The organism is Comamonas sp. CMM02, assembly GCF_014851485.1.
Classification (GTDB): domain Bacteria; phylum Pseudomonadota; class Gammaproteobacteria; order Burkholderiales; family Burkholderiaceae_C; genus Comamonas; species Comamonas avium.
In genome coordinates, this window is sequence record NZ_JACUZW010000001.1 from 56,278 (window position 1) to 113,444 (window position 57,167).

At 58.9% G+C, this 57,167-nt stretch carries 51 protein-coding genes (2 of these 51 only partly in view); 35 read left to right on the plus strand and 16 right to left on the minus strand.

Features of this window, described 5'->3' with window-relative positions:
• The 6 genes from IB213_RS00275 to IB213_RS00300 all read left to right on the plus strand — a co-directional run.
• On the plus strand, positions 1–262 hold the end of the coding sequence (locus tag IB213_RS00275) for a CpaF family protein (RefSeq protein WP_191722362.1). 1,064 nt of this gene lie to the left of the window's left edge; 262 of the gene's 1,326 nt are visible here — the last part of the coding sequence; its start codon lies beyond the left edge, outside the window; its stop codon occupies positions 260–262.
• The gene (locus IB213_RS00280) at positions 259–1,176 is read left to right on the plus strand and encodes a type II secretion system F family protein (RefSeq protein ID WP_192405031.1); all 918 of its coding nucleotides are present in this window, start codon (positions 259–261) and stop codon (positions 1,174–1,176) included. Before IB213_RS00275 ends, IB213_RS00280 begins: the two co-directional genes overlap by 4 nt.
• 16 nt (positions 1,177–1,192) lie before the next feature.
• Positions 1,193–2,131 carry a type II secretion system F family protein gene (locus tag IB213_RS00285; RefSeq protein WP_225560908.1) on the plus strand — a complete coding sequence of 313 codons (939 nt, stop codon included), beginning with the start codon at positions 1,193–1,195 and terminating at the stop codon, positions 2,129–2,131.
• Positions 2,128–3,024, plus strand: a complete 897-nt coding sequence (locus tag IB213_RS00290; RefSeq protein ID WP_192405032.1) for a pilus assembly protein — start codon at positions 2,128–2,130, stop codon at positions 3,022–3,024. The genes IB213_RS00285 and IB213_RS00290 overlap by 4 nt, the downstream gene beginning before the upstream one ends.
• Before the next feature lie 62 nt (positions 3,025–3,086).
• On the plus strand, positions 3,087–3,428 hold the full coding sequence (locus IB213_RS00295) for a DUF3613 domain-containing protein (RefSeq protein ID WP_192405033.1): 342 nt from the start codon (positions 3,087–3,089) through the stop codon (positions 3,426–3,428).
• Positions 3,429–3,437: 9 nt separating this feature from the next.
• Positions 3,438–5,294: a TadG family pilus assembly protein gene (locus IB213_RS00300; protein ID WP_192405034.1), complete on the plus strand. Its 1,857-nt coding sequence runs from the start codon at positions 3,438–3,440 to the stop codon at positions 5,292–5,294.
• 54 nt (positions 5,295–5,348) lie between these two features.
• Here IB213_RS00300 and IB213_RS00305 read toward each other — a convergent pair whose 3' ends face one another.
• The 7 genes from IB213_RS00305 to apaG form a co-directional block, all read right to left on the minus strand.
• Positions 5,349–5,849, minus strand: a complete 501-nt coding sequence (locus tag IB213_RS00305; RefSeq protein WP_192405035.1) for a CinA family protein — start codon at positions 5,847–5,849, stop codon at positions 5,349–5,351.
• 7 nt (positions 5,850–5,856) lie between these two features.
• Positions 5,857–6,333, minus strand: a complete 477-nt coding sequence (locus IB213_RS00310; RefSeq protein WP_225560957.1) for a phosphatidylglycerophosphatase A — start codon at positions 6,331–6,333, stop codon at positions 5,857–5,859.
• A gap of 147 nt (positions 6,334–6,480) precedes the next feature.
• Positions 6,481–7,449, minus strand: coding sequence for a thiamine-phosphate kinase (gene thiL, locus IB213_RS00315; protein WP_191722370.1), 969 nt, complete (start codon positions 7,447–7,449; stop codon positions 6,481–6,483).
• Positions 7,450–7,551: 102 nt separating this feature from the next.
• The gene (locus tag IB213_RS00320; protein WP_191722371.1) at positions 7,552–8,676 is read right to left on the minus strand and encodes a YbdK family carboxylate-amine ligase; all 1,125 of its coding nucleotides are present in this window, start codon (positions 8,674–8,676) and stop codon (positions 7,552–7,554) included.
• Positions 8,677–8,678: 2 nt separating this feature from the next.
• Complete coding sequence (locus IB213_RS00325) at positions 8,679–9,941, minus strand: cation:proton antiporter (protein ID WP_191722372.1); 1,263 nt, start codon at positions 9,939–9,941, stop codon at positions 8,679–8,681.
• A 69-nt stretch (positions 9,942–10,010) separates the two neighbouring features.
• Positions 10,011–11,975, minus strand: a complete 1,965-nt coding sequence (locus tag IB213_RS00330; protein ID WP_192405037.1) for a site-specific recombinase — start codon at positions 11,973–11,975, stop codon at positions 10,011–10,013.
• A complete protein-coding gene (apaG, locus tag IB213_RS00335) occupies positions 11,976–12,398 on the minus strand; it encodes a Co2+/Mg2+ efflux protein ApaG (RefSeq protein ID WP_192405038.1) in 423 nt (140 codons plus the stop codon).
• A gap of 30 nt (positions 12,399–12,428) precedes the next feature.
• On the opposite strand from apaG, the gene rpe reads away from it, so the two are divergent.
• Positions 12,429–13,112: a ribulose-phosphate 3-epimerase gene (gene rpe / locus IB213_RS00340; RefSeq protein ID WP_191722375.1), complete on the plus strand. Its 684-nt coding sequence runs from the start codon at positions 12,429–12,431 to the stop codon at positions 13,110–13,112.
• A gap of 427 nt (positions 13,113–13,539) precedes the next feature.
• Here the strand turns inward: rpe and IB213_RS00345 are convergent, their stop codons facing one another.
• A complete protein-coding gene (locus IB213_RS00345) occupies positions 13,540–14,151 on the minus strand; it encodes a TetR/AcrR family transcriptional regulator (protein WP_192405039.1) in 612 nt (203 codons plus the stop codon).
• 251 nt (positions 14,152–14,402) lie between these two features.
• Here IB213_RS00345 and IB213_RS00350 point away from each other — a divergent pair, with 251 nt between their 5' ends.
• The 8 genes from IB213_RS00350 to gph all read left to right on the plus strand — a co-directional run bounded on the left by IB213_RS00350 (position 14,403) and on the right by gph (position 25,663).
• Positions 14,403–16,187, plus strand: coding sequence for an ABC transporter ATP-binding protein (locus tag IB213_RS00350; RefSeq protein WP_192405040.1), 1,785 nt, complete (start codon positions 14,403–14,405; stop codon positions 16,185–16,187).
• Positions 16,181–17,974, plus strand: coding sequence for an ABC transporter ATP-binding protein (locus IB213_RS00355; protein ID WP_192405041.1), 1,794 nt, complete (start codon positions 16,181–16,183; stop codon positions 17,972–17,974). Before IB213_RS00350 ends, IB213_RS00355 begins: the two co-directional genes overlap by 7 nt.
• Positions 17,965–18,921 carry an ABC transporter permease gene (locus IB213_RS00360; RefSeq protein WP_192405042.1) on the plus strand — a complete coding sequence of 319 codons (957 nt, stop codon included), beginning with the start codon at positions 17,965–17,967 and terminating at the stop codon, positions 18,919–18,921. The genes IB213_RS00355 and IB213_RS00360 overlap by 10 nt, the downstream gene beginning before the upstream one ends.
• Positions 18,921–19,910 (plus strand): iron chelate uptake ABC transporter family permease subunit, encoded by a 990-nt coding sequence (locus IB213_RS00365; protein WP_192405043.1) that lies wholly within the window; start codon positions 18,921–18,923, stop codon positions 19,908–19,910. Before IB213_RS00360 ends, IB213_RS00365 begins: the two co-directional genes overlap by 1 nt.
• On the plus strand, positions 19,907–20,683 hold the full coding sequence (locus IB213_RS00370; protein ID WP_192405044.1) for an ABC transporter ATP-binding protein: 777 nt from the start codon (positions 19,907–19,909) through the stop codon (positions 20,681–20,683). The genes IB213_RS00365 and IB213_RS00370 overlap by 4 nt, the downstream gene beginning before the upstream one ends.
• The gene (locus IB213_RS00375) at positions 20,680–21,645 is read left to right on the plus strand and encodes a siderophore ABC transporter substrate-binding protein (protein WP_192405045.1); all 966 of its coding nucleotides are present in this window, start codon (positions 20,680–20,682) and stop codon (positions 21,643–21,645) included. The genes IB213_RS00370 and IB213_RS00375 overlap by 4 nt, the downstream gene beginning before the upstream one ends.
• A gap of 173 nt (positions 21,646–21,818) precedes the next feature.
• Positions 21,819–24,047 (plus strand): TonB-dependent siderophore receptor, encoded by a 2,229-nt coding sequence (locus IB213_RS00380; protein ID WP_192405046.1) that lies wholly within the window; start codon positions 21,819–21,821, stop codon positions 24,045–24,047.
• Between the two features lie 902 nt (positions 24,048–24,949).
• Positions 24,950–25,663 (plus strand): phosphoglycolate phosphatase, encoded by a 714-nt coding sequence (gene gph / locus IB213_RS00385; RefSeq protein ID WP_192405047.1) that lies wholly within the window; start codon positions 24,950–24,952, stop codon positions 25,661–25,663.
• Positions 25,664–25,790: 127 nt separating this feature from the next.
• On the opposite strand, the gene IB213_RS00390 is transcribed toward gph, so the two are convergent.
• A complete protein-coding gene (locus IB213_RS00390; protein ID WP_192405048.1) occupies positions 25,791–27,461 on the minus strand; it encodes a methyl-accepting chemotaxis protein in 1,671 nt (556 codons plus the stop codon).
• A 191-nt stretch (positions 27,462–27,652) separates the two neighbouring features.
• The gene (locus IB213_RS00395) at positions 27,653–28,279 is read right to left on the minus strand and encodes a chalcone isomerase family protein (protein WP_225560909.1); all 627 of its coding nucleotides are present in this window, start codon (positions 28,277–28,279) and stop codon (positions 27,653–27,655) included.
• Between the two features lie 412 nt (positions 28,280–28,691).
• Here IB213_RS00395 and trpE point away from each other — a divergent pair, with 412 nt between their 5' ends.
• The 7 genes from trpE to IB213_RS00430 all read left to right on the plus strand — a co-directional run bounded on the left by trpE (position 28,692) and on the right by IB213_RS00430 (position 34,281).
• Positions 28,692–30,191 (plus strand): anthranilate synthase component I, encoded by a 1,500-nt coding sequence (gene trpE, locus IB213_RS00400; protein WP_192405049.1) that lies wholly within the window; start codon positions 28,692–28,694, stop codon positions 30,189–30,191.
• Positions 30,188–30,529 (plus strand): chorismate mutase, encoded by a 342-nt coding sequence (locus IB213_RS00405; RefSeq protein ID WP_191722379.1) that lies wholly within the window; start codon positions 30,188–30,190, stop codon positions 30,527–30,529. The genes trpE and IB213_RS00405 overlap by 4 nt, the downstream gene beginning before the upstream one ends.
• Positions 30,526–31,107: an aminodeoxychorismate/anthranilate synthase component II gene (locus IB213_RS00410; RefSeq protein WP_192405050.1), complete on the plus strand. Its 582-nt coding sequence runs from the start codon at positions 30,526–30,528 to the stop codon at positions 31,105–31,107. The genes IB213_RS00405 and IB213_RS00410 overlap by 4 nt, the downstream gene beginning before the upstream one ends.
• A 149-nt stretch (positions 31,108–31,256) precedes the next feature.
• A complete protein-coding gene (gene trpD / locus IB213_RS00415; RefSeq protein WP_192405051.1) occupies positions 31,257–32,291 on the plus strand; it encodes an anthranilate phosphoribosyltransferase in 1,035 nt (344 codons plus the stop codon).
• Positions 32,292–32,360: 69 nt separating this feature from the next.
• Positions 32,361–33,161: an indole-3-glycerol phosphate synthase TrpC gene (gene trpC, locus IB213_RS00420; protein WP_191722382.1), complete on the plus strand. Its 801-nt coding sequence runs from the start codon at positions 32,361–32,363 to the stop codon at positions 33,159–33,161.
• 130 nt (positions 33,162–33,291) lie between these two features.
• Complete coding sequence (locus IB213_RS00425) at positions 33,292–34,011, plus strand: uracil-DNA glycosylase (protein WP_191722383.1); 720 nt, start codon at positions 33,292–33,294, stop codon at positions 34,009–34,011.
• A gap of 6 nt (positions 34,012–34,017) precedes the next feature.
• Complete coding sequence (locus IB213_RS00430) at positions 34,018–34,281, plus strand: DUF2798 domain-containing protein (protein ID WP_192405052.1); 264 nt, start codon at positions 34,018–34,020, stop codon at positions 34,279–34,281.
• 238 nt (positions 34,282–34,519) lie between these two features.
• On the opposite strand, the gene IB213_RS00435 is transcribed toward IB213_RS00430, so the two are convergent.
• Positions 34,520–35,389: a Wzz/FepE/Etk N-terminal domain-containing protein gene (locus tag IB213_RS00435; protein WP_192405053.1), complete on the minus strand. Its 870-nt coding sequence runs from the start codon at positions 35,387–35,389 to the stop codon at positions 34,520–34,522.
• A 53-nt stretch (positions 35,390–35,442) separates the two neighbouring features.
• Positions 35,443–36,348, minus strand: a complete 906-nt coding sequence (locus IB213_RS00440; RefSeq protein ID WP_192405054.1) for a DMT family transporter — start codon at positions 36,346–36,348, stop codon at positions 35,443–35,445.
• A gap of 278 nt (positions 36,349–36,626) precedes the next feature.
• Between IB213_RS00440 and IB213_RS00445 the strand changes: the two genes are divergently transcribed.
• The 5 genes from IB213_RS00445 (at position 36,627) to IB213_RS00465 (ending at position 42,557) form a co-directional block, all read left to right on the plus strand.
• Positions 36,627–37,556 carry a siderophore ABC transporter substrate-binding protein gene (locus tag IB213_RS00445; protein ID WP_192405055.1) on the plus strand — a complete coding sequence of 310 codons (930 nt, stop codon included), beginning with the start codon at positions 36,627–36,629 and terminating at the stop codon, positions 37,554–37,556.
• A complete protein-coding gene (locus IB213_RS00450) occupies positions 37,540–38,541 on the plus strand; it encodes an ABC transporter permease (protein ID WP_192405056.1) in 1,002 nt (333 codons plus the stop codon). Before IB213_RS00445 ends, IB213_RS00450 begins: the two co-directional genes overlap by 17 nt.
• Before the next feature lie 2 nt (positions 38,542–38,543).
• The gene (locus tag IB213_RS00455) at positions 38,544–39,536 is read left to right on the plus strand and encodes an iron chelate uptake ABC transporter family permease subunit (protein ID WP_192405057.1); all 993 of its coding nucleotides are present in this window, start codon (positions 38,544–38,546) and stop codon (positions 39,534–39,536) included.
• Complete coding sequence (locus IB213_RS00460) at positions 39,533–40,291, plus strand: ABC transporter ATP-binding protein (RefSeq protein ID WP_192405058.1); 759 nt, start codon at positions 39,533–39,535, stop codon at positions 40,289–40,291. The genes IB213_RS00455 and IB213_RS00460 overlap by 4 nt, the downstream gene beginning before the upstream one ends.
• A gap of 358 nt (positions 40,292–40,649) precedes the next feature.
• A complete protein-coding gene (locus IB213_RS00465; RefSeq protein ID WP_192405059.1) occupies positions 40,650–42,557 on the plus strand; it encodes a DUF4153 domain-containing protein in 1,908 nt (635 codons plus the stop codon).
• 112 nt (positions 42,558–42,669) lie between these two features.
• Here IB213_RS00465 and queA read toward each other — a convergent pair whose 3' ends face one another.
• The gene (queA, locus tag IB213_RS00470) at positions 42,670–43,758 is read right to left on the minus strand and encodes a tRNA preQ1(34) S-adenosylmethionine ribosyltransferase-isomerase QueA (protein WP_192405060.1); all 1,089 of its coding nucleotides are present in this window, start codon (positions 43,756–43,758) and stop codon (positions 42,670–42,672) included.
• Positions 43,759–43,979: 221 nt separating this feature from the next.
• On the opposite strand from queA, the gene IB213_RS00475 reads away from it, so the two are divergent.
• The 6 genes from IB213_RS00475 (at position 43,980) to ygiD (ending at position 51,555) form a co-directional block, all read left to right on the plus strand.
• Positions 43,980–45,116: a diguanylate cyclase domain-containing protein gene (locus IB213_RS00475; RefSeq protein WP_191722393.1), complete on the plus strand. Its 1,137-nt coding sequence runs from the start codon at positions 43,980–43,982 to the stop codon at positions 45,114–45,116.
• Positions 45,117–45,623: 507 nt separating this feature from the next.
• Positions 45,624–47,747: an ATP-dependent DNA helicase RecG gene (recG, locus tag IB213_RS00480; RefSeq protein ID WP_192405061.1), complete on the plus strand. Its 2,124-nt coding sequence runs from the start codon at positions 45,624–45,626 to the stop codon at positions 47,745–47,747.
• A gap of 123 nt (positions 47,748–47,870) precedes the next feature.
• A complete protein-coding gene (locus tag IB213_RS00485) occupies positions 47,871–48,833 on the plus strand; it encodes a LysR substrate-binding domain-containing protein (protein ID WP_191722395.1) in 963 nt (320 codons plus the stop codon).
• A 141-nt stretch (positions 48,834–48,974) separates the two neighbouring features.
• A complete protein-coding gene (locus IB213_RS00490) occupies positions 48,975–49,502 on the plus strand; it encodes a Dps family protein (protein WP_191722396.1) in 528 nt (175 codons plus the stop codon).
• A 96-nt stretch (positions 49,503–49,598) separates the two neighbouring features.
• Entirely contained in the window at positions 49,599–50,495 is an 897-nt protein-coding gene (ubiA, locus tag IB213_RS00495; protein ID WP_192405062.1) for a 4-hydroxybenzoate octaprenyltransferase, read from the plus strand.
• 118 nt (positions 50,496–50,613) lie between these two features.
• Positions 50,614–51,555, plus strand: coding sequence for a 4,5-DOPA dioxygenase extradiol (gene ygiD, locus IB213_RS00500; protein ID WP_370551125.1), 942 nt, complete (start codon positions 50,614–50,616; stop codon positions 51,553–51,555).
• A 223-nt stretch (positions 51,556–51,778) separates the two neighbouring features.
• Here ygiD and proC read toward each other — a convergent pair whose 3' ends face one another.
• From proC to IB213_RS00515, 3 genes are all read right to left on the minus strand, one after another.
• Positions 51,779–52,603: a pyrroline-5-carboxylate reductase gene (proC, locus tag IB213_RS00505; RefSeq protein WP_191722398.1), complete on the minus strand. Its 825-nt coding sequence runs from the start codon at positions 52,601–52,603 to the stop codon at positions 51,779–51,781.
• 130 nt (positions 52,604–52,733) lie between these two features.
• Positions 52,734–54,230, minus strand: coding sequence for a glycerol kinase GlpK (gene glpK, locus IB213_RS00510; protein WP_192405063.1), 1,497 nt, complete (start codon positions 54,228–54,230; stop codon positions 52,734–52,736).
• Positions 54,231–54,290: 60 nt separating this feature from the next.
• Entirely contained in the window at positions 54,291–55,055 is a 765-nt protein-coding gene (locus IB213_RS00515) for a DeoR/GlpR family DNA-binding transcription regulator (RefSeq protein WP_191722400.1), read from the minus strand.
• Positions 55,056–55,290: 235 nt separating this feature from the next.
• Here IB213_RS00515 and IB213_RS00520 point away from each other — a divergent pair, with 235 nt between their 5' ends.
• Positions 55,291–56,391, plus strand: a complete 1,101-nt coding sequence (locus tag IB213_RS00520) for an ABC transporter ATP-binding protein (protein ID WP_192405064.1) — start codon at positions 55,291–55,293, stop codon at positions 56,389–56,391.
• A 3-nt stretch (positions 56,392–56,394) separates the two neighbouring features.
• A protein-coding gene (locus IB213_RS00525; protein ID WP_192405065.1) for an ABC transporter ATP-binding protein crosses the window boundary here: on the plus strand, positions 56,395–57,167 show its 5' portion. 313 nt of this gene lie beyond the right edge of the window; only the first 773 of its 1,086 coding nucleotides appear in the window; it begins with the start codon at positions 56,395–56,397; its stop codon lies off the right edge, out of view.

Sequence of the window (57,167 nt, forward strand, 5' to 3'; positions counted from 1 at the left end):
GTTGAATTTCATTGTGCAAATTGGCCGTCTCCCGAATGGCAAGCGCCGTGTGGTTTCCATTACGGAGGTGTCGGGGGTCAATGACAACGTGATTGCTTTGCAGGAGCTTTTCAAACACGACTACACCGAGCAAGCTGATGGTGAGCTGGTGGAGCACTGGACGGGCGCAGGCCTGCTTCCGCAAACGCCTAAGCTGGCTAAATTGCGGCAAGAGATGGCGAATAAAAATTCGAGCCAGTCGCATGGCGGGTGGCTGCTATGAGCAACCTTGCCTGGATCAGCATGGCGTGTTTGCTGCTGGCGGCAGGCATCGGCCTGTTGGGCTATGCACAGCACAAGCAAAACGTGCAGCTGATTTCTCAGCGCGTGCAGCGTGTTCTGGATGCAGAGCCTACGCTGGTGCTGCCTGCGGCGCTGGACAAAGAGCAGCAGCAAAGACGGCATGAATGGCTGCAGTTTGTGCCGCCCTGGGTGCAGCAGGCATTTTCTCCACGGCAGTGGGTGCTGATTGCCCTGACAACATTGTGTGCGACAGGTTTGGTGGCATGGATGGCCAGCCTCGGCATCGCTGCAATTGTGCCGCTGCTGGTACTGGGCATTGCCTTGTTTGCTGCCTGGCTGCGATGGCAGCGTTTGCGTGCACGCGTGGTGCAGCAATTGCCGTCTTTCATTGATGGCATGGTGCGCATGGTGGTGCTGGGGCATGCCACACAGTCGGCCTTTGTCATGGCCACTGCAGCTGCCAAGGAGCCGCTGGCCAGCATCGTGGTCAAGGCCGCAGCTTTTACCAAGGCTGGCATGCCGATTGACCAGGCCCTGCAGGCGGCCACCCGAGAGCTGAAATTGAATGAATTCAATCTTTTGGCAGCCATCTTGCAAGTGGGGGGACGGTTTGGCGGGCGGGTAGATCATCTGCTCGAGCGTGTTGCACACCTGATGCGTGACCGGGAGCAGGCTGACCGTGAGCTGAAAGCGCTGTCTGCAGAGGTGCGCGTTTCTGCCTGGGTATTGAGCCTGCTGCCAGTAGTGGTGGGCGGCGTGATCATTGTGCTCAACGCCAGCTATTTCATGAAGATGTGGGATGACCCCTCAGGCAAGTGGCTGGCCTTGGTCAGTCTGGGCCTGCAAGTGCTGGGGTCGGTGGTTTTATATCGTTTAGCCAACCTGGACGACTGATCAAGGAGCCACACGCATGACGATGAACGCGCAATGGCTGGGTGTCCTGGGGCTCGTATTGGTTGCAGCAGGGGCGCTGTTGCTGCTGTCTCATTATGGAAAACGCGGCGGGCAGCGCAGGCATATGGACGCCTTGCTGGATGGCCAGAAAGCGTTGGCTGAAAGTGGGTTGCAGCCTGAGCGGTCTGGTCACTGGCTGGAGCGTCTGGTGCAAGAGCCTGCCGCCTGGCTGGATACGCGCTGGGGCAGGCAGTGGGTGGCACAGGAAGACCGGGCCTTGCTGGTGCAGTGTGGCTATCAGAGCAGCCTCAGCCGCGCTTACTTTTTGCTGGCACGTATTGCCTGCTCTCTGGTTTTTCCCATGGTGGCCATGCTATTTGTGCCCGTCTTTGAAGATCAGGGCCACAGGTTTTTGGCATTGTTTGCTGCCGCTGTTCTTGGCTTTCTGGTCCCGAAGTGGTTTTTGAGAAGCCGAGCCGCCAGGCGCTGCAGGCAGGCAACCAAAGAGTTGCCCGTGCTGGTGGATTTGCTGGGCTTGCTGCAGGGTGCGGGGCTGGGGATAGACCAAAGCCTGCACTTGATTGCCAAAGATTTTCGCTCCGTCATGCCCGTGTTGACGGGTGAGCTGGACATGGCCAATCGTTTGCATGCCAGCGGTCGATCGCGTGAGCAAGCTCTGATTCGTATGTCTGAGATGTTTCAAAGCGATGCGTTGACGGATCTTGCTGCGCTGATTGTCCAGATTGACAAGCACGGGGGTGCGGTGCAAGAGCCTTTGCGTCAGTTTGGAGAGCGTTTGCGTGAGCAGCGGCGCATGCGCATGAAGGAAGACATAGGGAAAATCACGGTCAAGATGACCGTCGTGATGGTGCTGACGCTTTTGCCTTCGCTGCTGATCATTACAGCTGGCCCGGGTTTCCTTTCGGTAGTTCGCGCATTGGGGGGTGTGAAATGACAAACCTGTTATCCAAGTTGTTGGCTGCGCTGGGCTTGATGGGCACTGTGCTGTCCATGTCTGCGTGCTCTACCACTGCTGTAGGGGCGAGTGCCATCGGGGCAGTGGCCGAGGCGGTCGCTGGCAACTCCTACTCCAAAGAGTCGCGGCGGCGCGCTGAGATGCAGTCTGACTTGCAGTCCTACGAAGAGGCGCAAACACCGCAGCATGTTGAAAATGAAGCCGCGTATCTGAACGTGGTTGAGCAGATGCAAAAACAGGGGCTGTGGTTTGCATCTCTGGCGCACATCGATGCACTGGAGACACGCTGGGCTGTCTCAGAAAGAAGCCGTTTGCTGCGGGCAGATGCATTGCGCCAGACGGGGCAAAAAGAGCTCAGTTCAGTGCTTTATCGCCAGCTTTTGCGCAGCCCCAGTGCTGCACGGGCTTTGCATGGGCTGGGGCTGATTGCGGCAGCAGACGGGCAGTTTGAGGCTGCGGTATCGCAAATGCAGGCTGCGCAAAAAATCGCACCTACCGATGCGCTCTTGCTCAACGATCTGGGCTACGCACTGCTGCATACCGGGCGGGGTGTCGATGCGGGCATGCCGCTCAAGCAAGCTGCGCAGTTGCTGCCACAAAACACCCGCATACAAAGTAATTTGGCAGTGTATCTGGCACTGTTTGGCAGTACCTCTGAAGCACTGGCGTGGATGAATCAATCGGGCATGGGGGCAGAGCAGCGCATGCGTGTTCTGGAACAGGCACGCACGTTGAGTGCGCCCGCTGAGGGGGCGGCCAGCAGCCGACCCATTCAAGTGCTGGGCGCTGCACCGCAGGCGGCGGTGGTAGAGGTGGGGCGCAGCCCCCTGATTTTTGAAAAACAGCTGGCGTCAACGGCTGCAGCCTTGTAATGGCACCGCATGGCATGCGGCCAAGATTCACACCAGTTTGATTGCTAGAGCCAGGAGTTGTGATGTCACCAAATAATCGACTGAAACAGCGTGTGCCAATGCCTGCATTGCGCCAATGCTTGATGGCCTGCATCTGTGTATGGATGGCAACGGGCACTTATGCGCAAGATGCCAAAAACCAGGAAACGCCCAAAGTGCAGCCGCAGGCGGTGTGGTTGCCGCAGCCCAAAGTGGGGGAGGCCACGCAGAAGCTGCTGGAGTTGCAAGGGCGCGGCACCCTGGCCTCTGACAGGCAATACCCCATGCCCGTCGCTGTGGCAGAGAGGGTATACAAGCGCTATGTAGATAGCTTCGCGCATCCAATTCCAGAGAGATTGGACTCGACGCTGGAAGCGCAGAAATAAGGCCTGTGCATGCCGGCGTACCACCACCACCGCAAGCAGCAGCAGGGTGTCACCCTGGTCATGGTGGCGCTGTGGATGGGCATTGCTCTGGCGGCACTGATGGTGCTCGATATTGGTAATTTGTTCTGGCAAAAGCGTGAGCTTCAAAAAATTGCAGACCTCAGTGCGCTGGCCGGCTCGACCCAGCCGTTGAACGCAGCCTGCACCTCCACGGCACCCTCCAACGCCAAGCAAATTGCTGATGCCAATGGCCTGCGAGCAGGCGATGTGTTTGAGGCGAAATATGGCCGCTGGGCACCCGGTGCAGGCGTTTCTCTTGAGCAATTTTTTGCTGCAGCCGATGTCTCGAAAAGCAATGCCTGCCATGTGGAAGTTCAGCGCAATGTTTCTTATTTTTTTATTTTCTCTGCCAGCGGAAACAACAGCCGCTGGATTGGTGCCAAAGCGACGGCGCTGGTATCTGGCGAACCGGTGGCAACCGTGCTGGTTCGAAGCACGCTCGCTTCGCTGAACGCAGGCATGCTCAATACGCTTTTGAGCGCTGTGCTGGGCACTCAGGTCAATCTGACGGCTGCCAGCTGGCAAGGCATTGCCAAGCTGAATGTGAATTTGCTGAAGGTCTTTGATTCGCTGCTGGACGTGAATGCCAACGTCGGTGACTACGAAGCACTGCTCGATACCCAGGTGAAGCTGGCTGATCTTCTCAAAGCCATGATTTCAGCCGTCGAGCCGGGCAAATTTGTGGCTGCTGACGTGGCTGCCTTGCAGCAGCTTTCCCTCTTGAACCTGGGCAACGTGCAAGTGCGTCTGGGTGATTTGATCAAACTGGAGAATGCCAACCCCGCTGCGGCGCTGAATCTGGGTGTGAATGCCCTGGAGCTGATTCAGGGCGCATTGCAGGTGGCGACCAAAGATAACGCATTGAATTTGAACCTGGGCATTCCTGGCCTGGTGACCGTCAAGCTCAAGGTGATAGAGCCTGCGCAGCTGGCCATCATTGGCAACCCGCTGGACGACAGCATCACCATTGAGGCACGCACCGCACAAGTGCGTTTGTGGGTGGCACTCAGCACCTCTGCCAACCTTTTGTCTTCCGTTCTTGATATGGTTTTCGGCTTGATTGAGGATCTGCTAAAGCTTGTTCTTGGGTTGTTGAGCAGCACGAGGATTGAACCTGAGTTTCTAAACTTGAATCCTTTGAGGCTGGATGTCTTGCTAGATGCGGCCAGAGGTTATGTGCGGATTGAGAATGTCGATTGCACCAGCGCTGTGCACAGTATGGATTTGACGGTGGAAAAAGCGACAGTGGATGTGTATGTGGGCCAGCTCACGGGTACAACGCCTGTTCTGCATGAGCAACAAGCTTTTGGCGCAGGCATTCCCCAAGTTCAGCCAGTGTCTATCATTGATATTGGTAGCAGCAAGTGCAATTTGCTGGGGTTATTTTGCGGCTCACGCGTTGCAGGAACCCACGGGAGTATCCAGTTAGGCGGGCATTTGAAAGTGCTCTCAGAGCAGCAGAACGTACGCTTTAGCGGCGACGAAATCAACAAGTTTGAAGTGGTCGATGACGCGGCAGGTCAACGCATCTATCACACGGTCTTGCCCAAAAATATCAGCAGCATTTCAGGGCTGCTCAAGGGTGCCAATCTGATTGAAGTGAACATCGGCGCCAGTGTGACGGGTGCACAAAAACTCTCTCTGGTGAACGCGTTGCTCCAGAACGTGTTGACACCTGTTTTGTCGATTCTGGACCCTCTTGCACCACTGCTGGACGGGCTGTTGCGTGCGCTGGGCATTCAGGTCAATGAGATGGAAGTGGCGCCCTATCTGCAGTGCGGCGGCAGCAGCGAGCTGGTTTACTGACGCGCAGAGCTTGGTGCTTTGACGGTGTGCTGCTGATCTGTCAAAGACTGCGCGTCATGCGCTGGCGGCGTTGATCCAGTCGAGCAGCTGGCTTTGTGCAAAAGCTACAGTTTGCGTACGCACTGCGGCACGGTCACCGGCAAATTGTCTGCATTGTGCGTGGGTGGTAGCGCCAATGGTCCATGCCATCCAGACCGTGCCAACGGGCTTGTCAGCAGAGCCGCCCCCGGGGCCTGCAACGCCACTGACCGCAACGGCGACACAGGCGTTGGAGCGTTGCACGGCGGCCTCTGCCATGGCGCGAACCACGGCTTCGCTGACCGCGCCGTGCGTCTCGATCAGCGCGGATGGCACACCGAGCATCTCGGTTTTAGCAGCGTTGGAGTACGTCACAAACCCACGGTCAAACCAGTCGCTGGAGCCGGGCAGGTCGGTGCAGGCTGCGGCGATCAGGCCGCCAGTGCAGCTTTCTGCAGTGGCCATCATCCAGCCGCGTTGCGTCAAGGCTGTGGCCAGCTGCACAAGGGTGTGGTGCAAGGGAGGCAACTCAGTCATGCGGTGGTTAACCGGTTACGTAACGCCACAGCGCAATGACCAGCAGTGTGCAAAATGCGGCAACCAGATCATCAAACATGATGCCCCAGCCGCCACGCGGGCCAAAGCCTTTGAACAGCCGGTCGGCCCATTTGACCGGGTTGGGCTTGGCTGCATCAAAAAACCTAAAGACGGCAAAGGCTACGAATTGCCCCCAAAAGCCCATGGGCATGGTGAGCCACAGCACGATCCACATGCCGACCACTTCGTCCCAGACGATATGCCCGGGGTCTGCCACGCGCATGTGGCGAGCCGTCACGGTACACGCCCACCAGCCCACCGGAATGCTCGCGGCAATCAGCCAGCCCATTTGTGCCGGGGTCAGCCACAGTTGCAGCACCAGAAAAGCCAGCCAGGCCCAGAGAGTGCCGATGGTGCCCGGTGCGATGCGGCCCAGCCCCGAGCCAAAACCCAGCGCGATCAGGTGGGCCGGGTGCGCCAGCATGAAGCGCACGGTGGGGCGAATGGGTGTGGTAGGACGCGCCTGCGTGGACGATGCACGCGCTGTGCCCTCGGATTCCGTGAAGCGTTTGGGCTGCACGTCGGTTATTGGTTCCATGGTGTGATTGTAGAAGTCGCTCAGGGACGTGGCTCAGGCGAAATGGTCAAACGAGGCAAAGCGCAACGGCAGCTGCTGGCCGCCGGGGGCCAGTACGCGGATGCCACGCTCGGCTTCGATACGGCCAATGCAGGTGACGGCAACGCCCGTCTGGGCAGCGGCTTCGCGCACAGCAGTCTGTAGGCTGGATGGGGCGGTAAAGCACAGCTCGTAATCGTCTCCGCCGGCCAGGGTACAGGCGTCGATGCGGCTCATGGCCAGTGCGGCCATCATGGGGTGGCGGCGTGCCTGAAGCAGGCTGCGGGTGATATTGGCATCAATGCAAGCGCCGACCTGGCTGGCCTCAAGGATGTGATTCAAATCGCCCAGCAGGCCATCGCTGAGGTCCAGACAGCTGCTGGCAATGCCGCGCAGCGCAATGCCCAATGCAACGCGGGGTGTGGGTTGTTCCAGCCGCTGGCGGGCCTGTGCCAAAACAGCCGGTGGCAAGGCGTGCTGGCGCAGCAGGGCATCCAGAGCGATGCGCGCATCGCCCAGCGTGCCGCTGACCCAGATGTCGTCGCCGGCCTGGGCACCGCTGCGCAGCAAAGCCTGGCCGGCGGGCACTTCACCAAATACCGTGATACAGATGTTGAGCGGGCCCTGGGTGGTGTCGCCGCCGACCAGTTCACAGTCATGCTGATTGGCCAGGGCAAACAGGCCATCGGAAAAGGCCTGGCACCAGTTGGCATCTGCACGCGGCAGAGACAGCGCCAAAGTGAAGGCCAGTGGCCTGGCCCCGCAGGCAGCCAGATCGCTGAGGTTAACGGCCAATGCCTTGTGGCCCAGCAGTTGGGGGTTGACGTCCGCAAAGAAGTGGCGGCCTTCGACCAGCATGTCGCTGGAGACAGCCAGTTGCATGCCTGCAGCAGGCGCCAGTAGCGCGCAGTCGTCACCCACGCCCAGGGGGGAACGGCGCACTGGGCGCTGGAAGAATTTGCGGATGAGTTCGAATTCGCCCATGATAAAAAAGTAGCTGTTATCGCTTGTGTTTAAAGCATTTCAGATGCAAATGATGCTGAAGTGGCTGTTTTGCAAGCGCTTGCAGCTATGCTTTTTAAATATCTAAATGGCTTCTCCGCGAAAACGGCGTGAGGCTTGCCGGGTGACTTCACCCAGCAATTGCTCTTTGGCTTGCCGCTCTCGCAGCCAACGTGCGTCATTGTGACTGGTTAAGACGTCATTGCGTAGCATTTGCAGTGCAGGTGCGGCGCCGTGGCGTGCTGCGTGCTGCGTGATCTGCTCAATGGTTTGCAAAATGTGCTCAGACAGCGGCATGTGCTGGCCCGTGCCGGGTTCTACATACACAGCATCCAGTCCAAAGCGGCAGGCCTGAAACCGGTTGTAGGTGTACACCAGATAGTCGTCTTCGCAGGGCGTAAAGGGCTGGGTGTCGATGAACCATGCGGCCAGCGCCTGCACGTAGCCTGCCAGTGCCGCTGCGCGCTCAATGGTCAGCGGGGTGTCGCACACACGGATTTCGATGGTGCCGAACTCGGGCTTGGGGCGAATGTCCCAGTAAAAGTCCTTCATGCTTTTGACTACGCCGGTGGCGGTCATCTTGTCAAAATAAGCCTCAAACTCTTTCCACGTGAGCACGCAGGGCGCCCGACCTGACAAAGGGAACGCGAACACCGAGTTCAACCGTGCCGAGTCAAAGGCCGTGTCCTGACCCTGTACGTAAGGGCTGGAGGCCGACAGCGCAATGAAGTGCGGGATGTAGCGCGACATGCGGTGCAGCATGAGCAGGGCGGCATCAGCATCGGGGCAGCCAATGTGGATGTGCTGGCCAAAAATGGTGAATTGCTTGGTCAGGTAGCCGTACAGCGCTGACAGCTCATGAAAGCGGGCCTTGTCATAAATACGCTGCTGGTGCCATTGCTGGAAGGGATGGGTGCCACCGCCAACCACGGCAATGTTGAGCTTGTCGGCACTTTTGACCAGGGCATCGCGGATGGGGGTGAGCTGCCCGAGCACCTCGGCGGCACTGTGGCAGATGCCGGTAGAGATTTCGATCATGCTGCTCGTCATCTCCGGCACCACACTGCCGGGCAGGGCGTGCTTGTCCATCAGGCGCAGCATGTCGGTGGCGTAGGGCGCCAGATCGTAGTCGTGTGTGTTGACCAGTTGCAGCTCCAACTCCACGCCCAGGGTCAGGGGCTCGGACTGCTGAAAGGCTTCTAAAGGCATCTTCAGTTTCCTGTGCTGGTGGTATTGGTGGTGTTGGTAGAGGGCGGGATGTGCGCTGGAACAGCGCTTTCACCTGCGCGGCGCAGTGCAAGCGTGGCCAGGACAGCGCCCAGCAGCTCCAGCAGCAAGATGGCAGGCAGGGCAGTGCCTGCAATGGCCTGCGCTGCTTCGGGCGCAGCTTGCGCAAATTGCGAAGTAATCAGCAGCGCCACCGCAGACATGGGGGCCATGGCACACGCCACCCATATGGCCTGACGCCAGCTGGCACCTGAACCAATGTTGCCCAGCCCGACCCCGATGGTCTTGGACAGCAGCCGCGCCACCACCAAAGCCAGCACCGTCAGGGCTACAGCACCGCTCCACGAAGCCTGTGCAGCTACGGTAGAGACCAGTACAAACATCAGCATGGTGAGCAGCGATGACGCCGTGCCCAGCTGGCGTGGCCATGCCCAGGGGCGCTGGTGCAGTTGCTTGAGCAGCATGCCACCCAGCAATGCTGCCAGCGGGGCTGAGCCACCCAGATGGGCCGCCAATGCCGTGGCGGCGGCAATCAAGGCCAGCATCAGGATGGAGGTGTTCTCGCTGCTCGGGTTCATCAGCCGCAGTGCCATGCGCATTGCCAGGCACAGCAGCGCCGCCACCACGACAGACACGCCCAGCACCACCAGTACCGGGGTAATGTCATGCCACAGCGATGCAGAGGGACGGGCGAAGATTTCTGCTTTGGCACTGCCCAGGGTCAGTGCGTACAGCGTTGACAGCGTCGCCAGCACCATGGCGCGGTCAGTTACAGGGCCAACCGCGCGGGTGTCGTTGATAACGCGTGCCAGCACTACGGGCGAAGCCGCCATGGCAATCAAGGCCAGCGGTGTGGCCGTTGCTGCAGGCATGTTCAGCCAGATCAGCGTGTAGTAAACCGCCAGATAGGTCAGCGCTGCTTCGGTCAGGCTTTGAACCAGCACCATGGGGTTATGGCGAAACCAGCGCAGCGTAATGCGGCCACCGCATTCAAACAGCACGATGGCCACACCCAGCTCCAGCAAGAACAGTGCAGGGCCTTGCAGTGGCCACGCCGTGGCGCTGAAGCCAAGCAGCCCAGCCAGCGTTCCCACCACGGCATAGCCCAAGACTTTGGGCATTTGCAGGTGGCGTTGAAATAAATAGCCTACGAGCGAGGCCAGGGCCAGCAGCAAAGACCATTGCAGGGTGTCAAACCCCGCGGAAGGTTTGAGCCATTGGGCCCAGAAGCTTGGATCTTGGATCATGCATTCATCCTTGTCGGTGTCTCCTTGGGAACAAGCAGCGCCAGCGCTGAATGGGACCGTTTGAGCCGATCAAGGCTTGAAGAAGCTCAAAGGTCGTTTGCGCAGGCGGTGGCGGATGGCAGCGTAGATGCGCGAGCGCTCTACACCGGTGACGTTTTGGGCACGCAATGCCATGCGAAAGGCAAGATAGAAACTTACCAGAACGTTGATGGCTCCGTTGAAGGGCAACATCGCCACAGCCCACCAGAAAGCGTCGTCATGGATCATTTCCCAGCCAAAGGTGGCACCCGCAACGCCCAGCTGGCCTGAAGACAGTGTGACATGTCGCACCTCCAGCCCCAGGCCAAAAAACCCTGCAATCGCTGGCGCAAGCCCCAGCATCAGGCCCAGCGAAATGTTGGCGGCAAAGCCAGAAATGTTGTTGCGCCAAAACGTGCCCCAGCGTTTGGCACGCGCGCTGCCCAGCACCCGGGTGATGGTGGGGTTGTAGCGCAAGGCCGAGTCCAGGCGGTTGAGAACAAACCAGTTTTCAGCCCAGCCGGCAATCAGGCTGCTTAAAAACAGCAACACCCCGGTGAAGGCGGCAAACACCACCGAAGGCCCCAGCAAACTGAGCGAATCCAAGACTTGCGTGGCGTGTGGCTCATCAAGTGGTGGCGTGCCAAAAGCGTACTGGTACAGCATGCTCAGCCCCAGCGCGGCCGGGAAAACCACCAGCACGTTGCCCAAAATGGCCGCCACCTGGGTGCGGGTGAGGTTGGCTACCTCATCCACAAAGCCCTCGATCGCACCTTCTTCGTTGATGTTTTTGAGCTTGGCTGCCATGGCCGGCGCGGTCATGGCGGGTTGTTTGGTGGCTACGGTGAAATGCAGCAACTGAATCAGCAAGAAGCTGATGGCGTAGTTAATGCCAGCCCAGAAGCCGCCCCAGAATGCGGAGAAGGTCAGTGCCACCAGACCGAATTTCACCAAAGTGGTCACGGACATGACCAGGCCACCACCGGCTGCGCGATGCAGCATCTGCAAGTATTCCTTGCCGGTGCGGGTGATGTAGTGTTCGCCGGTTTCAGCGCTGCGCTCGGTCATCTTGGCCGCCAGCAACGAAGAGTTGTTGGCAAACAGGGAGCGCAGGCTGCGTCGCTCGCGTCCGACACTGACAAACCCCGCCAGCAGGCGCAGGGCATCTTGCTCAGGCCGTGTGCTGGTCAGGCAATCGAGCAACTGGCGAATGCGCACAATGCGGGTGCGCAACTGGCGCACTCGAAAGACAAGGCCAACGGAGATGCCGTCATCGCCATAGTGGTTGTAGACGGTGCCAATGGCTGCACGGCAGGCATCCAGCCGTTCGCGCAGGCGGCGTTCTGCTTCCAGCAACCGGTCGGGGGTGCGCAGGCCGTGCAGCACCTCGATGCGCAGGCTTTCGACATCTCGAATCAGGTCGTGAAAAGGGCGCTGATCGCGTGCCTCTTCGCTCATGCGCAGGCGCAATTCGGGTGCAAAGCCATTGGACAGAATTTGCCCGGCGCAGTAAGTGATGGCATTGAGCAGTGCATGCTGCCAAAAACTGGCACCCTGGCTGTCTGCAGGGGCGAGCAGGGCTGCAAGGCGCTGCAGCAGTGACTCTGGCAATGCGTTGAGCCAGCGTGCGTCAAACTCGCTGGGCATCGCAATGGAAAAAAGCTCGGATGCGTCGATGGTCTCGGGCGTGCCGGGCAGCAGCTTGCTGCGGATGCGTTCGGACACTTCCGTGATCATCGCAGTGCGGGGTGCGAAGCCGAAATCGGCCAGCAAGGTCGTGATGTCTACGCGGTCAATAAAAATCAGCCACCACGCTTGCAGGCGTTGCCGTGCGTCGGCATCGTTTTCCATGGCGACTACAAAAGCTTCCATACGGCCTGTAGCTACCTCAATGGATGGGGCTGCTTCACGCACCCATTCCAAGACGTGAATCAGCCACAGATGACGCTCGGCAATATCTGCGTGGGGGTCGAGTTCCGCCAGCAGGCGGGGCAGGTCTTGGGGTTTACGGCGCATTCAGTGCAGGGTGCGTGAGGAGGGCTGAGCAAGGGTGCTGGAGCGGTCGGGCTCCGGGTCAGCCTCGACGTTCAGTGCAAACGGTGCAATCGGAGCATCAAAGATTTCCCCGTCTTCTGTAATGCACACGTAGCGTCCTTGCATGCTGCCTGAATCTGTACGCAATTCACAGCCACTGCTGTAGCTAAAGCTTTCTCCGGGCTGCAACAGAGGCTGGCGCCCTACAACGCCCAGACCGTGCACTTCTTGCTGCGCTTGTTGGGCATCGGTAATGAGCCAGTGGCGTGCGATCAATTGCGCGGCCACCTCTCCCGTGTTGGTGACCGTAATCGTGTACGCGAAACGATAGACCCCCTGCTGGGGGATGGACTGCTGCGCCTCATAGTGGGCGCGCGCTTCAACCTGAAACTCATACATCGGCATGTGGCAATAGTAACTGCGACAATTGACCCTATGAACCCCACGTACCGCATCGCCCCTTCCATCTTGTCTGCCGACTTTGCCCGTCTGGGTGAAGAAGTACGCACTGTCATCGCTTCTGGCGCAGATTGGATCCACTTTGACGTCATGGACAATCATTACGTCCCCAATTTAACCTTTGGTCCCATGATTTGCCAGGCTGTCAAGCCACATGCAGTCACGCCAGATGGCAAGCCTGTGCCGATTGATGTGCACCTGATGGTGCAGCCAGTCGATGAGCTGGCCAGCGCCTTTGCCAAGGCCGGCGCGGACTACATCAGCTTTCACCCTGATGCTTCGGCCCATGTGCACCGCAGCATCCAGAACATCAAGTCCCATGGCGTCAAGGCTGGGCTGACATTCAATCCCGCTACACCGCTGGATATGCTGGACTGGGTGATTGAAGACCTGGACCTGATCTTGCTGATGAGTGTGAACCCCGGTTTTGGTGGCCAGAGCTTCATTGATAGCACGCTGCGCAAGATTGAAGCGGTGCGCAAGCGCATTGATGCATGCGGCAAAGACATTCGCCTGGAAGTGGATGGCGGCATCAAGGAAAGCAACATCCGCGCGGTGGCCAATGCCGGTGCCGACACCTTTGTGGCGGGCAGCGCTATTTTTGGCAAACCCGATTACAAGGCCGTGATCGATCAGATGCGTGCCAATTTGGCAGCTTAAGGCACTGCAGCTAGCAGATACTTTCTGCTGTAACACTTGCCTTAAGGCCTGCGGATGCAGGCCTTTTTTATTGGTCAGTGCTATTGGTCATGGCAGGCCATGCAGATGCATCGTGCAATCGAAGCACCAACGCGAGGTAGTGCACTGTGCCGTAATCACACGCAGCAGGCAGCTCTTGCCTTACCCCGGGGGCGCGCCTACTTTTTGCTGTCACAACGAGTGCCCCCGAGCTCCAACTCGCTTATCAATCGCTGGGCAGTGCAGCGGCAATTAGAGAGTCTTTTTGGTTCGTGAACAGCTTCTTCTGGGGTTGGACAGTACTGCGGTTCGCCCGATTGGTGGCGCTGACAACGCAGCCAAGAGCAGACGTTTTGTTGACCTCCGGTCTGTAGCTGCGCCTCAGGGGCAACCGGTGTGATGCATGCACTTATTTGACCTGCCTTTGCATGACTAAGAGTGCACCTTCAATGAGCGCACTCACGCCCTGCATGAACTCTTGCTCTAGCTCCAGTTGCTCGGCTTGCTGGTCTGCACTGAGAGCAGGTTCACGGTTGACCGCCGAGTAAATCGTATCTGCGGCCGAGATGCAAAAAAAGGTGACCGTGGCGAGCAGCCAGCGTGACTGTGATTTGCTGATGCCAAACGTTTGTGCCACATGCGTTTGGTGGCGGTCTATCTTTTCCAGCATGGGCTCAGTCGCCGCCATTCTGCGAATGACATAAGGCGTCACACCGGGGTGTGCTTTGACAAATTCGCACACAGATGTGGTGAACACATGCATATACAGCCGCAGTCCTCCTTCTGCGCCGTCAGTTGCCGGGGGCAGTTGCCAGCGCTGAAAAATCTCCTCGGCCACCAAATGCTTGAGTGCAGCCAAGCTAGGTACATGTTTGTACAGCGCCATGTGGCTCACTCCCAAGGCCTCTGCGACGCCCACAAAAGTGATGTGAAGGAGTCCTATTTGAATGCCTGCATCTGCAATTTTTTTTCGGGTAATCGTGCGCGGTCGCCCGCGTGAGGGTGTTTTTGTTTCTTGCATTTTTTCTCAAATCGTAGGCGTTCATTGTTAGACAAATTTCGTTGTCAGCCAACGATCAGAGTTTTCTCTGATGAATTAGTTTATTATCATGAAACTAATTCGTATTCGTGCTCTCTGTTCGTGAAGTTTTCAGGTGCAGAGTCGTCTTTTCCAACTTGAAAGTTGCACGTGTGCGGGCATGTGGCATCCACTACGGCCTCGTTAAAAGGGGCGTTGGAAAGTGGGTGATTTTTTTTCGACCTCGGCCTTCTATGAATGTTGATAACGCAGTATCTGCTGCTCGACAACCCGCGAGTCCCGTGGCTCGCATCCTGCAGCCCATACGCAAGCGGCTGATTTTTGCCGCGGTGCTTGCGGCAGTGGGCGCGATGCTGGGATTGGTACCACTGGCAGGGATGGCAGAAATTGCGCGCCAAACGCTGGGCAGCGCAGATTCACGCTTTAGCTTGTGGCAGATCGTGATGGTGAGCATCTCGTGCCTGGTAGTGGGGACTGCGCTGGTTTTTGCTAGCGAATGGCTGGCACATCGCGCAGACCACTGTCTGACACACCATCTTCGCCAAGCAGTCGTAGACAAACTGTCCAAGGTGCCAATGGGATGGTTCACCAGCAGAGCTTCAGGACAGGTCAAGCAGGCTATGCAAGATGACATGGGCACGCTGCACAGCTTAACTGCCCACTTCTTTACATCCGTAGCGCGTGCCGCTGGGGCTGTAGTCATCTCCGTGGGATATCTGCTGGCCCTCGATTGGCGTTTAACGCTGATTGCAATGCTGCCATTTGCAGGATTTTTCTGGTTTCTGAAGCACGCCATGAAAGCCAGCGATCAGAACATGACCAATCTGGCGGAGAAGATGGGGGCCATTAACAGCGCCACTGTGGAATTAATTGGCAGCATTGGCACCGTCAAAGCCTATACCGCAGCCGGGCATCCCCATGCAGGTTATGCGCAGGCGGTGGACGGGTTTGCCAATGCATTTGTGGATTTCACTCGGCCTTTGGTGGCAGCCATGGGTCACGCCCATGCTTTGATTGCACCAGTTACCGTGCTGGGTATTGTGCTGGCCGCGGGCATGGCGATGGCGCATCAGGGCTGGATAACGATGGTAGATGTCCTGCCGTTTGTGTTGGTAGCGCCAGGCCTGTGCGCACCGCTGCTGCTGCTACATACCTTGCTGCATGATTTGCAAGGCGCACAAGGTGCAGCACAGCGCCTGATGGTTTTGTTGGACACCCCTGTGCTGCCACAGATGACAGACGCACAGCCGCAATTGCCGCAAGGCCACGGCGTGCGATTTGAAAAAGTGCACTATGCCTACGATGGCGCTCACACGGTGATTCATGGCGTGAGCTTCGAGATGCAGCCTGGCACGGTCACTGCAATCGTTGGCCCTTCAGGAGCAGGGAAATCAACCTTGGCGCGCTTGCTGCTGCGCTTTTTTGATCCTGTCGAAGGGGGAATCACGCTAGGTGGCATCGATTTGCGCGCTATGCACAGCACGCAGCTGTATCAACAGATTGGTTTTGTGCTGCAAGACATCCGCCTGGTGCATGCCAGCATACGAGAAAACATTGCACTGGGCCGTCCTGACGCCACGCAGGCTGAAATTGAAGCTGCAGCGCACGTGGCTCATATACATGAACGCATTGTGCAACTGCCGCGTGGCTATGACTCAGTGATCGGGGAAGACGCTCAGCTGTCTGGGGGCGAGGCCCAGCGCCTGAGCATTGCACGTGCTGTGCTGCTGGACCCGCCAGTGCTGGTACTTGATGAGGCTACAGCCGCCGCTGATGCGGGCAATGAAGCTCACATCCAGACCGCATTGGCGCAATTTACACAGCATCGCACTGTGCTGGTCATTGCTCACCGGCTCGATACGGTGATGCATGCAGACCAGATTCTGGTGCTGGATGGCGGCACCATCGTGGAACAGGGCACGCACCTGCAATTACTGGACCGGCAAGGTTTGTATGCCAGATTGTGGGACCAAGGTGGTTACGCAACTACCCAGACTGCAGAGGGTTTGCCGTGCTGAAAACTTTTACACAATTGCTGGGCAATGCGCGGCCCGTTTTTCAGCGTTACCTGTGGCTAGCAGTGACGTATGGCCTGCTGTGCGGCTTGACGATCAGCACGCTGGTGCCTTTGCTGCGCAGCGGGTTGCAGGGTGACACAGTAACTGCCGTGTGCTGGATGTTGGTTCTGGTGCTGGGCGTAGTCACCAGTTGGCTGTGGCGTCGCTGGGTAGAAAAGGCGGGTGTGCAAGTGGGTACCGCTGTAGTGCAAGCAGGTCGCCACCGTCTTGGTGAACAAGTGGCACGCATGCCCGTGGGGTGGTTTACGCCGCAGAACACAGCACGCCTGGAGCATGTCATCACGCAAGGCATGATGAGCGTGGCCCAACTGCCTGCGCACGTTTTCACGCCCTTGATCAGCGGCGTTATCACCCCCATTGTGCTGGTGATAACGCTGTGGATGCTCCACCCCCTGCTGGGTGTGATCGCTTTGGTGGCGCTGCCCCTGTTGGCGGGTGCATTTGCCCTGACCACTCGTTTGGCACGCGGTGCTGACACCGTATTTCAGCGTGACTTTGCGCAGTCGAGTCAACGCATCGTCGAGTTTACGCAAGCCCAGTCGGTACTGCGAGCTTTCCAAGGTGAGGCAGGCAGTGCGCGTTTTGTGCAGCAGGCCATTGCTCTGCAGCAGCATTCAGGGCTGCGCGTCATTGGGCGCTCAGCCTTGTCAACCGTGATCAACACCTGGGCCGTGCAATTGGTTCTGGCCATGCTGCTGGTCACTTGTGTGGCATGGCTCAATGGTGTCGTTGATGCTGGACTGAATCTGCCGGAAGTGGTCACCGTGGTAGTGGCGCTGCTGATGGTCAGTCGCTTTATTGATCCATTGCTCGAAGTGGCAGGCTACGCAGATGTGCTGCGCGCTGCCAACATGCAGTTGCACGACATTGCCAGCCTGCTGAGCGTGCAACCTTTGCCGCAACCCAGTGGTGTGCAGACCTTGCAGCAACCGCAAGATGCCTCGGTCACTTTGCACAACGTCCACTTTCGCTATGCAGATGACGCTCCCGAGGTACTGCGTGGTGTGAGTCTGCATGCAGCACCGGGTTCCATGACGGCGTTGATTGGGGTCTCTGGCTCCGGCAAAAGCACCGTGATGCGGCTGCTGGCACGCTTTTTTGATACCAGCGCAGGGGTGGTTCAACTCGGCGGTGTCGATGTGCGCCAGCTTACCGATGCGCAGGTAGCCGCGCACATCAGCCAGATCTTTCAAGACAGCTATTTGCTGGCTGGCAGCATTGGCGAGAACATCCGCATTGGCAAATCGGGTGCTACAGATTCAGAAGTTCTGCACGCAGCGCAGCGGGCTGGGGTGAGCGAAATCATTGCACGTCTGCCGCAGGGCCTGAACACCCAGGTAGGCGAAGGCGGGGTACGTCTGTCCGGCGGTGAACGCCAGCGCATTGCCATTGCACGCGCCCTGCTCAAAGACGCACCGGTATTTTTGGTGGACGAAGCCACATCCGCGCTGGATGCAGAAAATCAGCAGACCATTGCCCAAACCTTGTCTTGGCTCAAGGGGCGCCGTACGCTGATCGTGATCGCGCACCAGCTCTCCACGATCGCTATGGCCGACCATGTCGTGGTGCTGGAAGATGGGCTTGTTGTCGAGCAAGGCTCGCCGCAAGCACTGCTGGCACTGAATGGTCGTTATGCCCAATTTTTGCACCAGCGTAACACCACCAAGGGCTGGCGCATAGCGTCGGCCAAACCGCCCAGCATGGACAAAGGGCCGTCATGCAACTGAGTGTGCGCTGGTGGGGGATGTTTGCGTTGCTGTGCGTAATTTCGCTGATGGTGGGTGCGCGTGACATGGCGTGGGCACAGCTTTTTTCTAGCTCAGGCGATGCATGGCTGACACTCACGGCCAGTCGCCTGCCGCGTCTGGCGGCTCTGATCCTGACGGGCGTGGGTCTGGCGGTATGCGGTGTGATCTTGCAGCACATTGTGCGCAACAAGTTTGTAGAGCCCGGCACCTCGGGTGGGTTGGATGCAGCCAAACTGGGAATTCTTGTCGCCATGACTGCACTGCCTGCGCTGGGCGAAGTGGGGATTGCGGGGCGCATGCTTTTCGCACTGGTGTTTTGTCTGGCCGCCAATGTGGTCTACGTACTCATCATTCGGCGCATCCGGTTTCGCAATACAGTCCTAGTTCCTGTGGTGGGGCTGATGTACGGCAGCGTGCTCAGTGCACTGGCTGAGTTTTATGCCTACAGCCACAACATCATGCAAAGCATGCAGGGCTGGTTGCTGGGCGATTTTTCACGCATCGTTCAGGGCCACTATGAAATTCTTTACCTGATCTTGCCGGTAGTTGCGCTGGCCTATGCGTATGCCCACCGCTTCACCGTATTAGGGATGGGCGAAGAGATGGCGGCCAGCTTAGGGCTTGGCTACGCCGCCACAGCCGCTCTCGGCCTGCTGCTGGTGGCAGTCACAGTCTCTGTCACCGTTATCGCCGTCGGTGCGATTCCTTTTGTGGGCTTGGTCGTGCCACAGCTCGTGGCCCTGCACCGTGGTGACAATCTGCGGAAAACGCTGCCTCTGGTGGCTTTAGGTGGAGCCTCGCTGCTGCTGCTGTGCGACATCCTTGGACGCTTGCTCATCTACCCTTTTGAAGTGCCAATTGGTCTGACTGCGGGTGGCATTGGCGGGGTGGTTTTTCTGATGCTGATCTTGCGGGGGGGGCGTTGATGCAGCACACGCAACGTACCCACGCACCCCTGTGGTGGATTGGGATTGGTGTCATTGCATTGACCGCCATCTTTGCGCTGGCAGGAGCAGGCTGGGACTGGAGCTACGTCATTCCAAAACGTCTGGTGCGATTGGCAGCCATCGTAGTTGGTGGCATCTGCGTTGCCGTATCCGCCATTGTGTTCCAGACGCTGGCTGGCAACCGCATCTTGACGCCCGCTGTCATGGGTTACGAAGCGGTGTATCTGCTCTGGCAAGCACTGCTGCTCTTGATACTTGGCGCTGAAGGCCTTGCGGCCCTGGGCCTGCGCGGCAATTTTGCCGTTTCAGTGGTGCTCATGCTGCTGTACTCGTGCGTGATTGACTGGTGGTTACTCGGTCGTTCAGCACGGAAAAAACGTGCATCTGATGGCAAGGCCGATGTCTACGTACTGCTGCTGGTAGGGCTGGTGTTGACCATGGTGATTGGTACCTTCACGCAGTTTGTGCAGTTGCGCATCAGTCCTGGTGAGTTTGCCGTTTTTCAAGGATTGAGCTACGCCTCTTTCAACCGTGCACGTCCTGAAACGCTGGCCTATGCCGCCGTGGCCATTGTGATGGTGCTAACTGTGTTGCGCAAAACACTCTCGGTACTCGATGTGATGGCTCTGGGCCGTGAGGCCGCCATATCTTTGGGCGTGGAACATGCCCGCTCCACGCGACTGCACCTGGCACTGATTGCACTACTGGTTGCGGTGTCGACCAGCTTGATTGGGCCGACCGCTTTCATGGGTGTGTTCGTAGCCAACATCGCCTATGCACTGGCTCCGAGTGCCCGGCACCGTATCACGCTACCGCTGGGCTGCGCCATCACGGTGGCCATCTTCATCGTGGCACAACTGTTGGTAGAGCATGTTTTTAACTACAAGACCACGGTCACCATTTTGGTCAATCTGGTGTGCGGCGTGTATTTCCTCGCGCTGACCATTCGCAGCCGAGGCAACCCATGATTTCTGTTTGCAACCTGCACAAACACTACGGCAGCAAGACCGTGCTGTCCAACGTCAGCGCGGAATTCCCTGCGCGCAGCATCACCTCGCTGATTGGCCCCAATGGCGCAGGCAAATCCACTTTGCTAATGATGATGGCGCGCTTGCTCAATCCCGACAGCGGCAGCGTGCTGCTGCAAGACTGCGATGTCTGCGAGTTGCGCATGGCGGAGTATGCCAAGCGCGTCGCAACGCTGCGCCAGTCCCCTGGTTTCAATATGCGGCTGACTGTGCGAGACCTGGTAGCGTTTGGCCGTTTCCCGCACAGCAGAGGACGGCTGACGAAGCAAGACCAGCAGGCAATTGATGAAGCCATCGAATTTTTGTCGCTGCAGCCGCTGTGTGATGCCTACATCAACGAGATTAGTGGTGGCCAGCGACAGATGGCCTTTCTGGCCATGACCATGGCCCAGCAAACAGATGTATTGCTGCTCGACGAGCCCCTGAATAACCTCGATATGAAGCACGCCGTGCAGATCATGAGAGCACTGCGCCGTCTGTGCGACGAGCAAGGACGCACGGTGGTCCTGGTGATTCATGACATCAACTTTGCGGCTAATTACTCGGACCAAATTGTCGCGCTCAAAAACGGCGCGCTGCGCTATAGCGGTGCCACACACGAGGTCGTGACCGAGCAGCGGCTGGCTGACCTGTATGAGCTTGATTTTGAGATCACGCATACCACCAACAGCCTGGTTTGCAATTACTTCAATACATCGGAAAAAACGTTATGACTTTAGATCGTCGACATTGGTTTCGTGCGGCAGGCTGCACTGTCATTCTGGCCTCCTGCGGCGTATCCAGCATCAGTCCCGCATGGTCACAAACGGCGGCTTACAGCCCTGTAATGGTCGAGCATAAGTTGGGTAAGACGGTGATTGAGCGACCACCTCAACGCGTGGCAGCGCTGGAGATGAATGAAGTCGACATGCTTGACCAGCTGGGTGTGCCGATTGCAGGCATGGTCAAGGACTTTGTGCCTCACTTTTTGGCCAAGTACAAAAATGATGCCAAAGTGGCTGATCTGGGCGCCATCGTGCAGCCCAATCTGGAGCGTGTGCACGCAATCAAGCCGGACCTGATTTTGATGACACCGCTTCAGGCCAACCATTACCAAGAGTTATCCGACATTGCACCCACGGTGCATTTCGACATCGACTTTAAAAATAGTCAGGTGGGTCACTTTGATGCCGTCAAGCAGCATCTGCTGACGCTGGGGCGAATTTTCCACAAAGACGCGCTGGCGCGTGACAAAGCCACTGCTTTAGACGCCCAGGTGCAGCAGGTGCGCAACATCACCAAAAGCCGTCCTGAGCGCGCCCTCATCGTGCTGCACAACAACGGCGCTTTCAGCTCGTTCGGTGCTCAATCACGCTACGGCTTCGTTTACAGCACGCTGGGTGTCAAGCAAGCCAGCGCAGCGGTAGAAGCCGGGCTGCACGGACAGCCCGTGTCCAGCGAATTCATTCAGCAGGCCAACCCTGACATTCTTTATGTGGTGGACCGCACCGCCGTTATGGAACGCAAGGCCGTACTTAAACCAGAGGACGTGGCCAACCCGCTGCTGCGTCAAACCAATGCCTGGAAAAACGGCCGTATCGTCTTTGTGGATGCAGACGCCTGGTACACGACAGGAGCCAGCCCCACATCACTGCAAATCGTGATGAAAGACGTGCTAAAGGGTTATCAGCCCTAAATATTTGGCTCTTGATTTTGATTGAAGTTTTCACTTCAACGCTTCACAGCCAGGTTCACGCCCAGCCAACAACCCTGCAAAAAGGTGCTGCTGCCAGTGCCGGCTTTCGTGTTCCTGATGCATGGACATGCGCCGACGCATTGCACAACGCCATCCATAACAAGGAAATCGGTATGTCTCAAATCTGCTCTCAATCGACATGGCATGCGCCAGCTCCGCTTCACCCTCCTTTTGCGTTAAAGCGCAGCACGGCTGCCCACATGGCGCTGCTGATGGGGCTGGCCATGTCCACGTCAGCCACGCTGGCGCAAACCAGCACAGCCACGGCAGCACAGGGCACAGACAATGCCCCGACACTGCCCGCAGTAACTGTGCTTGAACAATCACATGGTGTGACGGCTCCCTATGCAGGCGGCCAAGTGGCCACCGGTGGGCGCGTGGGTTTTCTCGGTGCCAAAGACTTTATGGAAACGCCTTTCAGCACCATCAGCTATACGGAGGAATACATTGCAGATCGCCAAGCCAAAGATATTGGCGAAGTGATTTCTGCAACGGACCCTGCTGTTTTTAGCAACAACGCGTCAGGCTCTTGGTCAGAAAATTACTCCATCCGTGGTTTTACTGTCGGTAGCACCGACACCTCGGTCAACGGTTTGTATGGCATGGCCCCTTACTACCGAGGAACGACAGAAATGTACGATCGCGTGGAGGTACTGAAAGGCCCAACGGCACTCCTCAATGGCATGCCACCCGGTGGCTCAGTTGGTGGTGCCATCAATTTGCAGCCTAAACGAGCAGGTGATGCACCACTGACACGGTTGACCGGCACCTATATGTCCGATTCGCAATTTGGCACGCACTTGGATGTGGGTCGCCGGTTCGGTGAAAACAAGCAGTTCGGGATTCGCTTCAATGGGATGTATCGCGATGGCGAAGGTGCTGTCAACCAGCAGTACAAGAAAGCAGAGCTAGCCTCTTTAGGGCTGGATTGGCGCAGCGAACGTGTCCGCCTGTCGGCCGATATGTACATCAGCGAGGATCATGTCAACGGCGTCAGCCGAGGCCTTACGCTGGCCAACAGCGTATCTGTGGTTCCTAAGCCACCCAAAGCAGATACTTTGCTGAGCCCGGACTGGAGCTATGTGCACAACAAGGACAAGGCCATCATGGCGCGTGGCGAATTTGATTTGACCGATCAGGTTACTGCCCATATTGCGGTAGGGACCAGCAAGTCCAACTACGAGTACAACGGTGCGTCAGGTGGAGAGATCACCAATGCCAGCACGGGCGCATTCACAACAAGGCTGGCACAGCTGCAGTTCGAGGTGGAGAAACAATCTCTTGACGCAGGCTTGAAAGGCAGTTTTAAAACCGGGTCGGTAGGCCACCAATGGTCGCTCAACACCACCTATTACGCAGACACCCTGCGTGAGAATGGCAACCGTGTCACGGGAACCATGACCTCGACAATTTACAATCCTGTCTGGGGTCCTGCGCCTGTTATGGGCGGGATGCCGATTACGCATACAGAGTCCATACTGCGCAGTTTTGGCTTGGCCGACACCCTGTCGTTTGCCAAGGACCGTGTGCAGCTCACATTAGGTATTCGTCACCAGTCCGTGCGTACCGACAATTTCAATGCGGCAAGCGGCATTGTGGATCCGAAAAAGCACTATGAGACCAGCGCTAATACGCCAGCGGCAGCCTTGCTGGTCAAGGCCACCGAGAACTTGTCGGTCTATGCCAACTACATTGAAGGGCTGAGCAAGGGGCAGCAAGTGGCTTCGCCTTATGCGAACGAAGGCGAGATGCTGGCCCCTTACAAGACCAAGCAGAAAGAAGTGGGTCTAAAAATTGATCTGGGTGACTTTGCACACACTTTGAGCGTGTACCAAATCTCCAAACCCAGTGGCGCGGCAGATGTTGCCACCAACACGTATGCGGTCAATGGAAAACAGCGCAATCGTGGTGTGGAATGGGGCTTTTTCGGTGCGCCCATGCGCGGTGTTCGCTTGATGGGTGGGGTCGCTTATTCAGATCCCAAGGTCACCAAGTCCATTGTTGCTGCCAATGTAGGCAAGATGGCCAAAGGCATGCCCAAGCTGCAAGCCAAACTCGGTGTGGAATGGGATACCTCCTTCGTACAAGGCCTGACACTGACCGCCAACGCAACAGCAGTTTCCAAGCAGTACATCGATGATCTGAACCAGAAATGGGCCAGTGGTCGTACCACTTACGATCTTGGCGCGCGCTATAGAACCAAGGTGAACAACACCCCTGTGGTGGTTCGTGCGGCAGTGAACAACGTCACCAATAAAGCGTACTGGGGCATGCCTGCCCTGACCTCGCTGATACTGGGTGCACCGCGCACGGTATCGGTCTCCGCATCAATGGACTTTTAACCACAGCGATAACTGCTCAGAAAAACAGACGGGTGAGCTCAATGGCAGTCTGAGTGGGGCCAGCCCGGCTGGTGTTTCTGCACAAGTCGGTCCCCGCAAGCCGACAGGCTTGCGGTGTCAGCCGGCCCCAGTAGCTCCAGGCTGGCTGACCCAGACACACAGCAGCTTTGAAGTTTGGGGGAGAGAGTCTGAGGTATCTCGGGTGCTGCCATTGAGCTTTTTGGTCACCAAGAACTTGCTCAGACTGAGCCTTGCGTCCAGTTATCGGTTTGCCCGGGTCTGTGGCGCAATTGTCAGGACTGTCGTAGATAGCCACGAACTTCAGCACGTTCTGCTACCGCCGAAACAGCCTTCAAGTCCAAGTGCCTTATCGCGGCAGGCAGGCTGGATGGCATTTGTTTGTGGGCATGAAGGTGCACCGTTTTCATGATTTCACCATGAAAGAATGCTCGGGGCGAACAGGCGAAAACGTTGCCTACTGCATGGAAGCGCTTTGAGGCTGAGACACATGAAAAGGGTCGGACAGTGAAGCACTGGTGCAGTCTGGTTGTGAGCAAAATGAACTGGGTCACACGACTGGGGGCATGTTCAGGACGTTTGAGCGGCAGCTCAATGAGCTGCATATCGATGCGCCATCCTCAATCGATGCACAGCGCTGTACCGTTCGCAGACCGTACTCGAGGCATAACTGCGTCTGGGGTTAGTTGATCTAAACGAATGGATGCAACAACGTTGCTTTGAGTCCGACATAGCCCGGATGCTGTGCACGTTACTGAGTTGAAGCGAGTTTGCGCTCGTGCATGCGCACTTCAATCGACCGATTTGGCAAAGTACGTCGTAGTGTTTTGACCTGTTTATTAAGGCGTTAACATTTCTACTTTTTTATTTGCGAACTTTATTTCATGGCTACCATTTCTTTTGCATCTCACCAGTGGGCACTGGATGCGGCCATCGTGGATCTGGATGGCACGATGGTCGACACCATTGGCGACTTTTCAGAGGCCATTACGCGGATGCTGTCCGATTTGCAGTTGCCACTGCTGACAGCTGCAGACATTGAACACATGGTGGGCAAAGGGACCGAGCATTTGCTGCGCTTGGCTCTGGCGGCGGCCCTGACCAGTGCCGGCCACCCGAAGGATGGGCTGGCTGAGGCGGTAGAGACTTTGTTCCCGCAGGCCATGCAGCGTTACATGCACCACTACGTGGCCATCAACGGCCTGCACTCGAGCGTGTACGACGGTGTGGCGCTGGGTTTGCAGGCCTTGAAGAACGCCGGGTTGCGACTGGCGTGTGTGACCAACAAGCCTTTGGCATTCACTACGCCGTTATTGAAGACCAAGGGCCTGGATGGCTTGTTTGAGGTGGTCTTTGGCGGTGATTCGTTCGAGCGCAAAAAACCCGACCCGCTGCCGCTGCTCAATGCCTGCCAGGCACTGGGAGCAAGCCCAGCGCGCACCTTGATGATTGGAGACTCCAGCAATGATGCGCAGGCCGGTCGTGCTGCTGGTTGCCCGGTGGTGCTGGTCTCGTATGGCTACAACCATGGTCAGCCTGTAGACACCGTCGATGCCGATGGTTTTGTAGACAGCATTGCGCAATTGCGCGTGCTTTGAACACAAGCGCAAAGGCTGGGCGTTCGGTGCGCCAGAAAGGCTCAGGCTGTCCAATGGCTGTCTGGGGCTGGCAAGCCAGCCGGCCTCAAGCCAAGCCCCGCAAGCGGAGCCTGACGGGAGGCTTTTTCTAAGCGTTTTCGTGGTGGGGCAGTGCCCGCAGGGTGGGCTTTGTAGGTCGATGCAGATGGGCAGCGGGCGATTGCGGTGCGCTGGTGCCCGGATGCGCGAACGCAGAAGGGGTGTAATGCGCCAGCTGGAATACCGAGACGGCCTGCACCAATTGTTCCGCCTGGGTTTGCAGGCTGGATGCAGCTGCAGCACTTTGCTCTACCAAGGCCGCATTTTGCTGGGTGTTGCGGTCCATTTGCCCGACCGCTTCGCTGACCTGTGTCACGCCCGTACTTTGCTCGGCGCTGGCGGCGCTGATTTCACCCACGATATCGTTGACATGGCGAATGGCGGACACCACGTCGGACATCGTAGAGCCCGCGCGATCAGCCAGGGCTGAGCCCTGGCTGACGCGCTCCACGCTGGCGGTGATCAGTGTCTTGATTTCTTTGGCCGCTTCAGCGCTGCGCTGTGCCAGACTGCGCACTTCACTGGCAACCACGGCAAAACCACGGCCTTGCTCGCCTGCGCGTGCCGCCTCTACCGCCGCATTCAAAGCCAGAATATTGGTCTGGAAGGCGATGCCATCAATCACGCCAATGATGTCTGCAATGCGCTGGCTGGCGTCGTTGATGCCGCGCATGGTGCTGACCACCTCTTGCACCACCTGCCCGCCTTGCTGGGCCACTTGACTGGCGTTGACGGCCAGCTGATTGGCCTGCCGTGCACTGTCGGCGTTTTGGCGGATCGTGCTGCCCAGCTGTTCCATGGAGGCTGCCGTTTGCTCCAAAGCGCTGGCTTGCTCTTCAGTGCGTACGGAGAGGTCATGGTTGCCTTGTGCAATCTCCTGGCTGGCCATGGCGACACGTTCTGCACCGCTGCGTACGCCTTGCACGATGTCGGCAACATTGGCGCGCATGCTCTCGAGCCCATACACCACACTGCTTGTGTTGGCCTGGCCAGCCAGGCTGGTGCTCAGATTCCCTTGGGCCATCTGCTGCGTGATGGCGAGCAAGCGCGCCGGCTCGGCACCCAGTTGCTGCAAGATGCTGCGGGAAATAACCCATCCGGCGACCAGCAGCAGCACGGCAAGCAGCAATGAGCCGCCGATGGCCCAGCGCAAGCGCTCAGCAAACGCAGCGTGCACGGTATCGATGTAAACGCCGGAGCCAATCACCCAGCCCCAGGGCTCAAACCCCATGACGTAAGAGACTTTCTCGACAGGGGCATCACTGCCGGGCATGGGCCACAGGTAGCGGTGATATCCAGCCCCCTCTTTTTTAACGATATCGACAAAGTTCACAAACAGCCGCTGGCCTGTTGGGTCCTTGTTTTCAGTGAGATCCTGGCCATCCAGCTGGGGGCGCACAGGGTGCATCACCATGCGAGGCTGCATGTCATTGATCCAGAAGTACTCACCACCGCTGTAGCGCAGTTTGGAGATGGTCTGCAAAGCACGTTTTTGTGCCTCTTCGTTGGTGATGGCTCCCTGGGCTGCCTGCGCTTGAAATTGCTGCAGCAAGCCGTGGGCAATTTCAACGTTCTGGCGGACGGCATTCTGGCGCTCTTGAATCAGCAGGCTGCGCTCTGAAAAGCTCAGGCTCAGTGCCAGCCCCAGAATGCTGAGCGTGGCCAAGAGCACCAGCCCGCCCAGCCGGCGAGTGACGGTGATGTTTTGAAGCAGTGGCATGAACTCTCCGGATATGTCTTTATTGTTTATGTGTGCCTCTCCCTATGGCACACAGATCAGAAGTGAGGGGGCACTATGTATTTTTTTGTACGGCGTGGATTTGCGGAGGAACAAATCACTTCGCAAGAATGTGTGTACAAAAGCAAACAGGCCCCTTGGGGCCTGGACAGAAGGTTCTGACAAACGGTTGTTTAGTCTGGTGTGGCTGCCAGCAAGGCTTGTTTGAGCTTGGCGTCTGCGGGTTTGGGGCCTAGCCAGATGCCCAGCATGGCCTGGTAAAACTCGGGTTCGTTGAACTGCGCGGGTTCAGGAGCGCCGTTGACGCTGATCAGCATGCCTTTGCCGGGTAGCCAGTCCAGGGTGAACTTGTCGCCCGGCTTGAGCTCTTTGTGGCGGTTAAATACCTCGCTCATGCGCATCACGCCAGGGATCAGCTTGGAAAACTGCTGCTTGTCCATGTTGTCTTCCATGCCATGGGCAAAGAGCTTGCCCAGCTCGGAGGCATTGATGGTGCGCAGCATGTGCACCGTGATCCGCTTGGCACCGGCCATCTTGCCAATTTCTTCCAGAGAAGTGGCCGGTTTTTCCAGATACAGCGCCGCAGCGTAGACCTTGAAAATGGCTTTGTAGCGAATGCCCGCACCATTGCGTTGCAGGCTTTGGTTGTTCACTTCCACCATCTTTGGGAGTGTGGCCAGTTCAGGCGGCTCGCTGCTCTGTGCCCAGCCGGGCAATGCCAATGCGCACAGCGCGGTGCACAGGCCTGCGCATCCCAAGCGAAGCATGCGCAACGCAGAGGCGAAATGGGCGGTCAACATGGTGTCTCCTTGGTTGCTGGATTGATTCGCACGCGCGTGCTTTTTTTATGTAAGCGATTGTGCTGCGTGGTTCAGTGCACGACAACAGCAAGTGCCCCTGTCCTCGGGAAAACCACTTGGGAGATGGCACAGAAAAGCGATGAAAGGAGCTGCAAAGCGCTGCTGCTGCGCCCAGACCGTTCAAAGGGCGGCAATGCGCTACACTTGTTCGCTATGTTCATTCATCACGTGTTCATCACAGGTTGCGCGGACCGGGGAGCCTGGCCCTGGCGTAAGCCTGCATTAATGACCGTTTAAAGCGCTCCATTGCGGGCGCACCCTTGTCCGCCACTGCTGCGGATGGTTTGAGTGAATTGCACGCCTGCCCTTTCGACATGGGCGCAGTGCGTGCCCCGATTGGGAAGCCTGCTCTGTGATTACAGAACTAGAATTCAAAAGCCTGGCCAGCGAAGGCTACAACCGTATACCCCTGGTGACCGAGGCATTTGCTGACCTCGAAACCCCGCTTTCTCTGTACCTCAAGCTGGCGCATGCCAGCGGTAACGGCAAATACAGCTTCTTGCTGGAGTCGGTGGTGGGTGGTGAGCGTTTTGGCCGCTACAGCTTTATTGGCCTGCCTGCGCGTACCTGCTTGCGTGCCAGCGGCTTTGGTGCTGCTGCCAAAACCGAGGTGCTGACCGACGGTGTGGTGGTGGAAAGCCATGCGGGCAATCCACTGGACTTCATTGCCGCGTACCAGGAGCGTTTCAAGGTAGCGCTCAGCCCCGGCTTGCCGCGTTTTTGCGGTGGATTGGCGGGCTACTTTGGCTATGACGCGGTGCGTTATGTCGAGAAAAAGCTCGAAGCCTCCTGCCCGCCTGATGCGCTGGGCACGCCCGACATCATGCTGCTGCTGTGCGAAGAGGTGGCAGTGATCGACAACCTCTCGGGCAAGCTGTATTTCATTGTGTACGCCAACCCTGCAGAGGCCGAGGCCTACAGCAAGGCCAAGAAGCGCATGCGCCAGCTCAAGGAGCAGTTGCGCTACTCGGTCAGCGTGCCTCAGATTAAAGGCGGCGACAGCCATCCGGCCGAGCGCAGCTTTGCCAAGGATGACTACCTGGCCGCCGTGGAGCGCGCCAAGGAGCTGATTGCCGCGGGCGATTTCATGCAGGTGCAAGTGGGCCAGCGCATTCAAAAACGCTACACCGAATCGCCACTGAGCCTGTACCGTGCGCTGCGTTCGCTGAATCCGTCGCCGTACATGTATTTCTACAATTTTGGTGACTTTCAGGTGGTGGGCTCCAGCCCCGAAATTCTGGTGCGCCAAGAAAAGACCGATGCGGGCGAGCAAATTACCATTCGCCCGCTGGCAGGCACACGCCCACGCGGTGCCACGCCTGAAAAAGACAAGGCCACCGAGCAAGAGCTGATCACCGACCCCAAAGAGCGCGCCGAGCACGTGATGCTGATTGATCTGGCACGCAACGACATTGGCCGCATTGCCAAGACGGGGACGGTCAAGGTGACGGAAGCCTTTGTGGTGGAGCGCTACAGCCACGTCATGCACATCGTCAGCAACGTGGAAGGTATTTTGCAGGACGGCATGACGAGCATGGACGTGCTCAAGGCTACCTTTCCGGCGGGCACGCTGTCGGGGGCGCCCAAGGTGCATGCCATGGAGATCATTGACCAGCTGGAGCCAACCAAGCGGGGCATTTACGGTGGCGCTGTGGGCTACCTGAGCTTTGCTGGGCACATGGACATGGCGATTGCAATTCGCACCGGCGTGATCAAGGACGGCAATCTGTACGTACAAGCGGCCGCCGGTGTGGTGGCCGACTCCGTCCCCGAGATGGAGTGGAGAGAAACTGAACACAAAGCCCGCGCCTTGCTGCGCGCCGCAGAACTGGTGGAGGAAGGTCTGGAATGAGCCGCGCAATCGATAAAGTCAAAAACTGCAGCAACATGCAAGAGGTGCGCGCTGGCGTGAATGCGCTGGACGATATCCTGGTGCCGCTGCTGGTGGAGCGCAGTGGCTACATGACCCAGGCGGCCAAGGTCAAGAACAACGAAGACCTGGTGCGCGATGAAGCGCGCATTCAGACCATTGTGGACCGCGTACGGCCCATGGCGCAGGCACAGGGCGGCAACCCCGACCTGATGGAGCGCCTGTACCGTGCCATGATGGAGTGCTACATCGATTACGAGCATCAGGAGCTGGCGCGCCTGCGTGCACAGGGCTTGAAGCCCCAGGGAGAGCAGCCATGAAGCTCTTGATGATCGACAACTACGACAGCTTTACCTACAACATTGTCCAGTACCTGGGCGAGTTGGGGGCGCAGGTGATCGTGGTGCGCAACGATGAGTCCACGCTGGATGAAGTGATTGCGCTGGTTGAGCGTGAAGGTGTGCAGCGCATCGTGATTTCGCCCGGGCCGTGCTCGCCGGCGGAGGCTGGTATTTCGGTGGCCGCCATCCAGCACTTTGCGGGCAAGCTGCCAGTGCTGGGCGTGTGTCTGGGGCACCAGAGCATTGGCGCTGCCTTTGGTGGCGACATCATCCGTGCAGGCCAGCAAATGCATGGCAAAACCAGCGTCATCAGCACCGACCAGAAGGGCGTGTTTGCCGATCTGCCCGCGCAGTTCACGGTCAACCGCTACCACTCGCTGGTGATCGACAAGACCACGCTGCCAGATTGCCTGCAAGTGACGGCGACCAGCGAAGACGGTGAAATTCAGGGCGTGCGCCACACCACGCTGGCGGTGGAGGGGGTGCAGTTTCACCCTGAAAGCATCCTGACCGAACACGGTCACGCCATGCTCAAGAACTTTCTGGAGCAGAAATAAACCCGGGCCGCGCTGCACTCAGCAGGCGGCCTTTTGTTTTTAAGAGCGCTTAGCGCTTACCAGTGCTTGTTTTAAAAGCAATAAATATCTGAAAACAAGCCTGTGTAGGCGTTGGTAGCTTCTATAGGCATAGCAAAGGATACCCAGTCATGAGCACTTTCACCCCGCAAGAAGCGCTGCAACGCACGATTGAGCACCGCGAAATCTTTCACGACGAAATGCTGGCCTTGATGCGCACCATCATGCGCGGCGAACTCTCGCCCGTGATGACGGCAGCCATCGTCACCGGCCTGCGAGTGAAGAAGGAAACCATTGGCGAAATTGCCGCTGCCGCACAGGTAATGCGCGAGTTCTCTAACCAGGTGCATGTGCACGACAAAACGCATCTGGTGGACATTGTGGGCACCGGCGGTGATGGCGCCAACACGTTCAACATCTCCACCTGCTCGACCTTTGTGATTGCGGCTGCGGGCGGCAAGGTCAGCAAGCACGGCGGGCGCAGCGTGAGCAGCAAATCGGGCAGCGCCGACGTGATGGAGGCGCTGGGGGTGAACATCAACCTGCAGCCAGCGCAGATTGCCGATTGCATCCGTGACATGGGCATTGGTTTCATGTTTGCGCCCAACCACCACCCGGCGATGAAAAACGTGGCTCCCGTGCGCAAAGAGCTGGGCGTGCGCACCATCTTCAACATCCTCGGGCCACTGACCAACCCTGCGGGCGCACCCAACATTTTGATGGGCGTGTTCCACGAAGATCTGGTGGGCATTCAGGTGCGTGCGCTACAGCGCCTGGGGGCCGAGCATGCACTGGTGGTGTATGGCCGTGATGGGCTGGATGAAATCAGCCTGGGCGCGGGCACGCTGGTGGGCGAGCTCAAAGACGGCGTGGTGCGTGAATACGAAATTCACCCCGAAGACTTTGGCCTGCGCATGGTGGGCACACGTGCGCTGAAGGTGGAAACCCCCGACGAATCCAGAGCCATGCTGATGGGCGTGCTGCAGGGCGAACAAGGCCCGGCACGCGACATCGTTTGCCTGAATGCGGGCGCGGCGCTGTACGCGGCCAATGTGGCCAGCAGCATTGCTGACGGCCTGCTGCGTGCGCAAGCTGCCATCGATAGCGGGGCGGCGCTGAACAAACTCAAGGAACTGGTGGCCTATACCGGCCAGCGCACCGCGTAAATACGCTGACGTTGACAATAGTGCCCATGGCTGCGCCCCGCTGCGCAGCGACTGAACAGAAAGAAAACCATGTCTGACATCCTCCAAAAAATCTGCGAAGTCAAAGTCCAGGAAGTAGCCGCGGCCCAGCGTGCGATTGCGTTGGCTGAAATGCGCCGCGATGCCGAAAGCCGCATCTCCACCCGTGACTTTGTTGGTGCGCTGCGCGCCAAAATCGCCAAAGGCCAGGCCGGGGTGATTGCCGAAGTGAAGAAGGCCAGCCCCAGCAAGGGCGTGATCCGTGCCGACTTTGACCCCGCTGACATTGCCCAGAGCTACATGGTGGGCAACGGCAAGATCAGCGCTGCCTGTCTGTCGGTGCTGACTGACCGCCAGTTCTTTCAGGGCCAGCCCGATTACCTCAAGCAAGCGCGTGCCAGCACGCTGCTGCCGGTGCTGCGCAAGGACTTCATGATCGACCCCTACCAGATCTATGAATCACGTGTCATGGGTGCCGACTGCGTGCTGCTGATTGCAGCATGCCTGGATGATGCGCAGATGGCCGAGATGGAGCAGATTGCCTGCAGCCTGGACATGGCCGTGCTGGTGGAAGTGCACGACGGCAAAGAGCTGGAGCGTGCGCTCAAGCTCAAGACGCCTTTGGTGGGTATCAACAACCGCAATCTGCGCACGTTTGAAGTCGACATTCAAACCTCCATCACGCTCAAGCAGGAAGTGCCCGCAGACCGTTTGCTGGTGACCGAATCGGGCATCCTGACGCAAGACGACGTGCAGCGCCTGCGCGGCGCAGGCATTGATGCCTTCTTGGTGGGTGAAGCCTTCATGCGTGCCCCCGAACCCGGCGAAGCGCTGGCCAAGCTGTTTGCGTAACTGCAAGATGGGCTGGCGCAGCAGCACCCGTTTCGCTGGCGCGTCAGGATGGCAAGGCAAGTGTTGATGCTCTGCACTTGTGAGCTGATAGTGCTTGCCTTGGATTGTGTTGAATAGAAATTGAATTGAAATGACCGAATCACCAGCGCAAGCTGCTACCCAATTGATGAGCGCAGACCCTGCTGGCTGGATGGTGGCAGACGGCTGGCGCGGGGCGGTTACATCGTTCTTCACTTCGCCCAAGGGGCAGCAGTTGCAGGCCTATCTGCAGCAGCGCCTGCAGGCGGGTGCGGTGATTTTCCCGCCTCAGCCTTTGCGTGCGCTGGAGCTCACTGCTCCCGAAGATGTGCGCGTGGTTATCTTGGGGCAAGACCCTTACCACGGTCGCGGTCAAGCGGAAGGTCTGGCGTTTTCCGTCGCGCCAGGTGTGCGCCTGCCACCGTCGCTGCTCAACATCTTCAAGGAAATGCAGCGCGACCTGGGCGCGCCTTTTCCGCCCATGCCCCAGCCCGGAGGTTCTTTGGTCAAGTGGGCGCAAAACGGTGTGCTGCTGCTCAATACCTGCCTGACGGTGGAAGAGGGCCAGGCCGCCAGCCACAGCAAGCGCGGCTGGGAAGAGCTGACCGATGCGGTCATCCGCCAGGTGGCCGAGCAAGGCCGCCCCACGGTGTTCATGCTCTGGGGTGCCCACGCACAGTCCAAGCAGTCTCTGATTCCACAAGACAGGGGCCATCTGGTGCTGATGAGCAACCACCCGTCTCCACTGTCTGCGCTGCGTCCGCCGGTGCCGTTCATTGGCAACGGCCATTTCAGTCAGGCCAAGGCCTTTCGTGAACAACACGGATATTGAGCGAGCATGTCTTCTTCACCCTATATCGTTGGCCGTATCCCGAAGCTGCCGCCCAAGTACGCCTTGGTCGTCATGCCCTTCTTCATGTCTGGCCTGATGTCCGGAATCATCTGCATGGTCAATCTGGTGCGCGCCATGGGCTGGACCACGCAAGTGCTGCGCGCCTGGCCCTCCACCTGGCTGCTGGCGTGGGCGGTGGCTTTCCCGACGGTGCTGCTGGTGATCCCGCTGGTCAAGCGCATCACCACGAAGCTGGTGCGGTTGTCTTAGTTCGTGCCTGTAGTGTCTGTCGCAGCAAACACTCCAAAGCACGGCGTGCAAATGTCCACTTGATGCATGAAGCAGCGGTTGGCTGCCGCTAGGTGGCGGCGTGGTCGGTTGCTGTCCTGGCCAGGCATGAGAAGTGGTTTTTTCGGCAATCAAACGACTGACTCTTTTGTAAAGAGTTCAGCACATACTGACATGGGTCTGTGCAGCAGGCGGAGCCTGAGCGTGCCTCGCTATTGTGTTATGTCTTAAAACCCAATGAGCGACGCAGGCGTCGTACTTTGTCGGCTTGTTCAGGATTTTGAGCAGCACTACGCAGTGCTTGGCGAGCCAAAACGAACAACAACATCAGCAAGCCCGTGCCAAGCGTGGCTACGACGGCAAGAAAGGCCTTTTTGGGTTTGATAGGGAATTCTGGCAGCGTTGGTTTCTGAGAAAAACTGTCCGATGTCAGTCCTTCAATTTGAGATTCAAGAAGGACAATATTACGTAGCAGAGCGCTGTTAGATGTCAGCAACTCACCGTACAAACGGGTGGTGCTTTCATTAGTCACCCCATTGGCAAGGGCCTTGACGGTTATGGCTTCCAGGCTATTGCCTGAATCTAAACGTTCTTTTGCGGCCTTTAATTGGATCTGCAGGCGTTCCAGCTCGGCGGGGTTGGGGACTGTTTTTTTCAGAGCATGTTGCCAAATGGATGCATTGAGCTCTTGAGCCGCCTCAGGTGTCTGAGCCTGCGTTTTTAGTGTCACTATCTGGTCTTGATTACCGACGGAAACTTGGAGGCTGTTGCGCAAAGCGGTGACACGGCTAGTCATGCTTTGAGTGGGCTCAAACTTGATGTCAGAGGCAACTGCCTCCAAAACATCTGCAGACTTGAGATAACTGCTCAACAAGTGGCCTGAAAAGTTCAGCCCTGGCTTCTCCGGGCTCAACATGGACTCGCTTTGGTAGGTTTTATCCATTCCATAACTGAAGCCCAATGTAGCCACACCGACCAGCAGCGGAATGAAGATCAGCAACTTCAGATTTTCTGCAATCACGATCAACAAATCGATCAGTTCAATCTCATCGCTGTTGACTTCGACAAGAGGCGCTTCATTTGTTGTCATGAATTTGTGATTCCAAGCTTAAAAACTACCAATCTAACATGGTACAAGGGTAGTCAACTTTGGCGTTGCAGGGTGAGCCACATGCTGAACAAGCCGCAGCCCATGATGATGGCCATGCCCATCAGCGAGATGCCATCGGGTATCTGGCCAAAAAACAGCCAGCCCATGCCCATGGCAAAGCCTATCTGGCTGTACAGAAAAGGCGACACCACAGATGGGGTGGCAAAGGTAAAGGCCTGCAGCAGCAGCAGGTGGCCAATGCCGCTGCACAGACCCATGACCGCCACGGCCAGCCAGATGTGCCACTGGGCAATCGGCTCCCAGATCCACGGAATCAGTGGCGCAGTGGCGATCACGGGCAGCCATGTGGTGTACAGCTGCGTGGTGGTGGGGTGCTCTAGCCGCGCCAGCCGGCTGCCCAGCAGCTGGTAGGTGGTGCCACACAGCAGCACACCCACGGGTGCCAGCGCCATCCAGCCCAGTGGCATGCCATCTTGCTCGGGCCGCACGATGGCGATCACGGCGAGCAGGCCAATGACCAGCAAGGCCCAGCGTGCAGCACTGACTTTTTCACCAAACAGCAGGGCAGAGGCCACTACGATCAGCAGCGGCCCTGCCGACCAGACCGCCGTGAAGTTGGCCAGCGGCATGTTCTGGATGCAATAAAAGGCAAAGACGGTGGTCATGACCCCGCTGAGGGCTCGGCCGATCTGGAATTTGGGGTGTGTCGTACGCAGCGCATGCAGGCCGTGTCGTGGCAGTACCCAGGCGGTGGTTACCACGGCCTGGGCCACAAAGCGCAACCAGACCACCATCAGCATGGGCAGGTACTGGCCGGTGTACTTGGTGCCGCTGTCCAGCAGTGCAAACAGCGCACATGCGCTGATGGTGAGGGCAATGCCCGTGAGTGTGGCGCGAACGGGGGAAATGGTGGCCACTGGCCCGATGGAGGACGACATGCTGTCCACCCACTTTCTGCAACAAACGAATGCCACCAGCATGGCGGCGAAGCCGGGCGCGAAGGGGCTTCGCCAATTCCGGAAAAGGCCTGCACCGGGCACGCCACGCGCCGCAGATTTTAGTGCGTCTATCTGGCCAAGTTCGGCTCTTGCGTGACATGCTGTTTTCTGATCTTGGACAAGCTTGCATGACCACTTGGCACATGTTGAGAATGATTCTCATACAATAAGACATCTTCGCAATGTTGCTGGTGCCTTTGGGGCCAAGGAAAAAGAACATGAACGCTGTATGGACACGCCGCCAAACTCTGGGCGGCCTGGTGTTAGCTTTGACACTGCCTTTTGCTGCTGCGCACGCCGCAAGCACGATCAAGGTGAATGACAACACGGGAGAGGTGCAGATGCCCGTGAAGCCCAAGACGGTGCTCGTGTACGACTATGGCGCGCTGGACATCATCCAGACGCTCGGTGGCGATGTGGCGGGCAATCCGCACCAAGCCTTGCCTCCTGCTTTGAAGCACTACGCTGATGCCGGCAAGTACGCCAACATCGGCACCTTGTTTGAGCCGGACTACGAGAAGGTGAAAGCCCTCAAGCCCGATTTGATCATTGCAGGCAATCGCTCGCTGCCCAAGATTGATGAGCTCAAGAAGTTCGCACCAGTGCTGGACATTACGATTGATAACCAAAATCAGATGGCCCACGTGTACCGCAACATCCGCAGCATTGCGGCCATTTACGGGGTGCCTGAAAAGGGCGAGCAGCAGATCAAAGAGATTGACGCAGGCATTGCTGATGTGAAGGCCAAGGCGGCCAACAAGGGCGGTGCATTGTTCCTGATGACGAATGGTGGCAAGCTCAGCGCTTACGGCCCCGGCTCGCGTTTTGACATGCTGTATTCGGTGTTTGGCGTGAACCCCATCAAGGACAAGATTGAAGTGTCCAAGCATGGTCAGGCGGTGTCGTTTGAATACCTGCTCAAGACCAATCCTGATTATCTGCTGGTGCTTGACCGTGATGCCGCGATTGGCAACGACGGCCAGGCTGCACAAAAGCTGCTGGACAATAAGCTGGTGCATGCCACCAAGGCATGGCGCAACAAGCAGGTGGTCTATCTGAATGCAGCCAACTGGTACACGATGTCCAACGCCAGCCCAACTGCGTTGAAAGAGAATTTGAAACAGCTAGCAGATGCTTTTTACAAGTAAACAAACACCCGCTGGGCGCGTTGCGCTGGCGTGGACAGGGGCCCTTGTGGCCCTTTTTGCATTGGCGCTATGGAGTTTGTCGGTGGGCGTGAGCGATGTGTCTTGGGACACCTTGTGGAGCGACAGCGACGACGACATGGTGGCCCAGGTGCTGATGTATTCGCGCGTACCACGCACGCTGGCGCTGATGCTGGCGGGCAGTGCCATGGCGGTGGCGGGTTTGCTCATGCAGATGCTGGCGCGCAACCATTTTGTGGAGCCATCCACCATGGGCACCGTAGAGTCGGCCACGCTGGGCATGCTGTTTTGCATGCTGTGGGCGCCAGATCTGCCGGTGTTTGCCAAGATGGGTGTGTCTGCGGCCACGGCCATGGCGGGCACGGCACTGTTTTTGGCGGTGCTTGCGCGCATACGCCTGCGCTCGGCATGGATCGTGCCGCTGGTGGGGTTGATTTTGGCTGGGGTGATTGAGGCGGGCACTACCTTTATCGCCTACCAGCACGACATGATTCAGTCGCTGCGGGCCTTCTCCAATGGCGACTTTTCGGTAGTGATCGAAGGCCGCTATGAAATGCTCTGGCTGTCGCTGGGCATGACGGCGCTGGCGTGTCTGGCTGCCGACCGTTTTACGGTGGCGGGCCTGGGTGAATCGTTCGCCACCAATCTGGGGATGAACTACAAGCGGCTGGTGCTGCAGGGCTTGATTGTGGTGTCAGTGGTGACGGCCTGCATTGTGGTGACCGTCGGTTCGATCCCCTTTGTGGGTCTGATCATTCCCAACGTGGTGCGCCTGATGGTGGGGGACAACGTGCGTCGCAGCGTGCTGTGGGTGGCGACTGCAGGGGCTGCGCTGACGCTGGTGTGTGACCTGTTTGGCCGTCTCATCATTGCGCCCTATGAGGTGCCCGTGGGCACGGTGATGGGTGTGGTGGGCAGTGCCTTGTTCTTGGTGATTTTGTTGCGCCGTCGTGCGAAGCAGGGGTAGGCATGGCGCAAGATTTGTATGTGGCTGCACAGCCCGCCAGAGGGTGGGAGCGGCGCAGTGTGCGTCTGGCCACGCTGGCTGTCATGGCGCTGATGGCGGCGCTGGCGTTCATGACGCTGGGGGTCGAGGCAGACTGGGCTTTTGTGCTGCAGCACCGTGGCACCAAGGTGGTAACCATGGTGATCGTGGCCTGCGCGCTGGGCATGTCCACCGTGGTGTTTCAGACCGTGACGCACAACACCATCCTGACACCTGCGGTGATGGGGCTGGATGCGCTGTATCTGTTTTTGCAGGCCGTGCTGGTGCTGGTGCTGGGCTCTGTCGGCGTGGTGGGCATGGGTGTGCTGCCCAAGTTTGCGATGGAAATCGCATTGATGGTGACCCTGAGCGTGGCGCTGATGCGCTGGCTGTTCACCGGCCATACCAGCAGCCTGCACTTGATGCTGCTGGTGGGCATGGTCATGGGCATTTTGTTTCGCAGCATGACCAGCTTTGCGATGCGCATGATTGACCCCAATGAGTTCGCCACGCTGCAAGACCGCATGTTTGCCAACTTCAACACCATCCACACGCAGCTGCTGTGGCCCTCGCTGGCCTTGCTGGTGCTGGGGGCACTTTATTTCTGGCGTCAGCGGCATGTGCTGGATGTGCTGGCGCTGGGGCGTGATGCGGCGGTGAATCTGGGCATCAACTACCAGCCGCAGGTGCTGCGTTTGCTGGTGGTGATGTGCACCATGGTGGCCATCTCCACCGCACTGGTCGGGCCGGTGACTTTCTTTGGCCTTCTGGTAGCCAACATGGCCTACCAGTGGATGGGCACACGCCGCCATCAGTGGGTGCTTCCCGCCGTGGTGCTGTGGGGCTGTGTGCTGCTGCTGGCCGGGCAGGTGGTGCTGGAGCGGGTGCTGGGCTTTAACTCGGCCTTGTCGGTGGTGGTGGAGTTTGTTGGCGGGCTGGTGTTTATCTACCTGCTGATGCGCAAAGGTAAACAATGATCGAAACACGTGATGTGGTGAAAACCCACGGCAAGACCACGGTGCTGCACGCGGTGAGCGTGCAAATCCCTGAACAGCAATTGACCGCCATCATCGGCCCCAACGGAGCGGGGAAAAGCACCTTGCTGTCGATGGTCAGCCGCCTGGCTCCCATGACCGCTGGCACGGCCACAGTGGGGGGGCTGGATGTGGCCACCACCGCCAGCGATGCGCTGGCCAAGGTGATGGCCATCTTGCGTCAGGACAACCAGTCTGCGCTGCGCCTGACGGTGCGTGATCTGGTGGGCTTTGGCCGCTTTCCGCACAGCAAGGGTCGCATGACGGCAGAGGATGTGCGCCATGTGGATGAGGCGCTGGATTTTCTGCAACTCAACGCGCTGGCAGACCGTTATCTGGATGAGCTCTCGGGTGGCCAGCGCCAGCGTGCCTACATCGCCATGGTGCTGTGCCAGGACACCCCCTACATTTTGCTGGATGAGCCGCTCAACAACCTCGACATGGCACATGCGGCCAGCATGATGAAGCTGCTGCGCCGCATGGTGCAAGAGCGCGGCAAAACGGTGGTTGTGGTACTGCACGACATTAACTTTGCCAGTTGCTATGCCGACCACATCATCGCCATGAAAGACGGCCATGTAGCCTACGAGGGTGGTCCGCTGCTGGTGGTGCGCGATGAGGTTCTGAGCGCGCTGTACGGGATGGATGTGACGGTGCATGAGATCCTGGGTCAGCGGCTGTGCCACTACTTTGCGTAGCGCCTTTTCAGTAAAAAATTAGCGCTGCTGGCACTGTCACTGTCACTGGCGCTGGCGCTGGCGCTGGTACTGGTACTGGTACTGGTACTAGAGCGGAAAAATACAGCGTTCCAAGGTGTTTTTGCTCAAGGCGCTGGCTGTGCAAATGCAGGTGGCCATGGCTTTGAAAACATCTTTGCACCCTGGCCATCTCTGGCATAAACCATGCGCTGCGCCAGCGTGCACTCCAAGTGCGCTGCGTGCATCTGCAGCTGGCGTTGTGCGGGTGCTGAAAAACGCTTTGCAGGATGGTTGCAGCTGTGCCTGCAGGCAGCGCGAAATGCGCCGCAACCCCAGGCAGCCCCGATAGACTCACCGCATGCACGCCGATTCGCTTTCACCCCCCGCTTTTCCTTCCTCGTCCGAACAGGCCGCGGCGCCGCCAGCGCCAGTGTCGCGGCAAGGCTTGCTCGCCATGGGCTTGCTGCAAGGCCTGGCGCTGTATGTGCTGATGGAGTGGATGAAGGGCAGCGATGGTGCGGCTGATCGATCCTGGCTGGTGCTGTGGACGCTGCTCATCGTGCTGCCTGCGCTGTTCATGGGCATGGCTGTCTCCCGCTGGCGTCAGGCGGCGCTGTGGGCCGGCGGTGCCGTGATGGCTGCGGTGGTGCTGGCCATGGGAGGCTGGGCCGTGTGGCGCAGCCTGCACAGTGAAGCCGGGCATGAAGGCACGCTGCTGCGGCTGGTGGGCGCTATTGCGCTGTGGTGGTTTGTGGCGCTGGCATGGTTTCAAGCCCGTCTGGAGCAAGGCAGCTGGCGCATTGCTTATGGGCGGCTGTTTGTCCATGCCTGGAACAACGCGCTGGTGCTGGCTCTGGCCAGCCTGTGCGTGCAGCTGATCTGGGGCGTGCTGTGGCTGTGGGCCGGGCTATTTGCGCTGGTGGGGGTGAAATGGTTTGCCACATTATTCAGTCAGATGTGGTTTGTGCTGCCCGCCACCGGCCTGGCAGCAGGTCTGGGCTTGTGGATGGCCCGCACACAGGAGCGACCCATTCAAATGGCCCGCCAGGTGCTGCTGGCGCTGGGGCGCTTGTTGCTGCCGCTGATGGCCTGGGTGCTGGTGCTGTTTGTGGCCATGCTGGTCTTTACCGGCGTTGAAAAACTGTGGGCCACACGGTTTGCCGCCGCATTGCTGATGTGCGTTTTGCTGGCTCACCTGTGGCTGGTGAATGCGGTCTACCAAGATGGCGCTGTGCCGCAAGGGCCGTACCCGCGCTGGGTGCTGCATCTGGTACATGCCAGCCTGCTGGCCATGCCCGTACTGGCCACACTGGCCAGTGTGGCCGTGGGGCTGCGGGTGGCGCAATACGGCTGGACTGCCGAGCGCCTGTGGGCGGCGGCAGGCAGTGGCCTGCTGTGGCTGTATGCCGCAGGCTACGCCTGGGCCGCTATTGGCAACAGCCGCGCCAGTGGTGCCGGGCAGGGGAGGCCGTGGCTGTCTGGGGTCAGTGGGGTCAATCGAGGCATGTCGCTGCTGGTGCTGGCGGTGTTGCTGGCCTTGCAGACACCGTTGCTGGACCCTGATCGCCTCAGTGCGCGCAGCCAGCTGGCGCAACTGGCATCGGGGGCGCAAACCATCACCCCTGCACGCCTGAAAGCCTTGAAATTTGACCATGGCCCTTACGGCGCTGCGGCACTGTCAGAGCTGGCCGAGTCACCGACTGCCCAGCAGGCGCAGGTGAAGGCATGGATAGAGAAAATTGCGGGCAGTGCAACCCGTGCAGATGCCGTGCTGGAGCGCGAAGACGAAGACGAAGACGAGGACGAGGTGGTGGATGTGCCCACTGCCCAGACACGCATTCGCACGGTGGCGGGCGATGTGCCCGCAGCGGATTGGTGGCTGTGGCTGCAGGCACAAACGCGCAGCCAGTATTGGGCTTCTTCCTGCGTGGCCGAAGATGCACAGTGCGTGCTGGTGGGTGGGGATTGGGACAAAGATGGCCAGACCGACTACTTGCTGTGTAATCTGGGGTCGTCTTCACCGCGCTGCCAGCTGACGGCGCGTGAAGCCAGCACACGCGCTGACGTGCCGGGCGCGTGGCGTGATGAAGGCCGCGTGCAGTGGCCTTACATGGACGATGCGCACCAGCGAAGCAGTCTGAGTCAAGCGTTGCGCAGCGGGCAGGTGCAAACGCTGCCACCCCGCTGGCCGCAATGGCAGGTACAGGTGCAAGACGCTGAGCAGAACGTGACGCCGGCGGTGGGCCAGCAAGAGGCCATGCGGTGACCATCATAAAAAAGAGCTGCTAGCGCATGTGTATCAACGTTTTCAAAGTGTTTTAACTTTGAAAAGCCCTGCTGATATGCGCTAGTAGCTCATTTTTTAATGATCTGCCAGATCAACGACGGCGTTCCAGCAGCATCGAGTCGCCGTAGCTGAAGAAACGGTAATCATTGGCAATGGCGTGCTGGTACACATCCATGATGTGCTTGTAGCCCGCCAGCGCGCTCACCAGCATCATCAGCGTGCTTTTGGGCAGGTGAAAGTTGGTGATCAGCGCATCCACCACGCGGAACTCAAAACCCGGGGTAATGAAGATGTTGGTGTCGCCTGAAATCTGGCCAGAGCGTGCCCAGGATTCGAGTGTGCGCACGCTGGTCGTGCCCACTGCAATGATGCGGCCACGGCGCTGGCGGCAGCGCTCCAGCGCAGCCAGCGTAGGCAGCGGAATGTTGTACCACTCGGTGTGCATCTGGTGCTCGGCCAGGTTTTCGGTTTTCACGGGCTGGAAGGTACCTGCACCCACGTGCAGCGTGACGGCTGCGGTCTCTACGCCTTTAGCTTTGAGCGCAGCCAGCACCTTCTCGTCAAAGTGCAGCGCTGCTGTGGGTGCGGCCACGGCACCGGGGTGGCTGGCAAACACCGTCTGGTAGCGCTCGGCATCTTCTGCTTCATCGGGGTCTACCTCGGCGTTCTGGTTGCGCGCAATGTAGGGCGGCAGGGGCAGGTGGCCAAACTGGTCCATCAGCTGCCATGGTGTTTCGCCTTTAGCTCCTTGCAGTGCAAAGCGGAACAAGGGGCCGTTTTCATCGGGCCAGCGGTCTAGCAGTACCGCATCAAAACCACCGTTTCTGATGCCACCGCACAGGTGCACACGGGCTCCGGGCAAAGGCTTTTTGCTGACCTTCATGTGCGCCACAACTTCGTTGCCCTGCAGCACGCGCTCAATGAGCAGCTCCAGCTTGCCGCCGCTGGCTTTTTCACCAAATACGCGGGCCTTGACCACCTTGGTGTCGTTGAACACCAGCAGGTCGCCTTCGCGCAGCAAATCGGGCAGTTCTTTGAAAATGCGGTCCACCAGCTCCGGTGCCCGTGCATCCAGCAGGCGCGAGGCGCTGCGCTCGGCAGCAGGGTGTTGGGCAATCAGGTGCTCGGGGAGCACAAAGTCGAAATCACTGAGGGTATGAGCGCGGGGGCTGAGAGACATGCGTGTTCTTGAGGGCTGAACAAGCCCGTTCCAAGGTGAAGACAAAAGAAGTAATTCTCGCAAATCTGGGTGCTGCGACGTCGTTTGAAGCCAACAATGCCCCTGATGACTTTGGGTAAGCCCTCGGTAGCAAGGGGTGCATCCTTTGATGCGCATCACGAACGCCGTTGAAATCGTCCTTACACTGACTTACATATTTTTTACTATGTGATCGGCTTGGTATGGATACCACTTTTGTATGGGATCAGCATTTCGTGACGGATCTCGAGTCCGTAGACGAGCAGCACCATGCCTTGGTGGATCTGTTCAACGAACTGAGCCGGGGCCTTTTTTCCAAACGCAGTGACCGTGAGGTGGTGCTGGCCGACACCTATGCGCGTCTGCTGTCGTACACCGAGCATCACTTCCAGGAAGAAGAGGAGTTGATGGCGAAATTTGCCGTCGATCCCCGGCATGTCGAGAGCCACCGCAGCATGCACCAGCAATTTGTGGAGCAGGTCATCATGCTGTGGGCGCAGCGCACCACCATGACGGATCCGGCCACCACTTTGGTGGGCTTTCTGACGTCATGGCTGGGCTTGCACATTCTGGGCATCGATCAGTCCATGGCGCGGCAGATCAAGTCCATCCGCGAAGGCATGGGGCCGGCCGACGCCTACGACAAAGAGCGCGGCAACCACGACAACGGCACACAGGCGCTGCTCAAGATGATTGGCAAGCTGTACACGGCGCTGACGGCCCAGAACGCGCAGCTGGCACTGGCCAATCAAACGCTGGAAGCGCGGGTGGCCCGTCGCACGCGGGAGCTGGAAGATGCCAACGCCAGATTGAAGGCCCTGTCGTGCACAGATGCTTTGCTGGGCATTGCCAACCGTGCGCACTTCAATGAGCGCCTGGAGCAGACCTGCGCCATTGCACGTCGCAGTGGCCGGCCTGTGGGCATGCTGCTGATTGATGTGGACTATTTCAAGCGCTACAACGACCGCTATGGTCACTTGCAGGGAGACTCGTGCTTGCAAGCCGTGGCCAAAGCCATTCAGGGCTGCGCGCACCGTGAAACCGATGTGGTGGCCCGGTATGGTGGAGAGGAGTTTGCCGTCATCCTGGCCGACACTGACATGGACGGTGCCTACGCCGTTGCACAGCGCATGGTGCTGGCGGTACAGGCCCTGGGCCTGGCGCACGACAGCTCTCAGGCTGCACCGGTGGTGACCATCAGCGCAGGTGCGTGCAGTCTGGTGCCCACAGGTGCTGGCGCCAAGTTGCTGGTGCGCGAGGCGGATCAGGCGCTGTACCGCGCCAAGGGGGCGGGCCGCAATTGCGCCATGAAGCCCGAAACGGCCGAGCGGTCCCTATAAATTCAGCCACACAGGGCAGGGCATCTGGCTGTGCGTTGGTGCAAGGTGCTGCCAGCCGCGTAAGCCGTGCGTGCTTTGGGGTGCGAGGGGCTGAAAGCCTTGACCTGATGGCATGCACAGGCCTGGTGGGCCACCTGCTGGTTTCAGGAGATGCGCACGCTTGTTCTTGGCAAAGCAGCAGCGCGCCAGCCAAAACGGTGGGACATAAGGCCACTGCCAGCTATCCGTACTTTTGAATACGCCGAGTGACCTAGCTTGGCACGGTTGCCGCGTGCATGATGGCAGCCTGATGCGTAAAACCCAGTCCCAGAGTCTGCGAACAACGGGCCACATGGTGTACAGGGTGTGTACCGACCACAAGCTGTGGTGGTGAGCCAGGTCACCAGTGCTTGCATGCAGTTTCCCTGCCCTGTACGTGCATGAAACTGTGGGCTTAAGCTTGTGCACGCTGCCTTGCGTGTTAGCCTTTTCCTCCAAGCCAGCGATTACTCCAACGTTTCAAGATTCATGCCTTCTTCCCCCGCACCGACCAGCAAAAAAACGGCCCCCAGTGCTGCACAGCAAGTCATGCACAAGCTGGGTCTGGTGCGTGATATTGATCTGGTCTTGCACCTGCCCCTGCGCTATGAGGATGAAACCAAAATCACCTTGCTGCGCAATGCCCGCGATGGCGATACGGTGCAGATTGAAGCGACGGTCACGCAGTGCGAGGTGCAGCTGCGGCCTCGGCGCATGCTTAAGGTGACAGTGGAAGACGAGACCGGCAACTGTGTGCTGACCTTCTTTAGTTTTTATCCCTCACAGCAAAAAACCATGGCCGTGGGTACGGTGCTGCGTATTCGGGGTGAGATCAAAGGCGGTTTCTGGGGGCGGCAGATGCTGCACCCCGCCTTCAAGGTGGCCGGTGGCGAGCTGCCGCAAGCGTTGACCCCGGTGTATCCCACTGCCGCCGGGCTGCCCCAGCCCTATTTGCGCCGTGCCATTGCCAGCGCGCTGCAACGCGTGCAATTGCCTGAAACCTTGCCCCCGGATACGCCCCCGCCTGTGATGAGCTACTGGGGTGACAATGGTTTGCAGCCAATGATGGGGCTGCGTGAATCGCTGTCTTTCTTGCACCACCCAACGCCCGACGTGGCGCTGGTCACGCTGGAAGACCACAGCCACCCGGCATGGCAGCGGCTGAAGGCCGAAGAGCTGCTGGCGCAGCAGCTGTCGCAATACCGTTCCAAGCAAGAACGTGCGGCCTTGAAGGCTCCGCGTTTGACGGTGCCTGCGCCGCAAGCCGGCACCCAGACGCTGGTGGAGCAGTTCTTGCAGCAGCTGCCATTTGGGCTCACGGGTGCCCAGCAGCGCGTGTGCCGGGAAATTGCCGAAGACATGGCGCGTGCCAGCCCCATGCACCGCCTGCTGCAAGGCGATGTGGGCTCTGGCAAGACGGTGGTGGCAGCCATGTCGGCCATGGTCTGCATTGCCTCTGGCTGGCAGTGCGCTTTGATGGCTCCGACCGAAATTTTGGCGGAACAGCACTTTGGCAAGCTGGTGGGATGGCTGGAGCCTATTTTGGCCCCACTGGGCAAGAAAGTAGCCTGGCTGTCGGGTGCGCAAAAGAAAAAAGAGCGCACAGCCATGCTGGAGCTGGTGGCCAGTGGCGAAGCCGCCTTGGTGGTGGGCACACATGCGGTGATCCAGGAGCAGGTGCAGTTTCACAGTCTGGCGCTGGCCGTCATTGACGAGCAGCACCGCTTTGGTGTGGCGCAGCGTCTGGCTTTGCGCCAGAAGCTGGCGCACAAGGGGCTGGAGCCCCATTTGCTGATGATGAGTGCCACCCCCATTCCGCGTACCCTGGCCATGAGCTATTACGCAGACCTGGATGTATCGGTCATTGATGAGCTGCCGCCGGGGCGCACCCCCATCGTGACCAAGGTGATCTCAGACAGCCGCAAAGACGAGGTCATTGCGCGCATTGGTGCCCAGGTTGCGGCGGGGCGCCAGGTCTACTGGGTGTGTCCGCTGATTGAGGAAAGTGAAACGCTTGATCTGTCCAATGCCACGGCCACCCACGCCGATTTGAGTGAAGCTTTGCCCGGCGTCGCCGTGGGCCTGCTGCACTCACGCATGCCCACGGCAGACAAGAAGGCCGTGATGGAGCTGTTCACCGCGGGCATCATGGGCGTGCTGGTGTCCACCACCGTCATTGAGGTGGGCGTGGATGTACCCAATGCATCGCTGATGGTGATTGAGCATGCCGAGCGCTTTGGGCTCAGTCAGCTGCACCAGTTGCGTGGACGTGTCGGGCGCGGTGCTGCAGCCTCTGCATGCGTGCTGCTGTACGCGGTCAATGACAATGGTCGCTTATCGGATACCGGCAAGGAGCGTTTGCGGGCGATGGCCGAGACCAATGACGGTTTTGAGATAGCGCGCCGCGATTTGGAAATACGTGGGCCGGGTGAATTTCTGGGTGCCAGGCAGTCTGGCGATGCCATGCTGCGGTTTGCCGATTTGGACAAAGACATTGCCTTGCTGGAGTGGGCGCGAGAATTGGCCCCTGTGATGCTGGCGCAGCACCCCCATTTGGCGGCCACGCACATTCAGCGCTGGTTGGGCGCAAAATCTGAATTCCTCAAGGCGTAGGACAAAAACGGATTTGTTCGCAATAACCGGCAAAGACCGGGTATTGAACAGTCTGCGAACCAAACATTTGTTTACATAAATGCACAATAATTGCTCGATCTTCGATAGGCATACTCAAAAGTCATGACGCTTACAGAACTGAAATACATCGTTGCCGTTGCTCGCGAAAAACACTTTGGCCGTGCAGCTGACGCCTGCTATGTATCGCAGCCCACGTTGTCGGTGGCCATCAAGAAGCTGGAAGAAGAGCTGGACGTCAAAATCTTTGAGCGCAGCGCAGGCGAAGTGTCGGTGACGCCGCTGGGGGAATCCATCGTGCGCCAGGCGCAAAGCGTGCTGGAGCAGGCCGCAGAGATCAAGGAAATTGCCAAGCGCGGCAAAGACCCGCTGTCGGGCGTGCTCACTTTGGGCGTGATCTACACCATTGGCCCCTATCTGCTGCCGGAGCTGGTGCGCAACTCCATCAAGATGACGCCGCAAATGCCGCTGATGCTGCAGGAGAACTTCACCGTCAAGCTCCTGGAGATGCTGCGCACAGGTGAAATCGATTGCGCCATCGTGGCCGAGCCATTTCCTGAAACCGGTCTGGCGACCGCAGCACTGTATGACGAGCCCTTTATGGCTGCGGTGCCCAATACCCACCCTCTGGCGAACCAGGAATCGGTGACGACCACAGAGCTCAAGAACGAAACCATGCTGCTCTTGGGTGCCGGTCACTGCTTCCGCGACCATGTGCTGGAGGTGTGCCCTGAATTTGCACGCTATGCCAGCAACGCAGAAGGCATTCGCCGCACGTTTGAAGGCTCTTCTCTGGAGACCATCAAGCACATGGTGGCCGCAGGCATGGGCGTGACGCTGGTTCCGCGCTTGTCTGTCCCCAAAGACGCCCTGGTCACGCAGCGCCGCCGCACATCGGACGACCCCCACATTCGCTATCTGCCAATTCGTGCAGAAGATGGCCACCCGCCACCAAGCCGCCGCGTGGTGCTGGTGTGGCGCCGCAGCTTTACCCGCTACGAAGCGATTGCCGCCTTGCGCAATGCCGTGTACGCCTGCGAGCTGACCGGCGCCGAGCTGCTGACCTGAGCGTGACCCTGGAGCGCGTGCCTTGCCATAAGTCATTGACTGACGCGGTTGTGTACACGTGCATGCGCTACAGTAAGAACCACCCAACCCCGAGCAACATCGTGGATGTTGTCCGGTTTTGCATGATCGAGGAGATACATCATGGCTAGAGAAACCAAGAAGCAAACTGTCAAAGCGGCACAAGCACCTGCCGGCATGCCCATCAATATCGGCATCAATGACAAAGACCGCGCAGCCATTGCCAATGGCCTGTCGCGTTTGCTGGCAGACACGTACACGCTGTATCTGACGACGCACAACTTCCACTGGAACGTCACAGGACCCATGTTCAACACGCTGCACACCATGTTCATGGGGCAGTACACCGAACTGTGGAATGCCGTAGACCCCGTGGCAGAGCGCATTCGCTCACTGGGCCATTTCGCACCCGGTTCGTACGGCCAGTTTGGCAAGCTGACCAGCCTGCCCGATGTGCCCGCAACCCCTCCCAAGGCCATGGACATGATCCGTATTCTGGTGGAGGGCAACGAGGCCGTGGCCCGCACAGCCCGTGAACTGTTCCCCCTGGCTGACAAGGCCAGCGACGAACCTACCGCCGACTTGCTGACACAGCGCCTGACCGTGCACGAGCAAAACGCATGGATGCTGCGCTCCTTGCTGGAAGACTGATACCTGCATTGCGCTGCAGGGGCTGATACCAGTACCTGCAGCCTGCACAACGCCCGCACCCAGCGGGCGTTGTGCTTTTAGCGTGACAATTTGCCCATGACCACTTCCACGCCTACGCACGCAGCCAAGCCTGCACCGCGCTCCAAAATTGCGCTGTACCTAGATCTGATTCGCTTTAACCGCCCTGCCGGATGGCTGGTGCTGGTCTGGCCCACACTGGCCGCGTTGTGGGTGGCTGGTGACGGTTTTCCGGGCTGGCACCTGCTGGTGGTTTTTGTGCTGGGCACATTCTTGATGCGCAGTGCAGGCTGCACCATCAATGACATTGCGGACCGTGATTTTGACAAGCACGTCAAACGCACCACACAGCGCCCGATTACGAGTGGGCAAATCAGCGTCAAAGAAGCTGCCATGGTGGGCGTGGTGCTCACCCTGGTGGCTTTCGGGCTGGTGCTCACCACCCGGTGGGAGGCGGTTGCATGGTCGGTGCCGGCGGTGCTGTTCACTATCCTTTACCCCTTCACCAAGCGTTTTTTTGCCATGCCGCAGGCCTTCTTGGGCATTGCATTCAACTTTGGCATCGTGATCGCGTTTGCAGCGGTCACCGGCAGCGTGGGCTGGACTGCGTGGATTTTGTGGCTGGCCAATATGTTTCTGGTGCTGGCGTACGACACGGAATACGCCATGGTGGACCGCGACGATGATCTCAAGATTGGCATGAAAACCTCGGCCATCACGTTGGGGCGTTTTGACGTGCTGGGCATCATGGCCTTCTTTGTGCTGTGCATGGTTCTGACGATCTGGGCGTTGCTGCCCTATGGCCTGGGCTGGCCTTTCTGGCTGGGCATGGCTGGGGCAGCGGCGCAGGTGGCGTGGCACTTCACCCTGATCAAAGACCGCCAGCGCGCAGGCTGCTTTGTAGCTTTCAGCAAGAGCCACTACATCGGCCTGACAATTTTTGCCGGTATTGCACTGGGATTTGGCCTGCGTTGAGTGGGCAGCGGGCCAGGGTGCAGGTGGCGCAAACGCAGCCATCTGCATGCAGTGAACGCACACGGCGCGTGGCCTCGGTTTGTATATCCGTACGCGGGTTGGCTTTGAAAGTGGGAAGATGCAACGCAGACAGTGGCTGGGTGCCGCAGCAGGTGCAGCGGCCTTGGTGGCCACGGGAGCACGCATGACAGCAAGTAACAACCTTCCAGACGCCGCAGCGCAGGCCGGGGTCACAGAACTGCAGCCCTCGGCCCGCATGCCGGTGCTGTTTGTGGGGCACGGCAGCCCCATGAACGCGATCGAAGACAACGCCTACCGCCAAAGCTGGCAGCAATTGGGCCAGGAGCTGCTGCAGCGCGTAGAGCGGCCTCAACTGGTGCTGTGCATCTCTGCGCACTGGATCACGCAGGGACAGGGTTCGCTGCTGACCGGCATGGCGCAGCCCCGGACCATCCATGACTTTGGTGGTTTTCCTGACGAGCTGTTTGCCCAGCAATACCCCGCGCCGGGTGCACCTGCGCTGGCGCAGCAACTGGCTCAAGAACTGCACAACCCCCACACCCAGCAGGCGCTGGGTGTGGATGGGCATGCCTGGGGGCTGGACCACGGCACGTGGAGCGTGCTCAAGCCCATGTTCCCCGATGCGTCCATCCCCGTAGTGCAACTGAGCATGGACTACAGCCGCCCCCCCGCAGAGCACTTTGCGCTGGGCCAGCAGTTGCAGCAACTGCGCGAGCGCGGCGTGCTGATTGTGGGCAGTGGCAATGCCGTGCACAACCTGCGTGCCCTGCAGCGTACACAGTCGCCGCTGCAGGCATATGACTGGGCCATCGAGTTTGACCAGATGGTGACCGGGCATGTTGAAAAAGGCGATCTGGCCGGGCTGAGCAACTTTCAGCAAATGGGCAGCGTGGCGCAGATGGCGCACCCGACGCACGACCACTATCTACCGCTTTTGTATGCGGCAGGTGCTGTGGGCAGCGGCGAGCGCGCACGGTTTTTCAATGCTGATTTTCAGATGGCATCGATCTCCATGCGCTCCATGCTCTGGGGTGCTTGACGCCGCTGGTTGCCCAGACCGTGATGCATCGGTGCGCTGGTGGCACGCACTCAGGTGCTAAAGCTCTAAATCGCTAAATCGCTGTCTGGTTTGATGCGCTTTTTCTCAAACACTGCCTGCAATGTGCGGCCCCGGCTGGCAAAGGCGGCGCACTGTGGATAAGATGCAAAAAGCCCCGCAGCAACCATGCTGGCGGGGCTTTTTTTATCGTGTTCAGCAGTGCTTACTTGCCAAACTCTGCGGCCAGTTCCTTGGCGCGGGCCTCGGCCTTGCGCAGGGCCGCGATGAAGTGCTGGGGCAGCTCGGTTTGCTGCATGTGGGTGATGGCGGCGTAGGTCGTGCCACCCTTGCTGGTGACACGTTCGCGCAGCACGCTGGCGCTTTCGTCAGAGCGGGCAGCCAGCTCGGTGGCGCCCTGGAAGGTGGCCACAGCCAGCTGGTAGGACTGATCGGCGGTCAAGCCCATGTCCACACCCGCCTGGGTCATGGCTTCCAGAAACAGAAACACATAGGCGGGGCCAGAGCCCGACATGGCGGTCACGGCGTCCAGCTTGTCTTCGGCGTCTACCCACAGAAACTGGCCTGTGCTGCCAATTACGCGCTCGATCAGGGCCTGGCCTTGGGCATTGACTTCAGGGCGGGCAAACAAGCCTGTCATGCCCTTGCCCACCAGCGCCGGGGTGTTGGGCATGGCGCGCACGATGCGGGGGGTGCCCAGCCACTGGGCAATGCTGTCGGTGGTGATGCCGGCGGCCACGCTCAGGTGCAGAGCCTGAGCGGTGTGTGCGGCCACGGGGGTGGCGGCGTCTTTGAAGCTTTGGGGTTTGACGGCCCAGACCACCAGATCCTGCCCTGCCAGCGCGGCACTGGCGGTGTGCAGGGCGGTGATGCCAAACTTGGTTTGCAGCGCGGCACGTGCAGCCTCAAAGGGCTCCACCACGGTGATGTGATCCACCGGAACGCCACGGCCAATCAGGCCGCCAATGATGGCGCTGGCCATGTTGCCGCCGCCAATGAAGGCGATGCGGGGAGAAGAAGTCTGATTCATGGCGATGCTTTCAATGAATACTTAAAAATAAGAGCTGCCAACGCTTATGGGTCAATGTTTTCAAAGTGTTTTGTATCTGAAAACACCAGTGCATAAGCGCTGATAGCTCTCTTTTTGTTGGTGTGATGCGCTAGTGCGCCGTGGTCTGGCGCACGGCGCGCTCCCAGCGCTCCATCAGTTCATCAGCCCGGGATTTGTCCAGCGTGGGCACAAAGCGGCGCTCGGCCTTCCACAGCGCCGACAGCTCATCGGTGCTTTGGTAAACGCCGCTGGACAGGCCCGCCAGATACGCTGCACCCAGTGCGGTGGTTTCCACACAGGCGGGGCGCACCACGGGAATGCCCAGCAAGTCCGCCTGAAACTGCATCAGCAGGTTGTTCACGCAGGCACCGCCGTCTACGCGCAGCTCGCTGACGGCTGCGCCGCCGTTGGCAACCGCATCGCGGCTCATGGCCAGCAGCAGGGCCGCGCTTTGGTAGGCAATCGACTCCAGCGCGGCGCGGGCAATGTGGGCAATGGTGCTGCCGCGGGTCAGGCCGGTAATGGAGCCGCGGGCATCGGGCTCCCAGTACGGCGCACCCAGACCTGTGAAGGCAGGCACCAGCATGACGCCGCCGCTGTCTGGCACGCTTTCGGCCAGTTGCTGCACCTGTCCGCTGTGCTCGATGGCCTGCAGGCCGTCGCGCAGCCACTGGACCACGGCACCGCCCACAAAAACGCTGCCTTCCAGCGCAAACTGGGGCGTGGGGCCGGGCTGGGCGGCGCTGGTGGTCAGCAAGCCGTTGGCCGAGGTCTGAAAGTGACCGCCGGTGTGCATCAGCATGAAGCAGCCCGTGCCATAGGTGTTCTTGGCCATGCCTGCCTTGAAGCAGGCCTGACCGAACAGCGCGCTTTGCTGGTCACCGGCTACGCCGCCGATGTTGATCACGCCGCCCAGCACGTCTTCAGCGGTTTTGCCAAAGTCTGCGGCAGAAGGCAGCACTTCAGGCATCAGGCTGGCAGGAATGCCCAGCAGCGCCAGCAAGTCGCTGTCCCACTGGTTGGTGTGCACGTTAAACAGCATGGTGCGGCTGGCATTGCTCACATCGGTGACGTGGCGCTTGCCGCCAGTCAGCTGCCAGATCAGCCAGCTGTCCACGGTGCCAAAGGCCAGTTCGCCACGTTCAGCCGCAGCGCGGGCGCTGGGCACGTTGTCTAGCAGCCACTTGAGCTTGGTGCCCGAGAAGTAGGCGTCAATGCGCAGGCCGGTCTTTTGCAGGATGGTGTTGCTGTGGCCTGCCTCGCGCAGCTGCTGGCAGGTGGGCTCGGCGCGGCGGTCTTGCCAGACGATGCCGTGGTGAATGGGCGCGCCCGTTCTGCGGTTCCAGACAATCGTGGTTTCGCGCTGGTTGGTAATGCCCACCGAGCGAATGTCGCTGGCTTTCAGGCCTGCTTTGGCCAGCGCTTCCTTGGCCGTGGTCAGCTGTGTGCGCCAGATTTCGTGGGGGTCATGTTCTACCCAGCCAGGGCGGGGGTAGATCTGCGGGAGCTCCTGCTGTGCCGAGGCCACGATGCGGCCCTGCGTATCAAACACGATGGAGCGGGAGCTGGAAGTGCCTTGGTCCAAGGCGAGCAGGTAGGTCGTCATAACTGACAAGGATAGGGCAGAAAAAAGCGGCCTCAGGCCGCTGGTGGGAAGGCAGGCTGCTTATTGTGCGACGATGCACTGCACTTCAGCCTCTTGCAGCAGGCTGGCGAAGTGGGCAGGAGGGGGGGCATCGGTAAATAAGCGGTCAATCTGGTTCAGTTTGGCCAGCTCTACCATGGCCTGGCGGTCAAATTTGCTGTGGTCTGCGGCCAGCCACACTTCACGCGATTGCTGAATGATGGTTTGCGCCACCTTCACTTCGCGCAAATCAAAGTCGCGCAGGCTGCCGTCTGGTTCCATGGCTGAAATGCCAATGACGGCAATGTCCACCTTGAACTGCCGGATGAAATCTACCGCAGCCTCACCCACAATGCCGCGGTCACGCGTGCGCACCACTCCGCCCGCAACAATCACTTCGCAGTCTGCGTTGCTGCTCAGGATGGCGGCCACGTTCAGGTTGTTGGTGATGACGCGCAGGCCTTGATGTCGCATCAACGCCTTGGCCACCGCTTCGGTGGTGGTGCCAATGTTCAGGATCAAGGAGCAGCCATTGGGGATGGCCTGCGCAATCGCCTTGGCAATACGTGTCTTGCCTTCGGCATGCATGGTCTGGCGGCGCGGGTGGGCAATGTTCTCTACGGTGGCGCTGGGCATGCGTACCCCACCGTGAAAGCGCACCAGAAGGCCCATTTCTGCCAGCTTTTGAATATCGCGACGCACGGTCTGTAGCGTGACTTCGAGAATTTCTGCCAGTTGCTCAACAGTGGCCGATTGCCGCTGTCGAACTTCTTCCAAAAGCTGTAGTTGACGTGGATTTGAGTTCACGGGTTAGAGATCAGGGAGTGAATAAAACCCGCCTTTACATCGCACGGGGCTGCCAAGCCTGTCATCCTAATTTCGTTTGCCAATGTAGAGCGAATTCAAACGAAAAGATGTCAGGGTATTTTTCTATATCTGATGGCCTGAAAAGAACAAAAATGATCAGAAATCGAAAGATTTCAAGCTTGTTTGGGCGGTAGTGCTTGCGCACTTCATTCATGCGACAGGGCGAGAGGTGCACATGCAACTGGTGTTGGAAAACGTAGTGCAGAAAGTCGGAGCGGCCACCTGGCTGTATCCGATGAGCCTGTCATTGCAAAGCAACGTGGTGACCGTGCTCCTGGGTGCCACACAGGCTGGCAAGACCAGTCTGATGCGCATCATGGCGGGTCTGGACACGCCCACCGAAGGGCGTGTGTGGGTAGACGGCCAGGACGTCACAGGCGTGCCGGTGCGCCAGCGCAACGTGGCCATGGTGTACCAGCAATTTATCAACTACCCGTCCATGACGGTGGCACAAAACATTGCCTCACCGCTCAAGCTGCGCGGTGATACAGACATTGCCCACAAGGTGCACAGCCTGGCACAGCGGCTGCACATTGAACCCTTCTTGGATCGATTGCCCGCAGAGCTTTCTGGCGGTCAGCAGCAGCGCGTAGCCCTGGCACGCGCCTTGGCCAAAGATGCCCCCTTGATGCTTCTGGACGAACCGCTGGTCAATCTGGACTACAAGCTGCGCGAGGGCCTGCGCGATGAATTGACGCAGCTGTTTGAGGCAGGCCGCTCTACGGTGGTGTATGCCACCACCGAACCTGCAGAAGCCCTGATGCTGGGCGGGTACACCGCCGTTTTGGAGCGGGGAGAGTTGCTGCAGTACGGGCCGACTTCAGAGGTATTTCGCTCCCCTAAATCGCTGCGTGTGGCACGCGCCTTCAGCGATCCGCCCATGAATCTGGTGCCAGTTCAGTTGCAAGACGGGGGCGCGCAGATGCGGCTGCCCAATGGGGTGGTGCTTGCCCTGCGCCAGCCTGTAGCGACTGCGGACGCAGCGGCAGTACTGGGCGTGCGTGCCAGCGCATTGACGCTGCAGGCACAGCCGGGCAGCGTGGAAGTGCGCGGGCAGGTGCATCTGGCCGAAATCTCAGGCTCTGACACGTTTGTGCATGTGCAGCTGCCATGGGGCGATTGGGTGGTACAGCTTACGGGGGTGCACAAAGTGCCGTTGAATGCGCCGATCAGCGTGTATCTGATGCCAGACGCGTGTTACGTATTTGACAGCGAGCGTGCGGCTGATCAGGGCGGTGCCTTGCTGCAACTGCCAGCGCACGCGCAGGGAGGCTGAACCATGGCACGCATTACCCTGGACCTGGCCCACGCCTACCGCCCTAAGCCTGAGCAAGACAGTGACTACGCCTTGCTGCCCATGCGCATGGAGTTTGCCGACGGCGGAGCCTACGCTTTGCTGGGCCCCTCGGGGTGCGGCAAGACAACGTTGCTCAACATCATGTCGGGCCTGGTCAAGCCCTCTCACGGCTCGGTGCTGTTTGATGGGCAGGACGTCACTGTGCGCACGCCACAGCAGCGCAATATTGCGCAAGTGTTTCAGTTCCCGGTGATCTACGACACGATGACGGTGGCTGAAAACTTGGCTTTCCCTTTGCGCAATCGCCATGTGCCAGAGGCGCAGATCAGGGAGCGTGTGGGTGTCATTGCCGAAATGCTGGAGATGAGTGGCCAGCTCAACCAGCGCGCAGCAGGTTTGGCGGCGGACGCCAAGCAAAAAATCTCGTTGGGCAGAGGCTTGGTGCGCCCTGATGTCGCTGCGGTGCTGTTTGATGAACCTCTGACCGTGATTGACCCGCATTTGAAGTGGCAGTTGCGCCGCAAGCTCAAGCAGATTCACCATGAACTGAAACTAACCCTGATCTACGTGACCCACGATCAGGTAGAGGCTTTGACGTTTGCGGATCACGTGGTCGTGATGTCGCGCGGCAAGATGGTGCAGGTGGGCTCGCCTGAAGAGCTGTTTGAGCGCCCCCAGCATGCTTTTGTGGGGCATTTCATTGGCTCGCCAGGCATGAACTTTGTACCCCTGGAGCAGCGCGACGGCGCGCTGTA

Bases quoted from the DNA above. Each gene is read 5' to 3' on its own strand.
- IB213_RS00280 (WP_192405031.1), top strand. From the start codon at position 259: ATGAGCAACCTTGCCTGGATCAGCATGGCGTGTTTGCTGCTGGCGGCA.
- IB213_RS00285 (WP_225560908.1), top strand. From the start codon at position 1,193: ATGACGATGAACGCGCAATGGCTGGGTGTCCTGGGGCTCGTATTGGTT.
- IB213_RS00290 (WP_192405032.1), top strand. From the start codon at position 2,128: ATGACAAACCTGTTATCCAAGTTGTTGGCTGCGCTGGGCTTGATGGGC.
- IB213_RS00295 (WP_192405033.1), top strand. From the start codon at position 3,087: ATGTCACCAAATAATCGACTGAAACAGCGTGTGCCAATGCCTGCATTG.
- IB213_RS00300 (WP_192405034.1), top strand. From the start codon at position 3,438: ATGCCGGCGTACCACCACCACCGCAAGCAGCAGCAGGGTGTCACCCTG.
- IB213_RS00305 (WP_192405035.1), bottom strand. From the start codon at position 5,849: ATGACTGAGTTGCCTCCCTTGCACCACACCCTTGTGCAGCTGGCCACA.
- IB213_RS00310 (WP_225560957.1), bottom strand. From the start codon at position 6,333: ATGCTGGCGCACCCGGCCCACCTGATCGCGCTGGGTTTTGGCTCGGGG.
- thiL (WP_191722370.1), bottom strand. From the start codon at position 7,449: ATGGGCGAATTCGAACTCATCCGCAAATTCTTCCAGCGCCCAGTGCGC.
- IB213_RS00320 (WP_191722371.1), bottom strand. From the start codon at position 8,676: ATGCCTTTAGAAGCCTTTCAGCAGTCCGAGCCCCTGACCCTGGGCGTG.
- IB213_RS00325 (WP_191722372.1), bottom strand. From the start codon at position 9,941: ATGATCCAAGATCCAAGCTTCTGGGCCCAATGGCTCAAACCTTCCGCG.
- IB213_RS00330 (WP_192405037.1), bottom strand. From the start codon at position 11,975: ATGCGCCGTAAACCCCAAGACCTGCCCCGCCTGCTGGCGGAACTCGAC.
- apaG (WP_192405038.1), bottom strand. From the start codon at position 12,398: ATGCCGATGTATGAGTTTCAGGTTGAAGCGCGCGCCCACTATGAGGCG.
- rpe (WP_191722375.1), top strand. From the start codon at position 12,429: ATGAACCCCACGTACCGCATCGCCCCTTCCATCTTGTCTGCCGACTTT.
- IB213_RS00345 (WP_192405039.1), bottom strand. From the start codon at position 14,151: ATGCAAGAAACAAAAACACCCTCACGCGGGCGACCGCGCACGATTACC.
- IB213_RS00350 (WP_192405040.1), top strand. From the start codon at position 14,403: ATGAATGTTGATAACGCAGTATCTGCTGCTCGACAACCCGCGAGTCCC.
- IB213_RS00360 (WP_192405042.1), top strand. From the start codon at position 17,965: ATGCAACTGAGTGTGCGCTGGTGGGGGATGTTTGCGTTGCTGTGCGTA.
- IB213_RS00365 (WP_192405043.1), top strand. From the start codon at position 18,921: ATGCAGCACACGCAACGTACCCACGCACCCCTGTGGTGGATTGGGATT.
- IB213_RS00370 (WP_192405044.1), top strand. From the start codon at position 19,907: ATGATTTCTGTTTGCAACCTGCACAAACACTACGGCAGCAAGACCGTG.
- IB213_RS00375 (WP_192405045.1), top strand. From the start codon at position 20,680: ATGACTTTAGATCGTCGACATTGGTTTCGTGCGGCAGGCTGCACTGTC.
- IB213_RS00380 (WP_192405046.1), top strand. From the start codon at position 21,819: ATGTCTCAAATCTGCTCTCAATCGACATGGCATGCGCCAGCTCCGCTT.
- gph (WP_192405047.1), top strand. From the start codon at position 24,950: ATGGCTACCATTTCTTTTGCATCTCACCAGTGGGCACTGGATGCGGCC.
- IB213_RS00390 (WP_192405048.1), bottom strand. From the start codon at position 27,461: ATGCCACTGCTTCAAAACATCACCGTCACTCGCCGGCTGGGCGGGCTG.
- IB213_RS00395 (WP_225560909.1), bottom strand. From the start codon at position 28,279: ATGTTGACCGCCCATTTCGCCTCTGCGTTGCGCATGCTTCGCTTGGGA.
- IB213_RS00405 (WP_191722379.1), top strand. From the start codon at position 30,188: ATGAGCCGCGCAATCGATAAAGTCAAAAACTGCAGCAACATGCAAGAG.
- IB213_RS00410 (WP_192405050.1), top strand. From the start codon at position 30,526: ATGAAGCTCTTGATGATCGACAACTACGACAGCTTTACCTACAACATT.
- trpD (WP_192405051.1), top strand. From the start codon at position 31,257: ATGAGCACTTTCACCCCGCAAGAAGCGCTGCAACGCACGATTGAGCAC.
- trpC (WP_191722382.1), top strand. From the start codon at position 32,361: ATGTCTGACATCCTCCAAAAAATCTGCGAAGTCAAAGTCCAGGAAGTA.
- IB213_RS00425 (WP_191722383.1), top strand. From the start codon at position 33,292: ATGACCGAATCACCAGCGCAAGCTGCTACCCAATTGATGAGCGCAGAC.
- IB213_RS00430 (WP_192405052.1), top strand. From the start codon at position 34,018: ATGTCTTCTTCACCCTATATCGTTGGCCGTATCCCGAAGCTGCCGCCC.
- IB213_RS00435 (WP_192405053.1), bottom strand. From the start codon at position 35,389: ATGACAACAAATGAAGCGCCTCTTGTCGAAGTCAACAGCGATGAGATT.
- IB213_RS00440 (WP_192405054.1), bottom strand. From the start codon at position 36,348: ATGTCGTCCTCCATCGGGCCAGTGGCCACCATTTCCCCCGTTCGCGCC.
- IB213_RS00445 (WP_192405055.1), top strand. From the start codon at position 36,627: ATGAACGCTGTATGGACACGCCGCCAAACTCTGGGCGGCCTGGTGTTA.
- IB213_RS00450 (WP_192405056.1), top strand. From the start codon at position 37,540: ATGCTTTTTACAAGTAAACAAACACCCGCTGGGCGCGTTGCGCTGGCG.
- IB213_RS00455 (WP_192405057.1), top strand. From the start codon at position 38,544: ATGGCGCAAGATTTGTATGTGGCTGCACAGCCCGCCAGAGGGTGGGAG.
- IB213_RS00460 (WP_192405058.1), top strand. From the start codon at position 39,533: ATGATCGAAACACGTGATGTGGTGAAAACCCACGGCAAGACCACGGTG.
- IB213_RS00465 (WP_192405059.1), top strand. From the start codon at position 40,650: ATGCACGCCGATTCGCTTTCACCCCCCGCTTTTCCTTCCTCGTCCGAA.
- queA (WP_192405060.1), bottom strand. From the start codon at position 43,758: ATGTCTCTCAGCCCCCGCGCTCATACCCTCAGTGATTTCGACTTTGTG.
- IB213_RS00475 (WP_191722393.1), top strand. From the start codon at position 43,980: ATGGATACCACTTTTGTATGGGATCAGCATTTCGTGACGGATCTCGAG.
- recG (WP_192405061.1), top strand. From the start codon at position 45,624: ATGCCTTCTTCCCCCGCACCGACCAGCAAAAAAACGGCCCCCAGTGCT.
- IB213_RS00485 (WP_191722395.1), top strand. From the start codon at position 47,871: ATGACGCTTACAGAACTGAAATACATCGTTGCCGTTGCTCGCGAAAAA.
- IB213_RS00490 (WP_191722396.1), top strand. From the start codon at position 48,975: ATGGCTAGAGAAACCAAGAAGCAAACTGTCAAAGCGGCACAAGCACCT.
- ubiA (WP_192405062.1), top strand. From the start codon at position 49,599: ATGACCACTTCCACGCCTACGCACGCAGCCAAGCCTGCACCGCGCTCC.
- ygiD (WP_370551125.1), top strand. From the start codon at position 50,614: ATGCAACGCAGACAGTGGCTGGGTGCCGCAGCAGGTGCAGCGGCCTTG.
- proC (WP_191722398.1), bottom strand. From the start codon at position 52,603: ATGAATCAGACTTCTTCTCCCCGCATCGCCTTCATTGGCGGCGGCAAC.
- glpK (WP_192405063.1), bottom strand. From the start codon at position 54,230: ATGACGACCTACCTGCTCGCCTTGGACCAAGGCACTTCCAGCTCCCGC.
- IB213_RS00520 (WP_192405064.1), top strand. From the start codon at position 55,291: ATGCAACTGGTGTTGGAAAACGTAGTGCAGAAAGTCGGAGCGGCCACC.